The 55952-nt window shown below is 71.9% G+C and carries 55 protein-coding genes, 1 pseudogene and 1 riboswitch (1 of these 57 running past the window's edge); of the genes and pseudogenes, 30 read left to right on the forward strand and 26 right to left on the reverse strand.

Going from position 1 to position 55952, the window contains the following annotated elements:
* Window positions 1-559 precede the first annotated feature (559 nt).
* From AC5L30_RS20665 to AC5L30_RS20675, 3 genes are all read right to left on the reverse strand, one after another.
* Window positions 560-1204 carry a response regulator gene (locus AC5L30_RS20665; RefSeq protein WP_494869200.1) on the reverse strand — a complete coding sequence of 215 codons (645 nt, stop codon included), beginning with the start codon at window positions 1202-1204 and terminating at the stop codon, window positions 560-562.
* Window positions 1195-2373, reverse strand: coding sequence for a sensor histidine kinase (locus tag AC5L30_RS20670; RefSeq protein WP_494869201.1), 1179 nt, complete (start codon window positions 2371-2373; stop codon window positions 1195-1197). Before AC5L30_RS20670 ends, AC5L30_RS20665 begins: the two co-directional genes overlap by 10 nt.
* A gap of 101 nt (window positions 2374-2474) precedes the next feature.
* The gene (locus AC5L30_RS20675) at window positions 2475-3257 is read right to left on the reverse strand and encodes a DedA family protein (RefSeq protein WP_494869202.1); all 783 of its coding nucleotides are present in this window, start codon (window positions 3255-3257) and stop codon (window positions 2475-2477) included.
* Here AC5L30_RS20675 and AC5L30_RS20680 point away from each other — a divergent pair.
* The 3 genes from AC5L30_RS20680 to AC5L30_RS20690 are packed head-to-tail and all read left to right on the forward strand — an operon-like array spanning window position 3256 to window position 5451.
* Window positions 3256-4068: a carbon-nitrogen hydrolase family protein gene (locus AC5L30_RS20680; RefSeq protein ID WP_494869203.1), complete on the forward strand. Its 813-nt coding sequence runs from the start codon at window positions 3256-3258 to the stop codon at window positions 4066-4068. The genes AC5L30_RS20675 and AC5L30_RS20680 overlap by 2 nt on opposite strands.
* A gap of 9 nt (window positions 4069-4077) precedes the next feature.
* On the forward strand, window positions 4078-4911 hold the full coding sequence (locus AC5L30_RS20685) for an MOSC domain-containing protein (protein WP_494869204.1): 834 nt from the start codon (window positions 4078-4080) through the stop codon (window positions 4909-4911).
* Between the two features lie 39 nt (window positions 4912-4950).
* Complete coding sequence (locus AC5L30_RS20690) at window positions 4951-5451, forward strand: DinB family protein (protein ID WP_494869205.1); 501 nt, start codon at window positions 4951-4953, stop codon at window positions 5449-5451.
* Between the two features lie 43 nt (window positions 5452-5494).
* Here AC5L30_RS20690 and AC5L30_RS20695 read toward each other — a convergent pair whose 3' ends face one another.
* From AC5L30_RS20695 to AC5L30_RS20720, 6 genes are all read right to left on the reverse strand, one after another.
* Entirely contained in the window at window positions 5495-6124 is a 630-nt protein-coding gene (locus tag AC5L30_RS20695; protein WP_494869207.1) for a histidine phosphatase family protein, read from the reverse strand.
* A gap of 33 nt (window positions 6125-6157) precedes the next feature.
* Window positions 6158-7603, reverse strand: a complete 1446-nt coding sequence (locus AC5L30_RS20700; RefSeq protein ID WP_494869208.1) for a serine/threonine-protein kinase — start codon at window positions 7601-7603, stop codon at window positions 6158-6160.
* A 98-nt stretch (window positions 7604-7701) separates the two neighbouring features.
* A complete protein-coding gene (locus AC5L30_RS20705) occupies window positions 7702-7905 on the reverse strand; it encodes a hypothetical protein (RefSeq protein WP_494869209.1) in 204 nt (67 codons plus the stop codon).
* Window positions 7906-7907: 2 nt separating this feature from the next.
* Window positions 7908-8972, reverse strand: a complete 1065-nt coding sequence (locus AC5L30_RS20710) for a LacI family DNA-binding transcriptional regulator (protein WP_494869210.1) — start codon at window positions 8970-8972, stop codon at window positions 7908-7910.
* Window positions 8973-9158: 186 nt separating this feature from the next.
* The gene (locus AC5L30_RS20715; protein ID WP_494869443.1) at window positions 9159-10040 is read right to left on the reverse strand and encodes a Sco1979 family transcriptional regulator; all 882 of its coding nucleotides are present in this window, start codon (window positions 10038-10040) and stop codon (window positions 9159-9161) included.
* A gap of 148 nt (window positions 10041-10188) precedes the next feature.
* Entirely contained in the window at window positions 10189-10428 is a 240-nt protein-coding gene (locus AC5L30_RS20720) for a DUF397 domain-containing protein (RefSeq protein ID WP_091406718.1), read from the reverse strand.
* 264 nt (window positions 10429-10692) lie between these two features.
* On the opposite strand from AC5L30_RS20720, the gene AC5L30_RS20725 reads away from it, so the two are divergent.
* Window positions 10693-11343, forward strand: a complete 651-nt coding sequence (locus tag AC5L30_RS20725; RefSeq protein ID WP_355428105.1) for a GGDEF domain-containing protein — start codon at window positions 10693-10695, stop codon at window positions 11341-11343.
* A 4-nt stretch (window positions 11344-11347) separates the two neighbouring features.
* Here the strand turns inward: AC5L30_RS20725 and AC5L30_RS20730 are convergent, their stop codons facing one another.
* Together AC5L30_RS20730 and AC5L30_RS20735 are read right to left on the reverse strand one after the other, a co-directional pair.
* Window positions 11348-12415, reverse strand: coding sequence for a phosphotransferase enzyme family protein (locus AC5L30_RS20730; RefSeq protein ID WP_494869212.1), 1068 nt, complete (start codon window positions 12413-12415; stop codon window positions 11348-11350).
* 108 nt (window positions 12416-12523) lie between these two features.
* Window positions 12524-13015 carry a type II toxin-antitoxin system PemK/MazF family toxin gene (locus AC5L30_RS20735; protein WP_494869214.1) on the reverse strand — a complete coding sequence of 164 codons (492 nt, stop codon included), beginning with the start codon at window positions 13013-13015 and terminating at the stop codon, window positions 12524-12526.
* A 50-nt stretch (window positions 13016-13065) separates the two neighbouring features.
* Between AC5L30_RS20735 and AC5L30_RS20740 the strand changes: the two genes are divergently transcribed.
* Genes AC5L30_RS20740 through AC5L30_RS20750 form a run of 3 tightly spaced genes read left to right on the forward strand, consistent with a single transcriptional unit; the run spans window position 13066 to window position 15784 of the window.
* Entirely contained in the window at window positions 13066-13581 is a 516-nt protein-coding gene (locus AC5L30_RS20740; RefSeq protein WP_494869215.1) for an NUDIX hydrolase, read from the forward strand.
* A 26-nt stretch (window positions 13582-13607) separates the two neighbouring features.
* Window positions 13608-14849, forward strand: coding sequence for a serine/threonine-protein kinase (locus AC5L30_RS20745; protein ID WP_494869216.1), 1242 nt, complete (start codon window positions 13608-13610; stop codon window positions 14847-14849).
* Window positions 14846-15784, forward strand: coding sequence for a phosphotransferase family protein (locus tag AC5L30_RS20750; RefSeq protein ID WP_494869217.1), 939 nt, complete (start codon window positions 14846-14848; stop codon window positions 15782-15784). The genes AC5L30_RS20745 and AC5L30_RS20750 overlap by 4 nt, the downstream gene beginning before the upstream one ends.
* 27 nt (window positions 15785-15811) lie before the next feature.
* On the opposite strand, the gene AC5L30_RS20755 is transcribed toward AC5L30_RS20750, so the two are convergent.
* From AC5L30_RS20755 to AC5L30_RS20770, 4 genes are all read right to left on the reverse strand, one after another.
* Window positions 15812-16285 (reverse strand): DUF2267 domain-containing protein, encoded by a 474-nt coding sequence (locus AC5L30_RS20755; protein WP_494869219.1) that lies wholly within the window; start codon window positions 16283-16285, stop codon window positions 15812-15814.
* Window positions 16286-16496: 211 nt separating this feature from the next.
* The gene (locus AC5L30_RS20760; protein ID WP_494869220.1) at window positions 16497-17918 is read right to left on the reverse strand and encodes an MGH1-like glycoside hydrolase domain-containing protein; all 1422 of its coding nucleotides are present in this window, start codon (window positions 17916-17918) and stop codon (window positions 16497-16499) included.
* Window positions 17915-18736 carry a TIM barrel protein gene (locus AC5L30_RS20765; protein WP_494869221.1) on the reverse strand — a complete coding sequence of 274 codons (822 nt, stop codon included), beginning with the start codon at window positions 18734-18736 and terminating at the stop codon, window positions 17915-17917. The genes AC5L30_RS20760 and AC5L30_RS20765 overlap by 4 nt, the downstream gene beginning before the upstream one ends.
* Window positions 18737-19774, reverse strand: a complete 1038-nt coding sequence (locus tag AC5L30_RS20770) for a zinc-dependent alcohol dehydrogenase (protein ID WP_494869223.1) — start codon at window positions 19772-19774, stop codon at window positions 18737-18739.
* A gap of 115 nt (window positions 19775-19889) precedes the next feature.
* On the opposite strand from AC5L30_RS20770, the gene AC5L30_RS20775 reads away from it, so the two are divergent.
* From AC5L30_RS20775 to AC5L30_RS20790, 4 genes are read left to right on the forward strand one after another with little or no spacing between them, the layout of a single operon-like run.
* Complete coding sequence (locus tag AC5L30_RS20775; protein WP_494869224.1) at window positions 19890-21284, forward strand: ABC transporter substrate-binding protein; 1395 nt, start codon at window positions 19890-19892, stop codon at window positions 21282-21284.
* Complete coding sequence (locus tag AC5L30_RS20780) at window positions 21281-22237, forward strand: carbohydrate ABC transporter permease (protein ID WP_124857333.1); 957 nt, start codon at window positions 21281-21283, stop codon at window positions 22235-22237. The genes AC5L30_RS20775 and AC5L30_RS20780 overlap by 4 nt, the downstream gene beginning before the upstream one ends.
* Complete coding sequence (locus AC5L30_RS20785) at window positions 22237-23103, forward strand: carbohydrate ABC transporter permease (RefSeq protein ID WP_494869225.1); 867 nt, start codon at window positions 22237-22239, stop codon at window positions 23101-23103. The genes AC5L30_RS20780 and AC5L30_RS20785 overlap by 1 nt, the downstream gene beginning before the upstream one ends.
* Window positions 23104-23157: 54 nt before the next feature.
* Window positions 23158-23763 (forward strand): class I SAM-dependent methyltransferase, encoded by a 606-nt coding sequence (locus AC5L30_RS20790; protein ID WP_494869226.1) that lies wholly within the window; start codon window positions 23158-23160, stop codon window positions 23761-23763.
* Window positions 23764-23826: 63 nt separating this feature from the next.
* Here AC5L30_RS20790 and eccB read toward each other — a convergent pair whose 3' ends face one another.
* The gene (gene eccB, locus AC5L30_RS20795; protein WP_494869227.1) at window positions 23827-25212 is read right to left on the reverse strand and encodes a type VII secretion protein EccB; all 1386 of its coding nucleotides are present in this window, start codon (window positions 25210-25212) and stop codon (window positions 23827-23829) included.
* 129 nt (window positions 25213-25341) lie between these two features.
* Here eccB and AC5L30_RS20800 point away from each other — a divergent pair, with 129 nt between their 5' ends.
* Entirely contained in the window at window positions 25342-26061 is a 720-nt protein-coding gene (locus AC5L30_RS20800) for a polyamine aminopropyltransferase (protein WP_494869228.1), read from the forward strand.
* An 87-nt stretch (window positions 26062-26148) separates the two neighbouring features.
* Window positions 26149-26325, forward strand: a complete 177-nt coding sequence (locus tag AC5L30_RS20805) for a hypothetical protein (protein ID WP_494869229.1) — start codon at window positions 26149-26151, stop codon at window positions 26323-26325.
* Window positions 26326-26334: 9 nt separating this feature from the next.
* On the opposite strand, the gene AC5L30_RS20810 is transcribed toward AC5L30_RS20805, so the two are convergent.
* Window positions 26335-28137, reverse strand: coding sequence for an acyl-CoA dehydrogenase (locus tag AC5L30_RS20810; protein ID WP_494869230.1), 1803 nt, complete (start codon window positions 28135-28137; stop codon window positions 26335-26337).
* 153 nt (window positions 28138-28290) lie between these two features.
* On the opposite strand from AC5L30_RS20810, the gene AC5L30_RS20815 reads away from it, so the two are divergent.
* The 3 genes from AC5L30_RS20815 (at window position 28291) to AC5L30_RS20825 (ending at window position 30715) form a co-directional block, all read left to right on the forward strand.
* Window positions 28291-28713, forward strand: coding sequence for an MmcQ/YjbR family DNA-binding protein (locus AC5L30_RS20815; protein ID WP_494869231.1), 423 nt, complete (start codon window positions 28291-28293; stop codon window positions 28711-28713).
* A gap of 154 nt (window positions 28714-28867) precedes the next feature.
* Window positions 28868-29905 carry an SMP-30/gluconolactonase/LRE family protein gene (locus AC5L30_RS20820; protein WP_494869232.1) on the forward strand — a complete coding sequence of 346 codons (1038 nt, stop codon included), beginning with the start codon at window positions 28868-28870 and terminating at the stop codon, window positions 29903-29905.
* A gap of 114 nt (window positions 29906-30019) precedes the next feature.
* Window positions 30020-30715 carry an alpha/beta fold hydrolase gene (locus tag AC5L30_RS20825; RefSeq protein WP_494869233.1) on the forward strand — a complete coding sequence of 232 codons (696 nt, stop codon included), beginning with the start codon at window positions 30020-30022 and terminating at the stop codon, window positions 30713-30715.
* 161 nt (window positions 30716-30876) lie between these two features.
* Here the strand turns inward: AC5L30_RS20825 and AC5L30_RS20830 are convergent, their stop codons facing one another.
* The 3 genes from AC5L30_RS20830 to AC5L30_RS20840 form a co-directional block, all read right to left on the reverse strand.
* Window positions 30877-32127, reverse strand: a complete 1251-nt coding sequence (locus AC5L30_RS20830) for an MFS transporter (RefSeq protein ID WP_494869234.1) — start codon at window positions 32125-32127, stop codon at window positions 30877-30879.
* Window positions 32124-32720, reverse strand: a complete 597-nt coding sequence (locus tag AC5L30_RS20835; protein WP_494869235.1) for an ArsR/SmtB family transcription factor — start codon at window positions 32718-32720, stop codon at window positions 32124-32126. The genes AC5L30_RS20830 and AC5L30_RS20835 overlap by 4 nt, the downstream gene beginning before the upstream one ends.
* A gap of 64 nt (window positions 32721-32784) precedes the next feature.
* Window positions 32785-34362 (reverse strand): LLM class flavin-dependent oxidoreductase, encoded by a 1578-nt coding sequence (locus tag AC5L30_RS20840; RefSeq protein ID WP_494869236.1) that lies wholly within the window; start codon window positions 34360-34362, stop codon window positions 32785-32787.
* Between the two features lie 114 nt (window positions 34363-34476).
* On the opposite strand from AC5L30_RS20840, the gene AC5L30_RS20845 reads away from it, so the two are divergent.
* Window positions 34477-35079, forward strand: a complete 603-nt coding sequence (locus AC5L30_RS20845; RefSeq protein ID WP_494869237.1) for a MarR family winged helix-turn-helix transcriptional regulator — start codon at window positions 34477-34479, stop codon at window positions 35077-35079.
* A 97-nt stretch (window positions 35080-35176) separates the two neighbouring features.
* On the opposite strand, the gene AC5L30_RS20850 is transcribed toward AC5L30_RS20845, so the two are convergent.
* On the reverse strand, window positions 35177-36688 hold the full coding sequence (locus AC5L30_RS20850; protein WP_494869238.1) for a CehA/McbA family metallohydrolase domain-containing protein: 1512 nt from the start codon (window positions 36686-36688) through the stop codon (window positions 35177-35179).
* A gap of 236 nt (window positions 36689-36924) precedes the next feature.
* A complete protein-coding gene (locus tag AC5L30_RS20855) occupies window positions 36925-37587 on the reverse strand; it encodes a hypothetical protein (RefSeq protein ID WP_494869239.1) in 663 nt (220 codons plus the stop codon).
* 422 nt (window positions 37588-38009) lie between these two features.
* Here AC5L30_RS20855 and AC5L30_RS20860 point away from each other — a divergent pair, with 422 nt between their 5' ends.
* Together AC5L30_RS20860 and AC5L30_RS20865 are read left to right on the forward strand one after the other, a co-directional pair.
* Window positions 38010-38972, forward strand: a complete 963-nt coding sequence (locus AC5L30_RS20860; RefSeq protein ID WP_494869241.1) for a helix-turn-helix transcriptional regulator — start codon at window positions 38010-38012, stop codon at window positions 38970-38972.
* A 58-nt stretch (window positions 38973-39030) separates the two neighbouring features.
* Window positions 39031-39657, forward strand: coding sequence for a DUF6624 domain-containing protein (locus AC5L30_RS20865; RefSeq protein WP_494869242.1), 627 nt, complete (start codon window positions 39031-39033; stop codon window positions 39655-39657).
* Between the two features lie 35 nt (window positions 39658-39692).
* Here AC5L30_RS20865 and AC5L30_RS20870 read toward each other — a convergent pair whose 3' ends face one another.
* The gene (locus AC5L30_RS20870; protein ID WP_494869444.1) at window positions 39693-40088 is read right to left on the reverse strand and encodes a winged helix-turn-helix transcriptional regulator; all 396 of its coding nucleotides are present in this window, start codon (window positions 40086-40088) and stop codon (window positions 39693-39695) included.
* A gap of 97 nt (window positions 40089-40185) precedes the next feature.
* Here AC5L30_RS20870 and AC5L30_RS20875 point away from each other — a divergent pair, with 97 nt between their 5' ends.
* The gene (locus AC5L30_RS20875) at window positions 40186-41043 is read left to right on the forward strand and encodes an SDR family oxidoreductase (RefSeq protein ID WP_494869244.1); all 858 of its coding nucleotides are present in this window, start codon (window positions 40186-40188) and stop codon (window positions 41041-41043) included.
* A 189-nt stretch (window positions 41044-41232) separates the two neighbouring features.
* On the opposite strand, the gene AC5L30_RS20880 is transcribed toward AC5L30_RS20875, so the two are convergent.
* Window positions 41233-41922 carry a TetR/AcrR family transcriptional regulator gene (locus AC5L30_RS20880; RefSeq protein WP_494869246.1) on the reverse strand — a complete coding sequence of 230 codons (690 nt, stop codon included), beginning with the start codon at window positions 41920-41922 and terminating at the stop codon, window positions 41233-41235.
* A 64-nt stretch (window positions 41923-41986) separates the two neighbouring features.
* On the opposite strand from AC5L30_RS20880, the gene AC5L30_RS20885 reads away from it, so the two are divergent.
* From AC5L30_RS20885 to AC5L30_RS20910, 6 genes are all read left to right on the forward strand, one after another.
* A complete protein-coding gene (locus AC5L30_RS20885) occupies window positions 41987-42823 on the forward strand; it encodes an alpha/beta fold hydrolase (protein ID WP_494869248.1) in 837 nt (278 codons plus the stop codon).
* 130 nt (window positions 42824-42953) lie between these two features.
* The gene (locus AC5L30_RS20890) at window positions 42954-43973 is read left to right on the forward strand and encodes an ion transporter (protein WP_494869249.1); all 1020 of its coding nucleotides are present in this window, start codon (window positions 42954-42956) and stop codon (window positions 43971-43973) included.
* A gap of 4 nt (window positions 43974-43977) precedes the next feature.
* On the forward strand, window positions 43978-45147 hold the full coding sequence (locus tag AC5L30_RS20895) for an acyl-CoA dehydrogenase family protein (protein ID WP_494869251.1): 1170 nt from the start codon (window positions 43978-43980) through the stop codon (window positions 45145-45147).
* Window positions 45147-45992 (forward strand): phosphate/phosphite/phosphonate ABC transporter substrate-binding protein, encoded by an 846-nt coding sequence (locus AC5L30_RS20900; RefSeq protein ID WP_494869253.1) that lies wholly within the window; start codon window positions 45147-45149, stop codon window positions 45990-45992. Before AC5L30_RS20895 ends, AC5L30_RS20900 begins: the two co-directional genes overlap by 1 nt.
* Complete coding sequence (locus AC5L30_RS20905) at window positions 45989-47200, forward strand: ferritin-like domain-containing protein (RefSeq protein WP_494869255.1); 1212 nt, start codon at window positions 45989-45991, stop codon at window positions 47198-47200. The genes AC5L30_RS20900 and AC5L30_RS20905 overlap by 4 nt, the downstream gene beginning before the upstream one ends.
* Window positions 47201-47223: 23 nt before the next feature.
* Window positions 47224-47577 (forward strand): TraR/DksA family transcriptional regulator, encoded by a 354-nt coding sequence (locus AC5L30_RS20910; RefSeq protein WP_494869256.1) that lies wholly within the window; start codon window positions 47224-47226, stop codon window positions 47575-47577.
* A 286-nt stretch (window positions 47578-47863) separates the two neighbouring features.
* On the opposite strand, the gene AC5L30_RS20915 is transcribed toward AC5L30_RS20910, so the two are convergent.
* Both AC5L30_RS20915 and AC5L30_RS20920 read right to left on the reverse strand, forming a co-directional pair.
* The gene (locus AC5L30_RS20915) at window positions 47864-48859 is read right to left on the reverse strand and encodes a ribonucleotide-diphosphate reductase subunit beta (RefSeq protein WP_355493658.1); all 996 of its coding nucleotides are present in this window, start codon (window positions 48857-48859) and stop codon (window positions 47864-47866) included.
* Window positions 48860-48909: 50 nt separating this feature from the next.
* Entirely contained in the window at window positions 48910-51228 is a 2319-nt protein-coding gene (locus tag AC5L30_RS20920; RefSeq protein ID WP_494869446.1) for a ribonucleoside-diphosphate reductase subunit alpha, read from the reverse strand.
* 192 nt (window positions 51229-51420) lie between these two features.
* A riboswitch (cobalamin riboswitch) is annotated at window positions 51421-51637 on the reverse strand.
* 431 nt (window positions 51638-52068) lie between these two features.
* Here AC5L30_RS20920 and AC5L30_RS20925 point away from each other — a divergent pair.
* From AC5L30_RS20925 to AC5L30_RS20940, 4 genes and pseudogenes are all read left to right on the forward strand, one after another.
* Window positions 52069-53466: an enolase C-terminal domain-like protein gene (locus tag AC5L30_RS20925; RefSeq protein WP_494869258.1), complete on the forward strand. Its 1398-nt coding sequence runs from the start codon at window positions 52069-52071 to the stop codon at window positions 53464-53466.
* Window positions 53467-53528: 62 nt separating this feature from the next.
* A pseudogene (locus AC5L30_RS20930) lies at window positions 53529-54102 on the forward strand (IS607 family transposase).
* A complete protein-coding gene (gene tnpB, locus AC5L30_RS20935) occupies window positions 54099-55469 on the forward strand; it encodes an IS607 family element RNA-guided endonuclease TnpB (protein ID WP_494869260.1) in 1371 nt (456 codons plus the stop codon). The pseudogene AC5L30_RS20930 and the gene tnpB overlap by 4 nt, the downstream one beginning before the upstream one ends.
* A gap of 23 nt (window positions 55470-55492) precedes the next feature.
* On the forward strand, window positions 55493-55952 hold the 5' portion of the coding sequence (locus AC5L30_RS20940) for a FadR/GntR family transcriptional regulator (protein ID WP_494869262.1). The gene runs 263 nt beyond the window's last position; the window shows 460 of its 723 coding nt (coding positions 1-460); the start codon lies at window positions 55493-55495; its stop codon lies off the right edge, out of view.

The following is a 55952-nucleotide window of genomic DNA, read 5'->3' on the forward strand; positions in this document are numbered from 1 at the left end:
CCTGACGAGCGGGGGCTCGTGGCGCCGGGTCCCTGTGTAACGACCGGGGGGCCCAGGTCATTCCGGGTGGCCCACCCGCCGACACCCCCATCGCGGCGGTGCCTGCGATCGTTCGTGGGGACTGCAACGACCGGTAGGCCGAGGTCATTCCGGGGCGGCCCACCTGCCGACACCCTCATCAAGGCGGTGCCTGCGGTCGTTCGTTCGGACTGTAACGACCCGGCGGAGGCTGGCATTCCAACCTGCGCGACCCCGGTTGCGGGTCGGCCGGTCGGTGGTGCTGCGATCGTCAGGGTATGTAACGACCCCGGCCCCGCCATGATTCCGGCCCACGAGTGCGGCCGGCCACGACCCACAACACCCACAACACCCACAAACGGGCAAACCACCCAGACAGCACTGGGCTTGCGGTGTCGAATCGCCCCTCACCCGCGTGATCCACTCGGGTTCACGGAAGTCGGGGCATCCCGGACGCCCGGACCCCCCGACATCAAAGAACCCGAGTTGATCAGCCGAGCCGGCCGGCGCTCGCGTGCCCGGCCCCCGATCCCTGGGCGGGTCAGGTGCCCAGGTAGCGCAGGACCGCGAGGATTCGTCGGCTGTAGCCCGTGGTGTGGGCGAGGTCGAGTTTGTCGAAGATGGCGTTGACATGCTTCTCGACCGCGCTCTGCGACACGTGCAGCCGCTGGGCGATGGCGAGATTCGTGTGTCCCTGGGCCATCTCGTGCAGTACGTCCCGTTCCCGCGGTGTGAGCCGACCGAACGGGTCGGGTCGCTCCGAGCCGGCCACCACCTGACGGACCACCTCCGGGTCCAGGGCGGTGCCTCCGGCGGCGACCCGGTCGAGGGCGTCGAGGAAGTCGTCCACCTGAGCGACCCGGTCCTTGAGCAAGTAGCCGACCCCCTCGGGGCGGTCGGCGAGCAGCCGCCCGGCGTACCGCCGCTCCACGTACTGGGAGAGCACGAGGACGCCGGTGTCGGGCCACCGACGACGGATTTCCAGGGCGGCCCGCAGCCCGTCATCGGTGTGGGTGGGCGGCATCCGGACGTCGGTGACAACCACGTCGGGACGGGACCGTTCGACCGCCTCGACAAGCTGGTCGGCGGTCCCGACCGCCGCGAGCACCTCGTGGTCCTCGTCGGCGAGCAGCCGCGTCAAGCCCTCCCGGAGCAGCGTCGAGTCTTCGGCGAGGACTAGTCGCACGGCAACTCCGCCAGCACGGTCGTCGGACCGCCGGTCGGGCTGGTCACCCTCAGCCGGCCGTCCAGCGCGGCGACCCGGCGCGCCAGCCCGGACAACCCGCGCCCGGTCGGCTGCGCCCCGCCGACGCCGTCGTCGTGCACGCGCATCCGGATCCACCCATCCCGTACCCCGATATCGACCGTGACCAGGGTAGCGGCGGCGTGTTTCGCGGCGTTGGTGAGCGCCTCGCAGGCCACGAAGTACAGCACCGTCTCGATCTGCCGCTCGGGGCGGACCGGCAGCTCGCAGCGGATCCGCACCGGCACCTGCGAGCCGCGGGCGACGATGGCCAGGACCTCGCCCAGATCGCTGCCGTCCAGTGCCGACGGGTAGACCCGCCACGCCACCTCGCGCAACTCCTCGATGGCACGCTGCACGTCCTCGTGCGCCTGGGCCAGCAGCGCGTGCGTACGGTCGGCGTCGCGGGCGCGCCGGGCCCGGCCGAGCAGCATGCCGAGGGCGACCAGCCGCTGTTGGAGGCCGTCGTGCAGGTCGCGTTCGATGCGCTGCCGTTCGGCGTCGACTGCGGCGATGACCCCGGCCCGACTGGTAGTCAGCTCGTGGACCCGCCGGGTCAGCTCCGCCCGACTTCCCGGGCCGAGCAGCCGTCGGGCCAGCCGGATGTCCAGCGCGGCGATGCTGGCTACGGCCTGAACGTTGAGCAGTAGCAGGACCGCCCCGACGGCGATCTGGGACAGGGCGTCGAGCAGGGTCAGCTCTCCGCGCACCGCCGCGCGCAGCACGATCCCGGCCAGCACCACGCCGACGCCAAGCACGGCGTACGCCAGCAGGCCGAGTGCGCCGGGTAGCAGTCGGGCGGCCAGGTAGCCGACCTGCCGGCGGGTCGGCACAGCGTTCGGCGCGGGCACGTCCGTCGCGGCGAGCAGCCTGGCGAGGCGGCGATGTTCCATCCGCACCAGCCACCCGCCGTACCGGTTGGTCAGGCCAGCGACCCGAGGGCCGGCCGCAGGCGCGACCGCGCTCACGCTGAATGCGGCGGCCGCGACGGCGAGAAAGACGAACTCGACGGCGGCCGTCGCGATTCCGACGGCGACGCCGACCGGCAGCCGCAACCGATCCCACCACCCGCCGGTTCGCCGTTCCCCCACCACCTCGCCCGCCTTCCGCACCAAATCTGCTCTCCCTCGCCCTGCGTCATCTGACGCGCCCGCAGGCGACCGCGGGTGTCGCGTGGGGTGCAGCAGAGCAAAGGACACCAGAGGAGGGCTGACTAGCGTTCGTCCGAGGCCCACGACCCGCTTCGGTACAGGGTGCCGCGACCGCCCGGGTCCGGCATCGCGTTCAGTGCGCTCTGCTCGGGTTCGGTCGGCTCGGGGTTCCGCGCGGCACGGCGGGCCTTCAGCACGCGGGACCCGACGAACCAGGCGGCCGCCGCCACGCAGACCACGATCACCACTTTCTGGAGCGCGCCGACGTAGCCCTCGACGAGGTGCCAGTTGTCGCCCAGCAGGTAACCGGCGAGCACGAAGGTGGTGTTCCAGATCAGGCTGCCCAGCGTGGTGTAGAGCAGGAACGTGGCCACCGGCATCCGCTCCACGCCGGCCGGAATCGAGATCAGGCTCCGGAAGATCGGGATCATCCGGCCGAAGAAGACCGCCTTCACGCCATGCCGCAGGAACCACGCCTCGGTCCGGTCGACGTCGCTGAGCTTGACCAGTGGGAGCCGGGCGACGATGGCGCGCATCCGGTCGCGCCCCAGCGCCGCGCCGATCAGGTAGAGCGCGAGCGCACCCAGCACCGAGCCCAGCGTGGTCCAGAAAATCGCACCGACCAGACTCATCCGGCCCTGCGCCGCGACGAACCCGGCCAGCGGCAGGATCACCTCACTGGGAATCGGCGGGAAGAGGTTCTCCAACGCCACCGCCAGGCCGGCACCCGGCCCGCCGAGTCGTTCCACCAGGTCAGTGACGTAGCCGACGATCCCATCCTGCGGTGGTTCCGCTGCGGCGGTGGGGGTTCCGGTGGCGAACACGGCGTGGGACGTTCGAATCATGCGCCCACGTTACGAAGTCATCCTGAGAGCCGACCATGGGGCCGACCGCCCGGCCGCGCGGGTCGACCACACCGGTGGGGGTGCGGAAAGCCGCACCCCGCTACGGCTCGCGGTGGCGCAGCCACCGTGCGTACCCCTGGATGTCGCGGCAAACGCGCGGGCGCACGCCGCCGCGGTCCGCGCGGCGGGTGCCCGGGTGGTGGTCTTTCCCGAGCTGTCACTGACCGGGTACGAGTTGGACGCGCCGGTCGTGTCGGTCGACGACCCGCGGTTGGTGCCGCTTATCGAGGCGTGCGCCGAGACGAACGCGGTGGCCCTGGTCGGTGCGCCGGTCGCGGGCGACCACATCGCGATGCTGGCGGTGACCGACGTTGGCGCGACGGTGGCGTACCGGAAGATCTGGCTGGGGGACGCGGAGGCCCGTCGGTTCCGGCCCGGCGACACCCCGGTCGTGCTGGAGGTGGACGGTTGGCGGGTGGGGCTGGCGATCTGCAAGGACACCGGCGTGGCCGCGCACGCGGAGCGGACGGCCGCGCTCGGGATCGACGTGTACGCGGCGAGCGTCCTGGAGCAGGCCCGCGACGCCGCCGTGATAGATGGGCGGGCGTACCGCATTGCCACCGCGCAGCGGGTCTGGGTGGCGGTGGCGAGCTTCGCCGGGTCGACCGGCGGTGGCTACAGCGAGGCAGCGGGGTGCTCGGGCGTCTGGACGCCGGACGGCGAGGTGTACTCCCGCGCGGGCACCGACCCCGGCGAGTCGGTCAGCGTCAGCCTCACTCGGCCCGGCCGTGGCGGCGGCAGGCGCGGTTAGGGTGACGGGATGATCTCCGGACGAGTGGTGCAGCTGCGGCGGTACCCGGTGAAGTCGCTGCTCGGAGAGCGGATCCCGACCGCCGACATCGGTGCGACGGGCGTCGCGGGTGACCGGGTGCTGGCCCTGCTGGATCAGACCAGCGGGCGGGTGGCCAGCGCCAAGCAACCCCATCGCTGGCGCGGCCTGCTCACGCTACGAGCGACCGGCGGGGCGACCGATCCGGTACGGATCACCCTGCCCGACGGCCGACAACTGTCGGCCCAGGACCCCCACGTCGACAGGGCGCTCAGCGCGGCGACGGGTTGCCCGGTGACCCTCGTCGACGCCGTACCGGCCGGCGCCACCCTGCTGCGGTCCGACCCGGAGGCGGTGCTCGCCGCCGGCCTGACCGACGAGGTCCCGGCCGACGAGAGCCGGCTCGGGTCGGTGCTGCCCGGCACCTTCTTCGACTTCGCTCCGATCCACCTGGTCACCACCGCCACCCTGGACCGGATCGCCGGGCACCTCCCGCCCGGGGCGGGGACGGTGGAACGCTACCGGCCCAACCTGGTGCTCGACACGGACCCGGATGCCTTCGCCGAGAACGGCTGGGTCGGCCGGGAGTTGCGCATCGGCCCGGACCTGGTGCTCACCGTGCTCGCCCCGACGCCGCGCTGCGCGGTGCCGACGCTCGCGCACGGCCCGCTGCCCCGCGAGACCGAGGCGCTGCGGGTGCCCGCCCGGCTCAACCGGATCGAGCCGCTGCCCGGAGTAGGCCCCCAGCCGTGTGTTGGCGCGTACGCCACTGTGGTCCGTCCCGGGCGGGTGGCGGACGGCGACCGCGTCGCGGTCGGCCCATGAGTGTTTGCGCGGCGGCGATGACCTTGAAATGCTTCCGGAATGACCTCCTTTCCTCCGACCTTCGCCGATGATGTCGTCGGCCAGTCGGCTCAGGCGCAGTTCGAGGCGTTCATCGACGAGCACCGCAGGGCGCTCAACGGCTACCTGGACGGGCTGACCGAGGAGCAGGCGCGCCGGTCGTTGGTGCCGTCCCGGACGACGCTGCTGGGTCTGGTGAAGCACGCCGCGTTCGTGGAGAAGGTCTGGTTCGACGAGGCCGTCACCTGTCGGCCCCGGGCCGAGATCGGCATCCCGGCCACGCCGGACGAGTCGTTCATCCTCGACGACGGCGACACGATCGCCACCGTTCAGCGCGCGCATCGGGAAGCCTGCGAAGCCTCCCGCCGCGCCACGTCCGGCCTGGGCCTCGACGACCTGCTTCGCGGCAACCGGCGCGGCCCGCTGCCGCTGCGCTGGGTCTACCTGCACGTGCTGCGCGAGCTTGCCCAGCACTGCGGGCACGCGGAGATCCTGCGCGAGCAGATCCTGGCCGCCGAATAGCGTCGCCGCAGGCCCGAGCCGGTCGCCCTCGGCATGGCCGGGATCATCTGCCGGTGTCGGCGAAGCGACGCAGCGTCCAGCGGGCCGGCGGCCAACCGCCGGGGTCGTGGTCGGTGGTCCATTCGGTGATCGAGCCCGGGGGCACGTCCAGGTCGAATGCCCGGAAGACCGGCTGCGCGGCGAGCGCGTGGAACCCGCCCTCGACGGTCTCGCTGTGGCCGACCAGGATCACGGTGGAGCCCCGGTGCCGGTGGGCGATCTCCATGATCGCGCGGCTGACCCGGACCACCAGTTCGGCCCAGCTCTCGTTGCCCTCTTCGAACGGTCGGAACACGCCGCCACCGGGCACCGCGTGGTCGGTGCGGAAGAGGGCGGTCGGCAGGCCGTCGGCGTACGGGGGTGTGTGCCAGGTGCAGAGACCACAGTCGGCCACGGGCCGGACGCCCAACGCCGCGCCGATCGGTTGCGCGGTCTCGACAGCCCTGCGCAGCACGGACGAGTAGACCGCCACCGGCCCGTCGGCGGCGACCTCAGCGGTGAGCCGGTTTGCCAGGTGGTGTGCCTGCTCGTGGCCGAGGGCGGTGAGGCCCCGACAGCCACGTGGCCCACCGATGATCCCTTCCAACTGGTGGACCGACTCGCCGTGTCGCACGAAGATCAGACGTGTCCGCATCGGGACATCATGCCAGCGGTATCGACGGGGGTATCAGTCGTCCGTACGGCCGCCGGAGAAGCTGTCGACCCGCGTGAGCAGAGCGTCCAGTCGGGCGCCCGTCTGCGCTGGTAGGCGGTCCCGCCGCACCAGCTCGGCGATGTGGTCCCGCAGGTCGGCGACGCGCTTGGCGCGGTCCCTGGTGCGGTTGAGGTCGGCGAGGTCGTCGCGGAGATCTTCGGCGGTCTTGCGGTCGACGTCGCCGCGGGCGACCGCGGTGGCCAGGACGGCGGCGAACTCGCTGGTCACCTCCCGGAAGCTGACCGGTATCTGCTGCCCGGCGGTCGGCGGCGCGGTGCTGGCGGCGGGTGGCGAGGACGGTGCGGACGGCGTCGGCGAGTGCGTCGTGGGCGCGGAGGCGGAGGTCGAGGGCGCGTCGGCGATCTCGGCCGGGTCGGGTGTGCCCGGGTTGCCGAACGGGTCCCCCGCGAACAGGGCGCCGACGCCGATCAGCACGGCGAGAACGGCAGCGACGAGCGCGGCGGCGGGCCGACGCGATCGACGTCGGGCCGGCGCGGCGGCAACCGGGAGAGGTCGGGCCACCACCGAGCGGTCGATCAGGGTGGGCGGGTGGACGGCCGGCCGGATGCGCAACAGCTCGGTGGGCGGCTCGACCGGCTGACCGGCACCGAAGCGGCGGGCCAGGTGCGCGGCGCTCGGCCGGTCGGCCGGGTTGGCGGCCAGGCAGGCGACGGTCAGCTGGGCGATGTCGGCGGGCAGGCTGGGCACCCGCAACGGCGGCACCGGGGTGCCCCGCCGGTGCACCTCCAGCGCGTCCTCCCAGCTCTGCACGGGCAGTGGCGCCCGCCCGGTGAGGGTGCGGTAGAGCAATGCGCCGAGGGCGTACACGTCGCTCGCCGGGTCGGGCGGCCCGGCGGTCAACCGTTCCGGGGCGAAGTAGGCAGGGGTGCCCATCAACGGTTCGCCGGACTGGCTGTCGAGGCCACCGAGCGCGGCGATGCCGAAGTCGAGCACCTTGGCGCCGGTGTCGGTGAGCATGACGTTGCCGGGCTTGACGTCGCGGTGCACGACGCCGATGCGGTGCGCGGCGGCCAGCGCGGCGGCGATCTGCCCGGCCACCCGGACCGCCTCCGGCCAGGGCAGCGGCCCGGACCGCAGCCGGTCAGCCAGGTTGTGACCGTCGACCAGCTCCATCACCAGGTACGGGACCACGACGCCACCGGCCAGGGTCGCCTCGGCGTAGTCGTACACCTGGGTCACGTGTGGGTGGGTCAGCCGGGCGGCCGCGCGGGCCTCGCGTTGGATGGTGGCCCGCAGCTGTGGGTCGGTGGCGAACTGCCCGGCGAGCACCTTGATCGCGACCGGCCGCCCCAGCACCTCGTCGTCGCCTCGCCACACCTCGGACATGCCACCGAGACCGATCCGCTCGTGCAGTACGTAGCGGTCGTGGAGGCGGAGAGTGGGCATGAGCGGTGACATGGCTTCACCAGTCTGCCTGGCAACGCCGCCCTCGACCACTCTGCGTGCCCGGCCCCACACTGTTCGTCCCGTGCGTGCCGGAATGGGATTGGTTCGGGTCAGGAGCAGCGGGGGGTGCCGGGCAGCGGGCGCGGCTGGATGCGGTCGGCGAGCCGGCGCAGGGCGCGGGCGGTGGCCCGCCGGGTCGGGGCGAGCAGGGCCCGGCGGGGGTGTTCGACCTGGACCGGAGCGTCCGGTCGGGCCGAGTTGACGTGTCGGTTCATGGCGTCGAGCGCGGTGATGTATCCGGTGGGAAGTTCCATGGTCAACTCCTCGGGACAGGTCCGGTGGAGGCCCGGACGACGAGTGCGGTGGGCAGCAACACGTGACCGGCCGCGGTGTCCGCGGGCGGGTCCAGCAGCAGTTCGGCGGCGATCCGGCCCTTCTCTTCGGCCGGTTGCCGGACGGTGGTGAGGCCGGCCGCGGCGGCCTCGGGGACGTCGTCGAAGCCGGTCACCGAGATGGTTGGACGAGCGTGGGCCGGCCGCGCGGCCAGGGCGTCCAGCACACCGAGCGCGAGCACGTCGGAGCCGGCCAGCACGGCGGTCGGCGGTGCGGGATGGTCGAACAGCCCGGCGATGGCCGCGGCTGCCGCCGCCCGGCTGTTGCCGGGGACGTTGACCAGGGTCAGCTCGGCCCAGCCGACGCCGACCTCGGCGAAGGCGTCGGCGAACCCAATGAGCCGACCTCGGGTGGTCGGATGCGGCACCTGGTCGACCCCGGCCAGGGTGAGCGGGCCGGCCGGCGCGTCGGGCAGCACGGAGTCGGCGAGCAGCGCCACCCGGCGGTGCCCGAGCCCGGCGACGTGCGCGGCGACACTGCGCGCGGCGGCCCGCTCGTCGATGCCGACGAACCGCTCGTCGGCGCCGGCGTCATCGCGGGCGGCCGTGCTGACGAACGGCAGCCCGCGTTGGCGGATCACGTCCAACGCCCATTCCTCGTCGGCGACGCAGTAGACGCAGAACCCGTCGACCGCGGCGTTCTCCACCGCCCGTCGAGCGTCGGTGACCGCCGGCGGCAGCGGCACCAGCAGCATGCTCGTGCCGTGCCGCTCGGCCGCCGCGCCGACACCGGCGAGGAAGCGGACCGCGAACGGGTCGGTGAAGGCGTACGACAGTCGCGAGGTGAACAGCACCCCGATCGACCCGACGAAGCCCCGGCGCAGGGAGCGCGCGGTGGGGTTGGGACCGGGGTAGCCGAGTTGCCGGGCGGCGTCCAGGATCCGCTCGCGCAGGGTGGCGGAGAGCTGGTCGGGGCGGCTGTAGGCGTTGGACACGGTGCTGCGGGAGACGCCGACGGCGTCGGCCACGGCTTGCAGTGTTGGCTTCACCGGCACCTCTCTGTATCGATCCAGTCTGTATCGATACAGAGATTAGCCCGACCGGTCGGCGTGGGTCAATACGTGCGCGGGGAGTCCTGGTTACGGGGGCTTACGGTCCGGGCAGGCGGGCGACCGGGCCCCGCGCTGACGTCCGTCCACGGTCGTCGAGCGCGCCAGGGCCGTCGCGGTCGAGAGTCAGGCCGGGTAGAGGTCGTCCAGCAGGCCGCCGAGGATCTCCGCCGTACGCTCCGGCGGCTCGGCCTCGACGCAGAGCCGCTCCATCGCCACCGCGTAGTAATCCAGATCGTCGCGCTTATCGAGGTAGATGGCGCTGGTGAGCTGTTCGATGTAGACGATGTCGGGTAGCTCCTGGTCGCCGAAGCGCAGGATGGTGAAGGCACCCCCGGCGGCGGCGTGGCCACCGGCGGCGAACGGGATGACCTGGAGCCGGATGTGGGGCGACTTGGTCGCCTCGATGAGCGCCGTGAGCTGGCCGCGCATGACCTCGGCCCCGCCGATCGGACGGCGCAGCGCCGCCTCGTCCACCACGGCCCAGAGCTGCGGCGGGTTCTCCCGGTGCAGCAACTGCTGACGCTGCATCCGCAGCGCGACGCGCCTGTCGATCTCACCCGGGCCGGCCGCGCCGTGCCCGAGCAGCACGACCGCCCGGGCGTACTCCCGGGTCTGCAGGAGGCCGGGCACGAACTGCACCTCGTAGCTGCGGATCAGCGCGGCGGCGGCCTCCAGGCCCAGATACGACTGGAACCAGGACGGCAACACGTCGCCGTAGCGGTGCCACCAGCCGGGGCTGTTCGCGTCCCGCGCGAGCTTGAGCAGCGCGTCGCGCTCGTGTTTCTCGGTGACGCCGTAGAGGGTCAACAGGTCGGCGACGTCGCGCTCCTTGAAGCCGACGCGGCCCAGCTCCATCCGACTGATCTTGGATTCGGAGGAGCGGATCTCCCAGCCGGCGCCCTCCCGGGTCACCCCGCTGGACTCTCGCAGGCGGCGCAGTTGGGCGCCGAGCAGCATGCGCAGCACCGTCGGCCCGGTTGTCGGGCCGCCCTCGGCGGGAACCATCGTCACGTGCGGACCTCCGGACACCGACCCACGACGGCCGGGCGCCCCGGCCCGGCCGACGTGTAAGCATGCCATGGACCGACAGTGAGATGAACTCCTCCGCGCCGGTGAATAAGTCCCGTCACCGGGACGACCCACCCCCGGACGGTCAGTTGATCAGATGGTCGAAATCGCCGTCCCGCGCACCGAGAACGAAGGCCGCGATCTCATCGACCGTGTAGATCAGCGCCGGCCCCTCCGGGTGTCGTGAGTTGCGGACCGCGATGCCCGCTCCCTCGGGCAGTTCGGCGAGTTCGACGCAGTTGCCGCTCGGGTTGCTACGGCGGCTCTTCTGCCAGCTCAGCGGAGGCAACTGGTGGATCGGTACGCCATTGGGTGGCTGCTGCATGGGGGCGTCTTTCTGTTACGAGCCCGCCGGTGGCCGTGGGAGGAGCGGTGACGGCGAGGGGGTGCGGTATCGACATTGGACGGTTCTGCACGTGCATCTGCTATTGCATCTGCATCCGACGGCGAGCATGATAACGCACATGATCGGTGCCCATCCGTTCACTTTGAGTGACCCTCGCACGGGCAACGATCAGGCAAAACTGGGCCCGACGCGGCGCGCCGCGTCAACCGAAGACTGGAGGCGGTCGCGGCGATGGGAGGGTTCGTGCCGGATCCGATGAGTGTCGCCTCCGGCGTCTGCGCGGCCGGCGCGCTGCTCTCCTCCTGGCAACTGCGCCGACGGGCGGTGCGCGCCGAGGCCGAGATCGATCACCTCCAGGCCGAACTGGCCGCCGAACGGCACGCCGCCAGCCACGACCCGCTGACCGGGCTGCCCAATCGACGCGCCTTCTACCGCCTGGCCGCCGCCCTGCTCACCGACGCCGCCGGCCAGCCGCTGATCGCCGTGGTGCTCGACCTGGACGACTTCAAGCAGATCAACGACCGATACGGGCACGCCGCCGGCGACCAGGTGCTGATCAGTGTGGCCGAGCGGCTCGCCGGCTTCGCCGGGGACAATCTCGTCGCCCGCCTCGGCGGCGACGAGTTCGCCGGGTTGCTCTCCAGCCCCACCGTCGACCGGCGCTGGATCGAGCACTCCACCCGCCGGCTCAGCGAGACCGTCGCCGCGCCGATCCGGCTGAGCGGGTGCAGCGTCCGGGTCACCGCGTCCGTCGGGCTCGCCCCGGTGACCGGCCCGGCCCAGCTCACCGACGCGCTCAGCCGCGCCGACGCGGCCATGTACCAGGCGAAGAGCCTCGGTGGCGCCCGGTCGCCCCGCCAACTGGTCGACAGCGCGTTCCTCGGGGAGCGCTGACCGTTCAGCCCGGCCCTTCCTCCTGTCCGCCCTGGCCGGACGCCGCGTCCACTGCGCGCCGCCGGTCCAGACCGCGCACCGCCGCGTCGGCGAGGGTGACCAGACCCACCGGTGACACCAGCCCCCGCACGATCCGCGCCGCCCGGTCCCGGTCGGCCGCCTCGGCGTCGGGGTCCAACGCCTGGCGGGTCCAGTCGCTGAGGTCGTCCAGCGCGCGAACCGCGAGGAACCAGGCCAGGCGCACCGGGTCGACGTCGGTCCTGCCATAGCCGGTGAGCGCGGCCCGCTGCTGCTCGGGAGTGATCGGCGCGAAGGCGAGCACCCCGCCGAGGACGAACATGAGGTCGCACTCGGGCGGGGCGAGCACCGCGTCGTCCCAGTCGATCAGCCAGACCTGCCCGTCCCCACCGAGCAGCAGGTTGCCCAGGTGCGGGTCACCGTGGCAGACGACGTTCGCGCCGGGTCGGTCGCGCTGCTCGACGCGGCGCTCAACCTCGCGGATCAGGGCCTCCAGCCGGTCGGCCACCGCGGACCACACCCCCGCCAGCTCCGCGAGCAGCGGGTTCGCGAGGTCGACCGGGTCCGGGTTGCGCAGCCGTGCGGCCACCGCGCGGGTCGCGGTCACGATCGAGGGGTACGCGGCACCGCCCACCGGTAGCAGCCGGCTCAGTTCGTCGGTCACCGGCACGGCGTGCACGGCGGCCAGCACCTCGCCGTACGCGCGCCAGTGCGCGCCGGTCATCGGGCCGTCGAGCGCCCGCTGGTCGGAGACCCACGGCACCACCGAGAGGCGGCGGCCGTCATGGTCGAGGGAGAGCCGTCCGTCGTCGGCCCGCAGCGGCGCGGCGATGCCCGGCACCCCCTGTTCGGCCAGGTACGCCGTCACGACCAGGCCGGCCGGGGTGCCGCCACCGCTCAGCTTGACCGCGTACCGACCGCCGTCGACGGCCTGAGCCAGCCACAGCCGTGCGTGCTGGTCCGCGCCGTGGGTGACTCGCTCCATCGTGGACAGCCGCAGACCAAAGCCCGTCCGCACCTGGTCGGCCACCTGCCGCGCGACGTCCTGCACCATGCGGACACCATGCCAGTGACCGGGCCAGCCACCCACCAATTTTGCCGACCGGCCGGGCAGCTGCGTCACTGTCGGACTTCCCCACTTCTGGGGCAGCCCGTCGCGCGGTCAGCGCCAGCCGTAGCCGGCGCGCAACGCCTGCCCGACCCGGTCGAACCGGGGCCGATCCAACACGGCGCCCTCCCGCCGGATGCTGTCCTCGCGCATGGTGAGCACCCGGTCCAGCCGGACCCAGCTCGGCCGGTTGTCGCGGTCCCACTCACCCGGCCCGAGGGCGAACCAGTGCCGCTGCCCGTCCCGCTCGCTCTGGCTGGACAGCATCAACCCGAACAGGGTCCGACTGTGCCGCCCGACGACCAGCACCGGCCGGTCCTTGCCCTGGCGGGGGTCATCCTCGTACGGCACCCACGTCCAGACGATCTCGCCCGGGTCGGCCTGACCGTCCCGCTCCGGAGCGTAGGTCAGCTCCCGACGCTGCAACGCACTCACCTGACGGCGACGGGCCACCTGCGCGGGGGCCGGCCCGGTACGCCGGGGCGACGGGATCACCGCACCGACCCGGGAGATACGCGCCGCGAAATTCCTCAACAGACCAGCCACGGCGGGCAGCCTACCCGCCACCGAAGCGGGCGGTACGACAGACTGGCCGGATGAACGAGCTGCCCCGCGACCTGCCGATCCTGGAGCGACGCGCGGTGCGGGTGGTGGTCACCGACGGCACCGACCGGGTGTTGCTGTTCCACACCCACGACCCGGACCACCCACGGCTGGGCACCTGGTGGGAGCTGCCAGGCGGCGGCATGGACCCCGGTGAGACCTATCGCGACACGGCGGTGCGGGAGCTGCGGGAGGAGACCGGCATCGTGATCAGTGTCGACCAGGTGGGCGCGCCGACCTGGCGGCGGAGGGCCAGCTTCCTGCACCGCCAGGTGCGGCACGTCCAGGACGAGGTCGTCATCGCGGTACGGCTGGCCGGCCCCGGCCCGGACGTGGACGAGGCAGACCGGCTCGACTACGAGCGGGAGGACTACTTCGGCTTCCGCTGGTGGCCGTTGCCCGAGGTGGTGGCCAGTCGGGAACGGTTCTACCCCGGGCAGCTCCCCCGGCTGATCACCCCCTTCCTCGCCGGCACCGAGATCGACGAGCCGTTCGAGCTGTGGTCGTGAGCCAGCCCGGCGGGCAGAGTGGGGGCATGAGGACCGATCTGCACGGGCCGCTCTCCGGGTACGCCGCGCGGCTGCACGCCACCGCCGGCGACCGGCACCACGTCGCCTCCCCGCTCGGTGCCTGGCTGCTGCTCGCGGTCGGTGCCACCGCAGCGGTCGACGCCGACCCGGCCGCCGAGGACGCCGCAGCCGCGGAGCTGGCGCGCGCCCTGGGCACCGACCTGCCGAGCGCGGCCGAGGTGGCCCGAGCGCTGTTGGACGCGCCGCACCCGCTGGTCGGGTCCGCCACCGCGCTCTGGCACCGGTCGGGGCAGGGCGACGGCGGGCCGGCGGCGTGGCGGGCCGCGCTGCCCCGCACGACCGAGGTCGGCGTCCTGCCCGATCAGGCCGGGTTGGACGCCTGGGCGCGCGAGCACACCCTCGGCCTGATCGAGGCGTTTCCCCTGCGGGTCGGGCCGGACGTGGTGCTGGCCCTGGCCAGCGCGTTGGCCACCCGGGTGTCCTGGGCGACCCCGTTCGACGTCGCCGACGCACGTGCGCTCGGCGCTGACAGCCCGTGGGCCGGCCACCTGCGGCGGGCGCTGCGCAGTCCGAGCCACGGTCACCGGGGCGCCATCGTGTCCACCGCACGGGTCGGTGACGTGATCGTGCACGCCGCGCCGGCCCAGACGACCGACGGCGCGGGGCTGGTGGTCCTCTCGGTGGCCGCCGCACCGCAGGTGCCACCGGCCGAGGTGCTGGCCGTCGCGTACGACCTCAGCGCCGGCGCGGCCGACGGCGCGCAACCGGCGGGCAGCCGCTCGCTGTTCGACCTGCCGCTCGGCGAGACTCCGCTGTGGACGCTGACCGAGGAGCGGGTACGCACCCGGGCTCGCGACGGCCGCGAAGAGCGACACCACGCCGTCCTCCCCTGCTGGTCGGCGCGGAGCGACCACGACCTGACCGCCCCGGCACTGGGCTTCCGGGCCGTGGCGGCCACGCTGGCGACGGCGATGGCACTTCCGGTGGAACGCTTCGAGGCACGGCAGACGGCGGTGGCCCGGTTCGACCGGTACGGCTTCGAGGCGGCCGCGGTGACCGGCATGTTCGGGCTGACCAGCCTGCCGCCGGAGGGGGTGGCCCGCACCGCCGAGCTGCGCTTCGGCCACCCGTACGCGGTGGTGGCGGTTGCCACCGACACCCGGGCCGACGGCGTTACCGGCCCGTGGCACGGGTTGCCGGTCTTCTCCGCCTGGGTCGCCGAGCCCGAGGAGGTGCCCGAGCAGTGAGCCACCTAGCGGAGACCCAGGTGGCCGGGGTGCTCCGGCAGTGGATCGGTACGGCCACCCCGAAGCTGCTGGGCGAGGGCATGGAGGGCGCGGTCTACGAGGTCGGCGACTCTCGGGTGGCGAAGATCTGGTTCGCCGGTTCGGTCGAGTCGTCCCGCCGGGCGGCGGCGTTCTACGACGCCCTGGCCGCGAAACCGCTGGCGTTCCAGGTGCCACGGATCACGCAGGTGGAATCGGTGGGTGGTCGGGTCGTCACCATCGAGCGGCGGCTGACCGGAAGGACCCTGGCCGAGGCTCTCGCGGCCGGCGCGGTGTCGCGCGAGGACGCGTACGCGATTGTCGTCGACATCGTCGCCGCGCTCGCGGCCGGCGGTGGTCTCTCGGCGGCCCGGGAGATGGCCGTCCTGGGCGAGGACACCCCGCTGTTCAGCGCCGGGGAGGGCTTCGCGGTCGCACTCGCGCGCCTCGCCGATCGCCGGGTGGAGCGTTTCCGGCCGGTGCTGAGCGGCGCCGTCGCCGACTTCGAGCGGAAAGCCGCGGCGCTTCCCAGCCGTCTGGTCGAGGTCGACAGTGGCCGGCGAGCGGTGCTGCACGGTGACCTGATCCCGGGAAACATCCTGGTCGACGCCTCGGGCCGGCCGAGCGCGGTGCTGGACTGGGGCTTCCTGACCACCGAGGGTGACCCGACGTTCGACGCGGCGGTCACCGCCGCGATCTTCGACATGTACGGGCCGGAGGCGGCGCAGGTCGAACGCGATCTCCTCGACCGGGTCGAGGCGCGGTTGGGGTGCGACCGTTCGGCGCTGCTCGTCTACCGGGCCGCCTACTCGCTGATCACGGCGAACGCCTACGACCCGACGGGCCAGGACGGCCACTTCGCCTGGTGCGTGGCGGCCCTCAACCGGTCCGACGTCACCAGCGCTCTCCTCGGCTGACCCCCGTCTGGCCGGGCCGAGGCGAGGTCAGAACCCGCCGTCGCGCGGCAGGCGCCCCACCATCTCCCGGAACTCCCGTACCGTCATGGCCGTCCGCAAGGTGGCGAAGACGGCGCCGGTTCCGGCCCGGGCGGTGGCCGGGTCCACCCCGGCCCGCTGTTCCACCCGACGAAGGAACTCCGTCGGGCCGGCGTCCATCGGGGTCGCGGCGGCACCGCCGACCTCCAGGCCCACCCCGGTGGTCAAACCATCGGCGCCGGCATCCGGGCCGGTGGCCCCGCCCGGGGCAGGGCCGGGGGCCGTGTCCGGAGCCGGGCCGGTCAGGTAGCCGTCGACCTGATTCGGAAGGTGCCCGACGAGATCGTCGGACGCGCCGCCGGTCACCCGCTCGGCCAACGTCTGGAGCACGGCGCGGGCGAGCACGGCGGCCTGCTCAGCCGGCAGGCCGGACCGTTGGGACACCGCGTCGATGAAGTACGGGAACCCGTCGCCTTCGGTCACGCTCGGGCGGTTACCCCTGGCCGGCCGCGACAAACTGCCGCTAGGCCAGCAGACCCTCGGCCAGCAGGTGGTCGAAGATGATCTGGTCGACCGGCGAGGTGCGGTGCCGGTCCGCGTACCCGAGCCAGGCCATCCAGGCCACCTTGTCGATCTCGCGCACGCTGCTCCTTCTGGCCGCCGGGATCGGGGACGCTACCACCCGGCACCGCGCTCAGTCGGCCAGCAGGTCGAGTAGCAGCGCGGCGGTCCAGCTGAACGCCGGCGAGCCCAGCCCAGCGCCGGTGTCCGGGTGGAAGTACTCGTGGCAGCCGGCCTCGGCGATCAGACCGATCATCGAGCGGCGCAGCCCGGCGGCCAGCTCCGGGTGCCCGTGCGTGAGCAGCCCACGCCGGACCAGCCAGCCGATGTTGAGCCAGCTCGGCCCCCGCCAGTAGCGCAGCGGCTCGAAGTCGGGTGCGGTGCGGTCGTAGGTGGGTAGCGGCCGGTCCATCCACCGGGCCACCCCGAAGCGCGCCGACCGCGCCTCGACGACCAGCGCGTCGGCGTGCCGGGTCGGCAGGTCGGGCAGGATCAGGGGGGCCAGCCCGAGCACGGTACGGGCGCTCACCAGGCGGTCGGTGCGCAGGTCACGCGGCTGGAACACGCCGGTGTCCGGGTCGTACAGCCGGCGGAGGAGGGCTTCGGTGATCAGGGCCGCGCGGGCCCGGTGCGGCTCGGGGTCGTCGCCGACGAGCGCGGCGATCTCGGCGAGGGCGTGTTCGGCGGCCCCGAACGCCGCGTTGAACAGCGGGCACTCCACCAGGAAGGGGTGACCGGCGGCCAGGTCGCGATCGGAGTAGCCGCGCTCGCGGTAGGCGGCGACGATCGCCAGGTAGCGCGCGTAGTCCAGGTCCGTGGGGCGGTGCGCGGCGTCGACGTGCGTGGTGTCGTGCCGACGGTACGCGCGCATGACGGCCGCCTCGGCCGGCACCGCGGCCATCGGCTCGTCCCACGCCGGGCTGTTGTCCAACCCGGACTCCCACGGGTGCACGATGCAGACCAGTCCGTCACCGGCCACGTCCCGTCGGTCGGCCAGGTAGCGCTGTTGGGCGACCAGCGCGGGATAGAGCTCGCGCAGCGCGGCCAGCCCGGTGGGGTCGGGCGTCCGCCGGTACGCCAGCAACGCGGCGAGCGCGTGCACCGGCGGCTGGACCAGGCCGGAGGTGGCTACCGTCGGTGCTCCCGGCACGTCGGCCGAGCGCCACATCTCCGGCCCCGGGAAGTACGCGCCGACCCGCAGCGCCGGGTTGAACACGATGTGCGGCACCCGTCCGTCAGCCCACTGCGCCCGGAACAGGCTGGCCAGCTCCCGCCAGGCGCGGTCGGGGCGGACCTGGGCCAGCCCGATCGCAATGAACGCGGAGTCCCAACTCCACTGGTGCGGGTAGAGCGTGCGCGAGGGCACCGTGTGGTCGTGCTCCCAGTTGGCGTCGAGCGTGTCGACCGCGAGTCGACGCAGCCCGCTCGGGTCGGCCGGGCCACCCGGGCGGGCGGCGTCGGCGCGGGTCACTCCGGCGTCGACGGGCGCGCCGACGCCGGCCGTTCCGGCTTCCGCGGGCGCGCCGACGCTGGTCGGCCCGGCGTCGGCGGTCACGCGGCGGCCCGCCGGGGCAGCGCGTGTCGCAGCACCGTGGCGGCCTGTTGCAGGGCCCGGACCGGGTCGCCGCGGAGTCGGCACTCCAGGGCCAGCCATCCTCGGTAGTCCAGCTCCAGCAGGGTACGCACCAACGCCGGCCAGTCCAGGTGCCCGGCGCCGGGTTGGTACCGGTTGGAGTCGCTGACCTGCACGTGCCCGAGGTACGGCGCGGCGGCGCGCAGCGCGCGGTGCACGTCGTCCTCCTCGATGTTCATGTGGAAGGTGTCGGCGACCACCCGGACCGACGGCAGCCCGAGCGCGGCGCAGAGCGCCACCGCCTCGTCGAGCCGGTTGACCATGTGGTCCTCGTACCGGTTGAGGGGTTCGAGGAAGAGGGTGACCCCCTCGGCCCGGGCGTGCTGGCCCAGCTCGCCGAGGGCGTCGAGGAGCACCTGCCGGTCGCCGTCCGGCGGGCGGGGCGGCTCGAACGGCGGCAGTCGCCGGGAGAACATCCCCCAGGCGGCCGGGGTCATCACCCCGACACCGCCCAGCTCGGCGATTACTGAGAGCTGGGAGCGCAGATTGCGGACGGCGTCGGCGGACCGGGCGGGGTCGAAGTCGCCGATGAAGTGGTCCATCTCGACGCAGACGGTGGGCATCACCACCCCGGCGGCGCGGGCCCGGCGCAGTTCGGGCAGCCGGCGGGCGAACGCGAGGTCGCCGCGGCCGCGTAGCTCGATGCCCTGGTAGCCGAGGGCGGCCGCGAGGGCGTACTTCTGGATCAGGTTGGCGCCCGGCAGGAGTTGTTCCTGACAGGCCAGCGCGATGGTGGTCATCTAGAACCTCAGCACGACTTGGAGGACGTCACCGGCGCCGCGGTCGAGCAGCGCGAGGGCGTCGGCGACCGCGCTGGCGTCGACGATGTGGCTGACCAGCGGCAGCGGGTCGACGCTGCGGTCGGCCACCAGGTCCATGAAGGTCTGCGCGACCCGGTCTCCGGTCCACCGGCCGGCCATGCTCGGCGCGGGGGTGGGCCCGGAGACCTGGGCGGCCACCAACTGGATGCGGTTGTGATGGAACTCCTCGCCGAGGCCGAGCGCGTCGGCCTGGCCCTGGTAGAAGCCGGCGGCCACGACCCGGCCGGCGTGGGTGGTGGAGCGGATCGCCTCGTGCAGCGCCGGGTACGCGCCGGACAACTCCAGGCAGACGTCGGCCCCCCGGCCGTCGGTGGCCTGGCGCAGCACGGCGGCGGCGGACGTGACGGTGGCGTCCACGGTGGACCGTGCGCCGTAGCGGGCGGCGTGCTCCAGCCGGTCGGGCACCGGATCGACGGCCACCACCCGGGCCCCGGAGAGCACCGCGAGCCGGGTGGCGAGCAGCCCGATGACGCCCTGCCCGAAGACGCCCACCCAGTCGCCCAGGTGCAGGTCACCGGCGAGCACGGCGGTCAGCGCGATGGCGCCAGGGCGGGCGAAGACCGCGGCGAGCGGATCCAGCCCGGTGGGGAGGGCACGGACCGCGTCGGCGGCGAGCACGGCCTCGGCCCGGTGCCCCCAGATGCCCCAGACGAGTTGCCCCGGATGCCGGTCGGTGACGTCCGGCGCGACCTCGACGACCTCACCGACCTCTTCGTAGCCGAAGCCGATCAACGGGTAGGGCACCGGGGTCTGTCGGGGGACGAACATCCGGGCGGCGTCGTCCCAGTCCTTGCTGAGCCGGGGATTGCTGCCCCGGTAGAGGGTCAGCTCGGTGCCGGCGGAGATGCCCGAGTAGCAGGTGCGGACTCGGACCTGGCCGGGGCCGAGCGGATCCGGCGGGCAGGGCTCGAGGCTGATGCGTCGAGGCCCGGCGAGAGAGACCACCCAGTTGCCCATGTGTCACATCCCGGTAGCACTGGGCTCCAGGATAACAAAAAATCGCGATATGTCTTGCTATTGATCAATCGAAGGTGTTGGATCCCTCATGTACCCTTCGAGAGGAGTGCCATCGATGTCAGCACCTCCGAGGCGGATACTCGCCACCACCCTGATCCTGGCACTGACCACGTCCACCCTGCTGGCCTGCGGCGACGACGAACCAGACAGCAACAGCAAGAAGATCACCGTCTGGAGTCTGGAGGACGTGGCCGACCGGGTCACCGCCACCAAGGCGATCATCGCCGACTTCACCGCCAAGACCGGGATCCAGGTCGATCTCGTGACCGTCAACGAGGACCAGTTCCCGTCCCTGATCGCCGCCAACGCCGCCGCCGGCGACCTGCCCGACGTGGTCGGGTCGGTCTCCCTCGCCGGCATCCGTACGCTCGCCGGCAACGAACTGCTGCACGCCTCGGCGAACGCGGAGGTCGTCGACACGCTGGGCAAGCAGACGTTCTCCCCCCGGGCACTGGAGCTCACCTCCGACGACGGCAAACAACTCTCCGTGCCCAGCGACGGGTGGGGGCAGCTGCTCGTCTACCGTAAGGACCTGTTCGCCGCGGCCGGCCTGCCCGCGCCCGACACGTACGAGCGGATCACCACCGCCGCGGCCCGGTTGAACACCGGCGGAGTCGCCGGAATCACCGCGGCGACCGCCCCCAGCGACGTGTTCACCCAGCAGACCTTCGAGCACCTGGCGCTGGCCAACGGCTGCCAGCTCACCGACGACTCGGGGAAGGTCACGCTGGATTCGCCCCAGTGCGTCGAGGCGTTCCGCTTCTACGGTGACCTGATCCGCACCAGCTCGGTGAAGGGCGCGCAGGACGTGGACACCACCCGGGCCACCTACTTCGCCGGCAAGGCGGCCATGGTGATCTGGTCGCCGTTCATCCTCGACGAGCTGGCCGGGCTGCGTAACGACGCCAAGCCGACCTGCCCCCAGTGCCAGGCGGACCCGGCGTTCCTCGCGAAGAACAGCGGGTTCGTCACCGCGATCAAGGGCCCGAACGGCACCGAACCGGCCCAGTACGGCGAGATCAGCTCCTGGGCCGTGCTGGACGGCGCGGCGGCCGACCCGGCGAAGACCTTCGTGGAGTTCATGCTCAGCGACGGCTACCCGCGCTGGTTCGGCATGTCCCCGGAGGGCCGCTTCCCGGTGCGCAAGGGCACCCCCACCGAGCCGGAGGCGTACCTGACCGCCTGGAACACCAGCCAGGCGGGCGTGGACGCGAAGAAGCCCCTCACCGACGTGTACGGCGACGAGGTGCTCGCCACGCTGCGCCGCAGCCCGGACACCTTCGGACGGTGGGGCCTCAGCCAGGGGCAGGGCAAGCTGGTCGGCGCCATGCTCGGCGAGTTGCCGGTGCCGAAGGTGCTGGGTGACCTCGTCTCCGGCAAGTCCGACCCGGCGGCCATCGCCAGCCGGGCCACGAAGGACGTGGACGCCATCAAGGCGGGCGTCAATTGACCACCACCGCGCCCGGCCCCGGCCGCTCCCCCACCCGGGAGCGGCCGGCGCCACCCCGACGCCGACCGCTGACCCTGCGCCGCCGCGAATCCCGGGCCGGGCTCGCGCTGGTCGCACCGACCCTGCTCGTCACCATCGCGGTCATCGGCATCCCGATCGTGTGGACCCTGGTGCTCGCCTTCCAGCGGGTCCGGCTCGCCACGCTGCGCAAGACCGGCCTGTTCGGCGAGTTCACCATGGACAACATCGACCGGGTGCTGCACACCCCCGGCTTCGCCGAGACGCTGTGGGTCACGCTGATCTACAGCATCGGCGGCACCGTCGGGTCGATCCTGCTCGGCCTGGTGGCCGCCCTGGTCGTCCGCCGGCCGTTCCGGGGCCGCACCCTGGTCCGGGCGTCCATGCTGCTGCCGTACGTGGCACCGGTGGTCGCGGTGACGTTCGTCTGGCAGGTGATGCTCGACCCACAGCTCGGCATCGTCAACGCGTGGGGTCAACGCCTGCTCGGCTGGGACGCCCCGGTGCCGTTCCTCACCCAGGAGTCGACCGCGCTGGCCACGGTGATCGTCTTCGAGGCGTGGCGGTACTTCCCGTTCGCGTTCCTGTTCCTGCTGGCCCGGCTCCAGGCGGTCCCCGGCGAGTTGGAGGAGGCCGCCCGCGTCGACGGCGCCACCCCCACCCAGCGGTTCCGGCACATCCTGCTGCCCCAACTGCTGCCGGTGATCGCCCTGCTGGGCGTGCTGCGCTTCATCATGACGTTCAACAAATTCGACGACGTCTACCTGCTCACCGGCGGTGCCGCCGGTACCGAGGTGGTCAGCGTGCGGGTGTACGAGTTCCTCACCGCCCGTACCGACATCGGGGCCGCGGCCGCGCAGGCGGTCGTGCTGGCCGTGGTGCTCATCGTGTTCGTGCTGATCTACCTGCGCTTCTTCGGACGGAGGGTCAGCTGATGGACCGGGACGTGGTCGAGACGGTGAGCCTGCGCTGGCTGCGCCGTCTGGTGGTCGCCGTTTTCCTTCTGATCACCGTCTTCCCCTTCTACTACATGCTGGTGCTCTCGGTGCGCCCCATCGAGCGGCTGCTGCTCGACCCCGGCGCGCTGGTGGTCGGCTTCGGTGAGCTGACCGTGGCCACGTACGCCGAGGTGTTGAAGGCCACCGACGACGGCGGCCAGGGCTTCCTCACCTTCATCCGCAACAGCGGGTTGGTCGCCGTCGCGGCGACCGTGCTCACCCTCCTGGTCGCCATCCCCGGCGCGTACGCGGTGGCCCGGCTGCGATTCTTCGGCCGGCGGCAGGTGGACTTCCTGTTCCTGGCGGTCTACCTGTTCCCGTCGATCGTCATCGCGATCCCGCTGTTCGTGGTCTTCACCCGCGCCGGCCTACGCGGCTCGCTGTTCGGTCTGGTGCTGGTCTACATCTCGCAGACGTTGCCGGTGTCGGTCTACATGCTGAAGAACTACTTCGAGACCATCCCGGTCAGTCTGGAGGAGTCCGCCGCCATCGACGGCGCCGGTCGACTCGGCATCATCCGGCGCGTCAGCCTGCCCCTCGCGATGCCGTCGATCATGGCGGTCGCGCTCTACGACTTCATGATCGCCTGGAACGAGTTCCTCTTCGCCCTGCTGTTCCTGGTCGACAAACCCAACCGGTGGACGGTGTCGCTCGGGTTGTCACTGCTCGCCGACGGGGTGGAGGTGCCCAAGACGGTGCTGATGGCCGGGTCGGTCGTCCTCACTCTGCCCATCGTGATCCTCTTCTTCGCCAGCGAGCGGCTGCTCACCGAGGGGCTGACCAGCGGCGCGGAGAAGGGCTGAGCGTCTCGTCCGGGTCGCCCGCCGGGCTCCCACCGGCCCGGTTACGGTGGCCTCATGGCCAACCCGACCCGCTGGGCGACCGACACCGGTCCCGAGCACTCACAGTGGTACATCGACCGGTTCCGCAAGCTCGTGGCCGAGGGTGCGGACCTGGCCGGCGAGGCCCGACTGGTGGACGCCCTCGTCGCGCCCGGCTCCCGGATCCTCGACGCGGGCAGCGGCACCGGCCGCGTCGGTGCCGCGCTGGCCGAGCGGGGACACACGGTGGTCGGGGTGGACGCCGACCCCGCGCTGGTGGACGCTGCCCGCGCCGACTATCCCGGCCCGACGTGGCTGGTCGCCGACCTCGCCGAGCTGGATCTACCGGCGCTGGGTGAGCCGGAGCCGTTCGACGCGGCGGTGCTGGCCGGCAACGTGCTCGCCTTCGTCGCCGTCGGCACAGAACCGGACGTGCTGCGCCGGGTGGCCGCCCACCTGCGACCCGACGGCGTGCTGACGGTGGGCTTCGGCACCGAGCGCGGCTACCCGCTGACCGCGTTCGACGCCGACGCGGTGGCCGCCGGGCTGCGCGTGGAGCAGCGCTTCGCCACCTGGGACCTGCGTCCGTGGCGCGACGACGCCCCGTTCGCGGTCACCGTCCTGCGCCGCCCGGCCGACTGACACCGTCTCCGCGCGTTGTTTTCGGGCCGCCACGCCGCCCCGTCGCCGGCAGGCTTTGTATGGTCAGTCTGGGGCGGCGACGGCGCGGGCGGCGGCCGGGTCGAGGGTGGCGCCGGCGGGCACCAGGCTGACCAGCCCGGCCGGCAGCCGCATCGGCCGCACGTCGCGGTAGCCGAGCATCGGGAGGACCTCCCGGTCGGCCAGCACGTACCGTCGGCCCAGGTCGGTGACGACGGAGACCGCGCCGCCGGTCGCGCCGGGCGCCGCCGCGGCCTCGACCACCGCGCCGCGGCCCGGCTCCACCACCACGTGGTCGGCCAGCACCGCGCCGCCGGTCGGCGCGGTGCGGGGCACGGCCGTCAGGTCCCGCAGCGGTACGCCCCAGCGCACCTCACCAACCCCGCCGTCGTCGCCGACGCGGGTGCAGAGCGCGCCGCCGTCGCCGGCCGCGAGCCGGGGCGGGGTCGGTGGCGGGGCGTTCGGGCCGGTCGGGGCGAGATCGGGCACCGTGGGCAGCGCGGCGAACCGGCCCAACGTCATCGGCACCGGCTCACCCTGGCCGGTGCGGGCCAGCAACAGCCCCGCCTGCAACTCGGTGATGCCGGCCAGGCCGGCGTCGAGCGCCACCGCGTACTGCCGGCCGCCACCGGAGTTGCTCACCAGGTAGACCGTGCCGATCGCGGCACCCGGCACCCGGGTGGCGGGCCGACCCAGCGCGGGCAGGGCGAGCGGGGCGAGGTCGTTGCCGGCGGGCAGCGAGTTGAGGAGCGCCGGCGCCACCGGAACCGCCTGAGCCCGGGTGGTGGCCAGCGCCGCCAGCACCCTGCTGGGATCACGGACGAGGTAGCGCCGCTGGTGCCAGACCAGGTGCAGCCCGCCGTCGGGGTGGCGCAGCAGCAGCGCGTCGTCGCCCAGCGGCCGACCGCCGTCGGGCTCGGTGCCGATCAGCAGCGCGGAGCGGGGCGTCTCGACGCCCGCGCCGGCCGGGACCGTCGAGCAGACCGTCCACGCCGTGGCGGCCAGCCGGCCGGGGGCGGGCAGCGAGTCGGGGGCGTCGGCGATGCCCAACGGCAGCCCGCGCGGCACCCCGTCGATCGTGCGTCGGGACACCAGCACGGTCTTCGACCGGTCCGCGCCGACGATGAGCAGCGCCGAGGCGTAGTTGAGCACCGGGTGCAGCTTCTGCTCGCGATAGACGAAGCGGGCGCCGGACTCCTTCTCCACGATCACCGCGCCCGGGTCGCGCCACCCCTTGCCGCCACCGGCGAACAGGCCGTAGAGGGCGAAACCACCGAGCCCGATCGCCGCGACCAGGACGCTGGCCAGGCCGGCGCCGGCCAGCCGCCGAAACGGCGACTGCGCGGGGTCGGTCTCCCGCATGACCAGGGCGGCGACGGCCCGCTGGACGCTGAACTGGTAGGAGTGCAGCTGGTCCTGCCGCGACGGCATGAGTCCCCTCCGGTGGATCGGCCGGGCACAGGATATGCGCTGCGTCGATGTGGCGTGGACCCTGCGTGGCCACCCGTGGTGGGGCAACCGGTACCATCCGTGGACGAATCCGGCGGCGAGAGGGCACCCGTGGGCGCGCGTTTCGAAGAGCTGGCCTGGCGGGAGACTCCGATCGGCGCGATCAGCCTGCGCCGACGCCGGGACCCGGCACTCCAGGTCGAGGTGTACGAGGTCAAGCTCGACGACGAGTACCTGATGTCCAGCCTCTTCCCGGTCGCGGAGATCGAGCTGGCTCGGCTCGGTCTCGCCGAGGTGGCCGGTGACTCCCTCGACGTGGTGGTGGGCGGTCTCGGGTTGGGCTACACCGCCTGCGCGGCGCTGGGCGACCCCCGGGTGCGCTCACTGTTCGTGGTGGAGGCGATCGAGGACGTGATCGATTGGCACCGGCGAGGGCTGCTGCCGTTCGCGGCAGGGCTCGCCGAGGACCCGCGGACCCGGTTCGTGCAGGCCGACTTCTTCGCGGCGGTGGCGGGTGACACCGGTTTCGACACCGAGGTGCCCGGTCGGCGGTTCGACGCGGTGCTGCTCGACGTCGACCATTCCCCGCGCAACGTCCTGCACCCGAGCCACGCGGCGTTCTACCCGCCGGCCGGTCTGCGCCGGCTGGCCGCGCTGCTGCGCCCCGAGGGCGTCTTCGCGCTGTGGTCGGACGACCCGCCGGACGCCGAGTTCACCGCGGCGCTCGCCGAGGTGTTCGTGGACGTACGCGCGCACGTCGTGCCGTTCGCCAACCCGCTGACCGGTGGGGAGTCGGCCAACACCGTCTACGTGGCGCGCACTGGGGGCTGAGCTCGTCTCCATCGGCATGGTGTCGGCCGGACGGGGAAGGTGTAGCCGGCCGGCCGCACCAGGCGCGGCCGGTTACGGGAGGTCGACATGCATGCGCTGCTCTGGGTCGTCGGCGTGGTCGCCGGTGTGCTGATCCTGCTCGGGTTGCTCCTCGAGGCGGTCCGCTGGCTGATCATCATCGGTCTGATCGCGCTGGTGATCGTGATCGTCTGGGGCGTCGTCAAGGGACGGCAGGCGGTGCAGCACCAGAGCCGACGACGTTGACCCGTCCGGTCAGAACCAGTCCGGGCGCATGTCGAGGGTGGTCCGATCCCGGCTCTCCAGCAGGTCGAACTGCGGGCCGGTCCGGGGCAACTCGACGGTGAAGAAGTAGCGGGCGGCCTGCCGCTTGCCGGCGTGGAACGCGTCGCCGGCCCCCTCCGCCGGCAGCGCCAGCACCTGCTCCAACCACATCCACGCGATCACCACGTGCCCGACGGCCTCCAGGTAGGCGCTGGCGTTGGCCAGCGCGAGCACCTGGTCACCGTCGGCCCACAGTCGACGGGTGACCGTGGTGACCCGGTCCACCGCGGCGGCCAGCCGACCCGCCAGCTCGGCCGCCTCTCCCCCGACCTTGCGGGCCCGCTCGACCGTGTCACCGATCGTCGTGGTCAGCAGGGCGAGACCAGCACCGCCCTGCATGGTCATTTTGCGCCCCAGCAGATCCAGCGCCTGAATGCCGTGGGTGCCCTCGTGGATCGGGTTGAGCCGGTTGTCCCGGTAGTGCTGCTCCACGTCGTGGTCGCGGGTGTAACCGGCCCCGCCCAGCACCTGGATCGCCAGGTCGTTGGCGGCGAGGCACCACTGCGACGGCCAACTCTTGGTGATCGGGGTGAGCACGTCCAGCAGCAGGTGCGCGCGCTCGCGGTCGACCTCGGCCGGGGCGGTCTTCTGCTCGTCGAGCAGCCGCGCGCAGTAGAGCACCAGCGCCAGCGCCCCCTCCACGTAGCTCTTCTGAGCCAGCAGCATCCGTCGTACGTCAGGGTGGTCGATGATCGGCACCTGCGCGGCGGCCGGGTCCTTCGCGCCGACCGGCCGGCCCTGCGGCCTCTCCTTCGCGTACGCCAGGCTCTTGAGATAGCCGGTGTAACCCAGCGCGGTGGCGCCCGCCCCGACCCCGATCCGGGCCTCGTTCATCATGTGGAACATCTGCGCCAGACCCTGATGGGGCGCGCCGACCAGGTGGCCGACCGCCCCGGCGCGGCCGGCCGGGGTGTGCCCGCCGTCGCCGAAGCTGAGCAGGGTGTTGGTGGTGCCCCGGAACCCCATCTTGTGGTTGAGCCCGGCCAACACCACGTCGTTGCGCTCACCGAGTGACCCGTCCGGGCCGACCAGCACCTTGGGCACGATGAACAGCGAGATGCCCTTGACCCCGGGCGGCGCGCCGGGAATGCGGGCCAGCACCAGGTGGACGATGTTCTCGGCCAGCTCGTGGTCGCCGCCGGAGATCCACATCTTGGTGCCGAAGAGCCGGTACGTGCCGTCCGCCTGGGGCTCCGCACGGGTGGTGATGTCGGCCAGTGAGCTGCCGGCGTGCGGCTCGGACAGGCACATGGTGCCGAAGAACCGGCCGTCCAGCATGGGCCGGACGTAGGTGTCCACCTGCTCGGTGCTGCCGTGCGCCAGCAGCAGGTTGGCGTTGCCCAGGGTGAGGAACGGGTACGCCGAGGTGGCCACGTTGGCCGCCTGGAACCAGGTGAAGCAGGCCGCCGCGACGGCGTGCGGCAGTTGCAGGCCACCGACCGTGGCGTCCAGCCCGGCGGTGAGCAGGCCCGTCTCGGCGAAGCTGTCCAACGCCGCACGCACCTGCGGGATCAACCGCACCCGCTGCCCGTCGAAGGTGGGCTCGGCCAGGTCGGCTGCGCGGTTGTGCGGGGCGAACTGCTCGGTGGCCACCCGCTCGGCGAGGTCGAGGGCATCGTCGAAGGTCTCCCGGGAGTGCTCGGCGTAGCGGGGACGCTCGACGAGTTCGGACACCCGCAGCCACTCGTGCAGCAGGAAGTCGAGGTCACGGCGGGAGAGCAGGGTGGACGGCACGGCACTCCTCAGCGGGCACGGGGGCGGGTCGGGCCGGGGCGACGGCCCACTGTCGCCCCGCCCATCCTCGCGGATCGGCAGGGCGGGCACCACCGGCCCGGGCGGGGTGGGACGAGCGGAACGTGTCACACCGACCGGTTAGCGTCGTTGTCCGTGACCGCACCCGGAGACGTCCCGCCCGAGGTCCTCGACCGGCTGCGGCCGATCTGTCTCGGGCTGCCGGAGACCTACGAGGAGCCCGCCTGGGTGGGCACCCGCTGGCGGATTCGCAAGCGGACCATCGCCCACGTGCTCACCGTCGACCCCGATCGCCAGCCGGTCCACGCGCGGGCCGCCGCACTCGATCAGCCGGCCTGCCTGCTGACCTTCCGGTCGCCACTCGACGAGATCGCCGGGCTCCTCGCCACGGGGCACCCCTTCTACAAACCGGACTGGAGTCCGAACGTGATGGGCATGGTCCTGGACGGGGACACCGACTGGGAGGAGGTGGGTGAGTTGCTCACCGAGAGCTACTGCGTGATGGCCCCGAAGCGGCTCGCCGCCCAGGTCGGCCCCCCGGCACGGCCGATCGGCTGAGCGCCGAGGGCACCCTGCCGCCGGTTGGGCGCCGGCGGTGTCCTGCGACTGGCGGTTTCGGCCGGCACGCTCCGGGGATACCGCGCCGGATGGCCGTAGCCGTCGGTTACCGGCTGGAGCCGAGGACGCCACCGGGCGGGTGAGGAGCGGGCCGATGTCGTCGCTGCCCACCGAGGAGGATCACCGGTTGACGCCGGTGCTTCAGGAAGACCGGGTGTGCACGGGCGTGACCACAGTGCGGGGGCGGGTGTTCCTGAGCTACCCGTCGGCGGATCGGCCCGGCGCGCAGGTGGTCGAGGCGCTGCCGGACGGCCGGCGTGAGCCGTACCCCGATGCCGCGTGGAACCGCGCTGACCAGCCGCCGGACGGGGCGTTCGTGCACGTCAACGGGTTGCGCGCCGGCCCGGACGGCCGGTTGTGGATCGTCGACTCGGGTACGCCGCAGGTCGGCGGCGCACAGGTGCCGGGCGGCGCTCGGCTGATCGCGGTCGACCCGGATGGTGACCAGGTGGAGCGGGTCTACCACCTCGACGAGGCGGTGCACCCGGACAGCTACGTCGACGACGTCCGATTCAACGGCCGGGTGGCGTACTTCAGCGACGCCGGGGCGGCGGGCCTCATCGTGCTCGACCTCGACTCGGGCCGGCCGCGACGGGTGCTGGACGGGCATCCGAGCACGGCGGGCGGCCCGGTGGTAGCCGACGGTCGCGTGCTGCGTGACCCGGACGGTGCCGAGGTACGCCTGCACGTCGATCAGCTGGAGGTGTCGCCGGACGGCCGCTGGCTCTACTACCAACCGGCCTCCGGCGGGATGTCCCGGATCGCCACCCGCTGGTTGGACGACCCGTCGGCGTCCACAGACGAGCTGGCCCGGCGGGTCGAACGGTGGTGTGACACCCCCAGCACCGGCGGCACGGCCATCGACGCCACCGGCGCCATCTACCTCAGCGACCTGGACCGGCGGCGCGTCCTGGTCCTCGCACCCGACCGCAGCGTGCGGACGCTCGTCGCCGACCCCCGGCTGGCCTGGGTGGACGCGATGTGGCTCGACGCCGATGCCCGGCTCTGGATGCCGGCGGCCCAGCTACACCTGACCCCCGGGCTCAACGGCGGGCACTCGGCCGTCGACTACCCGGTCCAGATCTACCGGATGCCCGTCGAGATGGGGCCGCCCGCCCTGGACCACGCCTGAGGGCGGCGCCCGGCGGTCATCTGCTCTGCGTGTTGCCGGTGCTCGTCGCCGCCGAGGCCCGCCCCTGGTCCTGACGCGTCGGGGGTGTCGGAGGGTGCCGCTAGGGTCCCGCCCATGGCTGAATTCGTACTGGTGGCGGGGGCGTGGCTGGGATCGTCGGCATGGGACGAGGTGGTGGCACCACTTCGGGATGCCGGCCACGGCACCCACGCGTTGACCCTCTCCGGTCTCGCCGAGAAGCGGGGCGTGCCCGCCGGGCAGCAGACCCACGTGCAGGACATCGTCGACGCGATCGAGCGCCGCGACCTGCGCGACGTGGTGCTGGTCGGGCACAGTTACTCGGGCATTCCGGTGGGCCAGGCCGCCGAGCGGATCGGCGACCGGTTGAGCCGGGTGGTCTTCGTGGACTCCGAGGTTCCGGTCGACGGTGGGTCGTTCGCCTCTGGCTGGTGGCAGGGCCAGGCGGCCTTCGAGGCACAGCTCGCCGAGAACAACGGTTACTGGGCTCCGCTCGGCGCGGCCGACTTCGACGGTCAGGGTCTCACCGACGAGCAGATCGCCCGGCTGATCGAAAGCTCCACGCCGCACCCGGGTGCCACGCTGACCGAGCCGGCGGCGCTGAGCCGCCCACTGGGTGAGCTGCCGGCGACGTACGTCAAGTGCCTGCTCGACGGGCCTGAGCCCAATGACACGGTGGCGAAACTGCTGACCAGCGATCACTGGCGACTAGTCACCATGGACACCGGCCACTGGCCGATGTTCTCCCAGCCCGTCGAGCTGGCCCGGATCCTGTTGGCCGAGGCCGCCTGACCCGCGCCAGCGGGGTCAGCGCAGACCGAGCTGCTGACAGGGCAGCCGCACGGTCAGTCCAACGAGCGGTATACCTCAGTGGCATGTTTATGACTCAGAGGTATACCGCTCGTCCGGGTGGGTGCCGCCTACCGCGGCACGATCAAGCGCCGCCGCGGCCCTCAGGTCGCATCGAGGGTCTGGATGTGGCGCACCGGCGACGCGAGCAACCACAGCACGGCGAGCACGCCACCCAGGCCGGCGATGGCCAGAGTGGGTCGCAGCCCGATGGTGGTGCCCAACGCGCCACCGACCAGCGCGCCGAGCGGTCGGATGCCGTAGTTGACGGCGCTGTAGGCACCGGCCCGGCGTCCTCGCGCGTCGTCGGGTGTGACGGCGGTGAGGAGGGCGTTGAGGTTCACGTCCATCAGCATCACCCCGACGCTGGAGACCAGCTCGATGGCCGCCAGCATGGCCACCTTCGTCCAGGTGGGTCCGGTCACCAGCGCGGTCAGCGCCAGCGGCGCGGGGAAGAGCACCGCGCCGATCATGGCGGTACGGCCCAATCCGATGGCGCGGGAGATCCGTGGCGCGAGCGCCGCGCCCGCGAACCCGCCAAGCGCGCCGATCCCGAGGGCGATGCCGATCGCGCCGGCCGACAGGCCGAGGTCCCGGCTGGCGTAGAGCACCAGCAGGGCACCGGCGATGAAGGTGAAGAAGTTGACCGTGCTGGTGCAGCCGAGGGCGGCCCGCAGCACCGGGTGGCGCAGCACCAGCACGAGCCCTTCGCGGACCATGCCGAGAGTGGACGTTCGACGCGGCGGCGGAGGCGTCTCGGTCACCGGGATGCGGCCGAGCAGCAGCGCGGAGCCGAGGAACGACAGCGCGTCGACGAGGATCGCGACCGGCGCGCTGAGCGCCTGGACCAGCCCACCGCCAACGGCGGGGCCGGCGATGAAGGACAGCGACCGGCTCATGCTCAGCTTGCTGGTCGCGTCCACGTACGCCGATCGCGGCACCAGGGCGACGAAGAACGCCTGACGCGCCATGGCGAAGAGCACCGCTCCGAGGCCGGTGAGCAGTGCCACCAGGTAGAGCTGGGTGAGGGTGATCGCGTCGAACAGGTAGGCCACCGGCAGGCTGAGCAGCACCGCGGCGCGGACCAGGTCCGCGATGATCAGGAGTCGCCGCTTGTGGGTGCGCTGGTCGACCCAGGCACCCAGGAACAGGCCCAGCAGGTTGGGCAGCCAGATCAGCGCGGTGAGGACGCTGACCTGCACGGGGGTGGCGGTGAGCAGGGTGACGGCGATCAGCGGTAGGGCCAGTTCGCTGACCCGGTCGCCGAACTGGGAGACCGTCTCGCTGATCCAGAAGGTACGGAACCGCCGGTCGCGGTGCAGGGCCGGCGGGGGCACGGTGGCGGTGGCGGTCACGATGCGGCCGGGTCGTCGCCGGGCTCGGGCAGCAGGTAGCGCAGCATCCGGACGATCCGCGCGTCGGCCGGCGCCGTGTCGTCGTCCTTGCGCCGCACGTACGGGGCGAGCAGTTCCTCGATCGCGGCCTCCAGCTGTTGCAGCTCCTCGGGGGTGGCCACGAACCGGGTGTCGGCGACGCCGGCCACCCCGCGCCACTGCGCCTCCAGCCGGGGTTCGTCGTGCAGCAGCCACTGCTGCGGCGCCTCGGCGGCCCGGGCGAACATCTCGCCACGGAGCTGACGGCCGGCGGCCTGCCCTTCGGCATCGTCGGGCACCTCGAAGCGGAAGCCCCGGGCGGCCGCCTGCCACCAGCGCTCCCGCTTGCTGGCGGTGCCCTCCGCGTCTACGACCAGGCCGAACGTCGCGAGGTGCCGCAGGTGCCAGCTGACCACCGACGGTGTGGCGCCGACGTGCGGCGAGAGCCCGGTGGCGGTGGCCGGGCCGTGCCGCTGGAGGCGGTCGAGGATGGCCAGCCGTACCGGGTGTGCCAGCGCCCGCAGCGCCTGCGGCTCGGTGATCTCGAAATCCCCGTATGGATTCTTGAGAGACATGTTTCGAGAGTAACCTCTCAAATCCCGGTGGGGCAAACCCCGAGCCGTGGCGGTGCCGCGCTGATCAGGCGATGCCCAGCCGCGCCAGCGGCTCCACCAGTTCCCGCTCCTCGTAGCTGAGGTGCGACAGGAGGGCGTCGGTCAGCAGGTCCACCGCGGCCCGCAGCTCGGCGAGACCGTCCGGAGACCCGACGTACGCGACCAGGGCCCGGTCGACGCCCTCCAGCACGTCGTGGATGACGTGATGCTCCTGCTCGAGGCGGTCGACCACCGGGCCGAGCCGGGGGTCCCGCGCCCGCAACCGGGGGAAGAACGACTGGTCCTCGATCGTGTGGTGGGTGGTGACGATGCGGCAGTACGACTCGCAGTAGACGCCGAGCGTCCACCGGTTCTGCCGCATGGTCATCGTGTTGATGTGGGACCGGGCCGCGCCGGCGTCGATCTCGCCGGCCGCCACCTGCTCGATCAGGTCGTGAATCTGGGCCAGCTCGGCGCGCAGGCCGTCGTGGATCTGCACGAGGTGCGCCCCGGTGGCCTGCTCCTGAGGGGTGTAGGTGCGCTCCGGGTCGGGTGCGGGCCCGCTGGGTCGGGTGGACTCGTCCCACACCCGCTGCTCGCTTCGCCGTACCCCGTCGTCAGGCGTCGGCACCACGGCGAACGCGCCACCGGTCGCGGTGGCGCGGCTCGGCCGGACCGGCGGCGCGGCGGGCGCCGCCGGCTCCGGCTGCGCCGGCGTACGCTGCGGAACCCCGCCGTCACGCTCGGCGGCGACCAGCTCGCGGACGGCGGGGGCCACCTCGCCGGCGAACCGGCGCAGGTCGTCGGGGTCGTCGCTGCCGAGGATGAAGGTGCCGACGCCCTCCCCCAGTGCCAGCTCGGCCAGCTCCTCGGCCCACTGCTCGGCGGGCCCGTTCAGCGGGCCGCGCCCGACGGTTGAGAACTCGCCGGCGATGTTGAGCAGCCGACGCACGTCCTGCGGGGACCGGCCGGCCTGCTGCGCGGCCTCGTCGATGATCGCGTTGCCCTTGCTCAGGTCACCGGGCTGAAGGTAGCCCAGCGTGGGCAGCCAACCATCGGCCCGACGACCGGTGAGCTGGAGCATCCGGGGCTTGTACGCACCCAGCCAGATCGGCGCCGGGTGGGCCGGAGCGGGCCCACGCTTGGCGCCCACCACCCGGTAGAACTCGCCGTCGACCCGCACTCCACCGCGCGTCTCGACGTCCCAGAGTTGACGGATGACCTCGATGGCCTCCTCCAGCGCACGCACGCCCTGGCCCGGGGTCAGCCGCCGGCCGCCCATCGCCTCGATGGCATCCCAGAACGCCCCCGCTCCGAGGCCGAGGCTGACCCGGCCACCGCTGAGCAGGTCCAGGCTGGCCACACTGCGGGCGAGCACCGCCGGTGGGCGCAGTGGCAGGTTCGTCACGTTCGCCGCCAGGTGCACCCGGCTGGTGCGGGCCGCCACGAAGCTCAGCAGCGTCCAGGTGTCGAGGAACGCCGGCTGGTACGGGTGATCCTGGAAGGTGACCAGGTCCAGTCCGACCTGTTCGGCCAGTACGGCGACGCCGACCGTGCGGTCCGGATTGCCGGCGCTGGGCGTGACGAAGGATCCGAAGACCAGGTCGTGGCCGTAGTCGCTCATCTGCGAGCCTCCCCATTCCGCCGACGTCTCGGGCGATGCGTCGTGACCTTAACCTTATGTCACACAGAACATCTGCCGCCAGCAAGGTCTGTGTGACTGCGGTATCGTCGGGGGATGACGGGTGCCACTCACCGGCCGGACCGGCCCGATCCGCTCGACGACGACCTGGGCTGGATGCTCGGCATCGTCTTTCGCGGCTACGTCCGGGCGGCCGACCACGCGCTCACCGACTTTCCCGGTGGCCCGCGCGGCTACCAACTGCTCACCGCGGCGATCAACGGGCCGGCCCGAAACCAGGGCGCGATCGCCGAGGAGATCGGCATCGACCGCACCGTCCTCACGTACCTGATCGATGACCTGGAGCGGCCCGGGTTCGTTGCCCGTCGCGCGGACCCGGCCGACCGGCGCAACCGGCTGGTAGAGGTCACCGACGCCGGCCGTACCGCCTGGGAGCAGCGGCGGTTGGCACTGCGGCAGGTCGAGTCGCACCTGCTGGGGGCGCTCACGCCGACCGAGTCGGCGACGCTGCGGGCACTGCTGCAGAAGGTCGCCTGCTCGACCCAGGCGATGGACCCGCTGCGCGATCTCTGCGAGGTGGTGACGCAGGTGCAGGCCGATCCGGCGCCGGCGGCGCCCGCTGCCCGCCGGACCGGCGCGGCGGCGGTGCGAAGCGGCCGAACCGCCACCCCCCGAGCCAGCCGCCGCAGGCCCGGCTGACCTGCGGATACGGCAGGCAAGGCGGCCCGTCCGGCACCACCCGACGTCGTCGGTCGAGCGGTGCCGGACGGGTCCGCGATGTCACTACCGCGCCCGGTCAGCGCACGTGCACGAACACCGGGTTCGAGTAGAACCACAGGTCGTCCCACGGGCTCTCCAGCCCGTCGGCCAGCGGCTCAGCCTCGTCGGTGCTGGTGCCCCGCACCCGCGCGTAGGTGTCCGCCTCGACATTGCGCAGGGTGTGCCGGATGACGTAGCTGTCGCCGTGGCGACGCCAGTCCCGCGGGCCGAACCGGGCCACCACCGTGGTGGTGGGGTTGGTGTCGGCGTCCAGGCTGGCGCTCGGGCCGGTGATCTGGCCGACGATCAGGTCGACCCGGCGGACCTCGGGCCGGTCGCCGTTCGCGTTCACCCCACCCAGTGGGCGGAACGTGATCTCGATCTCGACATCGGTACGGCTACGACGGTTCACCGTGATCGTCTCGCCCACCTCGGCGGTCCTGCCCTGGGACGTGGCGGTGACGTCGAGGCTGCGGATCAGGTCACCGGTGGTGACCCAGATCCGGCCGTTGCGCAGACCGTCCATGATGTCGCCGTAGTCCTGGCGGGCGTGCACGTACGTCTTGCTGTACTCCCCCGGCCAGAAGTCGGAGCCGCCGCGGGTCCAGTGCACGTGCGAGTCCGAGGTCGCGGTGATCCACCAGCGCCGACCCTCGCCGAGCAGTGAGTCCCACAGGCCGCCGACCCGAGCGGTCATCTGGTCGAAGCCGCCGTAGGTGGGGTGGTTGCCGTACCCGCCCCGCTTGCCACCGTTGAGCGGGGCGGCCTGGTGCCCGGGCGCGCCCTCGAAGCCGATGTAGACATCCGGCGCGGCGTTGTTGCCGTTGCGAAACTCGCGCGGGGTGTCCTGACCGTAGACGCCCAGACCGGGCGCCGAACGGGACGCGTGGTGGGCGATCACCAGCGGCTTGTGCGGCATTCCCCGGGCGACCTTGAGGAACTCCACCATCCTGGCCTCAGTGTCACGGGCCGGGTCGGTGGGGAACGCGTCGTACTTGGCGAACCGGCTCTCCAGCTCGAAGAGCTGCTTCGCCTCGTCGTCGTGGCGTGGAATCATCAGCGTGTGGTGGTCCAGCGAGGGCGCGTCGAACTCCATACCCCAGAACTGGAGCACCTCGGGGACCAGCTTGCGGGACCGCAGCAGGTCGGGGTACGCCTGCTCGATGTTCACCTTCGAGTGGGTCGGTCCACCGTGGTCGGTGCACATCGCCCAGGTCAGACCGAAGTTCTTCGCCATGATGGCGTTGGTGACGATCGGGTAGACCGCGTCCGCGCCCTTGTGGAAGACGATCGGGGACTTCGTGGTGTCGAACTCGCCGCTGTACTCGGAGTGGATGTGGTGGTCGCCCGCGCGCCACACCCGGTGGGTGGAGTTACCCCGGTCGGTCTTGTCGTCGTCACCCGGCCGGCGGTCCTCGTCGGCCCACGCCGCTCCGGCACCGACCAGTGGGCTTGCCGCTGCCAGCGTCGCGCCGACGCCCGCGTACTTGACCAGCTTGCGCCGGGACAGCTGCGCGTGCTCGGTCTCTTCGGGATGCTTGTCTCTCACCTGAGAGCCTCTCCTCGATCAAGCGAATGCTCTTTCGATCAAGGAGCCTCGAAGAGGGCGGTGAACACCCGCCGTACGCAGCGGGTGCTCACGATGAACACCCTGCTCCGACCTGCGCGCAGCGCCGCGCAGGGCAGCATCGGGTCACCCCACGACCGCGCGGGGTGTCGAGTCGGGACCGGCGTCGACCGACCGGGTCAGGGCGCCGGACGGCCGGTGGGCCGCCGACGGCCGGGTCAGATCCGGGCCCGGGGCAGCCAGCCCAGGAATCGGAGCCGGACCCGAGGCAGCGGCAGCGTGGGCAGATCCTGGGCGGCGGCGACGAGGCAGGAGCCGAGATAGACCGCGAGGGAGGCGCGTGCTCCACCGAACTCGGCGAGCAGTTGGCTCTGCTTGGTGGCGCAGGGCCACTCGCGGCCGCATCCGGTGCAGGTCCAACTCGGTGGGTTGGGCAGGTGCTCCGGCAGCTTGGCGCGGCGGTACCGACCGACGACGCTGTTGTCCGAGCGCACGTCGCGCCGCCGCACGGCGGGGCCCTCGTTGCGGTGGGCTACCGGACGGGCGCCGGGCAGGTAGCGTCCGACGGTGCCGAAGAGCGCCCCCACGCGGATCAGGGCGTCCGGTCCGACGTGCCGGGTCAGCAACGCGGTCATCAGGTAGTGCCCCAGCAGGTCGAAGGCGTCACGGTTCAGACCCAGGCCACGGCAGAGGTCGACGAAGTCCGGCGTGGTCAGTGGCACCCGGTCGTCGAGTGCGCGGCGCAGCACCTCACGCAGCCCACCCCCGAGCCTCTCCAGCGCGTCACCCTCGCCCAGACCCAGGCTGTCCTCGTCCGCCACCCGGGCCAGCGCCTCGGCGACGGCCAGCCGAACGACGCGGTCAGGATCAGTACTGTCCAACGCTTCCCCCCTCCGTAAGCCGGCGTCCCGGCAGTGGACCGGTCGTCCTCCGACGAATCATGAACAAGATTTCGCTGTCGGCCGCGAGGGTGGCTAGGACAGCAGACGTAGAACCATTCGGTGCGTTAGCCGAAAAACGAAGTCGAGCTGCCGACACATCCCAGTGATTCACCGGACGGCACGTCGGTGATTGTCGTATGGTGACATTCCCATCTGCAGATATTGCGTACCTGAAGTCCTCAATGGTCAGACCAGATCCGACGCCTCAACCGGTCGCTGCCGTCCCGCTCGCGACGCTCCACCTCACCGCACCGCCGGCCAGCGACGTGCCGGGTCACCGCCGAGCACCCCGGCACGTTCCGATCCTGCCGTCGGCACCCGTTCCACCACCCGGCGGCACCTCCACCGGACGGAGACAGCGGATGACGTCATCGCCAGTGCAGACCCACCGGTTCGACAGCCGTGACCCGGCGGCCATCCAGGAATTCCTGTCCGCCACGTACGACCCGAAACTGCGTATCCAGAGCAGGAACGGATACCGGCTCACCCACCACCGGGTCGACACCGGCCCCTTCGCCATCGCGACCACCCGCCAGAGCAGCCACCTGGAAATCGGGGCCAGCGCCCTCAGCGGGCTGGTCATCGGTCGCACCCGCACCGCGCGCGTCGATCGTTCCTGCGCCGGGTCGGCTCACCGCTTCGGCCCCGGCGAGGTGTTCCTCGTCACCAGGCCGGAGGAGCCGTGCGTCGTCCGCTGGCATCCCGGTGAGGTGGAACTCTGCGTCCTGGACCTGTCGGTGCTGGCGCAGGTGGCCACCACCGCGCCGGCCCGCCGGCCCGGTCGGATCGAGTTCACCGAACTGGGTGCCGCCAGTACGGCCCTCGCCCGGCAGTGGCGCAACACCACCAACTTCGTGCGCGACGTGGTGTTGAACAGCCCGGCCGCCGGGGCGCAATCACTGGTGATCGGCAACGCCGCCCGGATGCTGGCCGCGGCGGCGCTCACGGTCTTCCCCAACACCGCCGTCACCGAACCGACCACCGCGGATCGAAACGACGCCACCACCGCCACGCTGCGACGGGCGATCGCGTTTCTGGAGGAGCACGCCGACCGGGACATCAGCGCGGCCGACATCGCCGGCGCCGCCGGGGTCTCCCTCCGGGCGGTGCAACTCGCCTTCCGCCGTCATCTCGGCACCACTCCGATGGCCTATCTGCGTCGGATCCGGCTCGTTCGGGCACACCACGACCTGGTACGCGCCGACCCGCGCCAGGAGACGGTCTCGGCGATCGCCAGTCGGTGGGGGTTCGCCAGCCACAGCAGGTTCACCGCGCGATACCACGCCAGCTACGGTGTGCCGCCACGCGAGACGCTGAACACCTGAGACCCGGCCCCGGTCCGCGTCTTGTGGGGGTGGCCACGACCCGACCACAATCGGCGACGTGAAGCTCCCGTCGCCGATCACGGTGCCGCTGGTGGCACTGCTGGCCCTCGCCGCCTGTGGCACCTCGTCCAGGTCGACCGGTGACCCACCGAGCAGCGCGCCGCCGGCAGCTTTGGGCACCCCCTCCCCCGCCTCCTTCGACAAGGCGCTGCACGACGAGTTGATCGCGATGCTGAAGCGCGACCAGGCCGACCGCGAGGGCACGCCGCAGAGTGACTCCGACCAGGCCCGCACCGTCCGGTTGAAGGAAATCATCCGTAGCCACGGTTGGCCGACCTTCGCCCTCGTGGGCGAGGACGGCGGCAACGCCGCCTGGGCGATCGCCCAGCACTCCGACCAGGATCCGAGCTTTCAACAGGAGGCACTGGGCCTGTTGCGGACGGCGGTGGCCGCCCGCCAGGCCTCGCCGGGCAACCTGGCCTACCTGGAGGACCGGGTCGCGGCGGGCAAGGGCGAGCCCCAGGTGTACGGCACACAGATCCGCTGCGGACCGGACGGCCCCGTCCCGGCGACTCCGATCAGGGACGAGCCGGGTGTCGAGCGGCGCCGGGCCGAGGCCGGACTGCCGACGCTGGCCAGTTACCTGGCTGAGATGACCACGATCTGCGCGCAGGACACCAACTAGCGCGGCGTCGACCGGCGCTCGTCGGGCGTCCCGAGCTAGGCCCGGTCACGTTCGTGGCTGTCGCGGGCGGTCTGCACCTCCGGCACCGACGCCTCCAGCAGATCGGCGAGGCCCCGCAGTTGCTCGGCGACCCGGGCGCCGAGCGGGGTCAGCGAGTATTCGACCCGCGGTGGGATCGCGGTGAGCACCTCACGGGTGAGCATTCCGTCGCGTTCGAGGGTCTGCAGGGTCTGCGAGAGCATCCGCTCGCTGACCCCGTCGATGCGGCGCCGCAGCGCGTTGAACCGGTAGCGGCCCTCGCCGAGCGCCAACAGGGCCAGCGAGGCCCACTTCGAGGTGACGTCCTCGAAGGCGGCACGGGAGGTGCAATCCCGCGCGAAGACATCGCTGACGAATTCCTGGGTAGGCCCCGCCGGGTCCTGGGCCGGCATGTCGCTCACCTCACCAGCCTATCTCATACCCACCTTTGGTTAGTGCTATAGATTCGTAAGTGCTTACTGCTTTGTCACTACCCCTCCGGAGGTTCCCATGCCCACCTACGCCGTCACCGGCGCCACCGGCCGACTGGGCCGTCTGGTGATCGAGCAACTGCTCGACAGCGGCGTACCCGCCGCCGAGATCGCCGCCATCGTCCGCAGCCCGGAGAAGGCCGCCGACCTGGCCGCGCGCGGGGTCGAGATCCGCAAGGCCAACTACGACGACCCGTCGACGCTGCCCGGCGCCGTGGCCGGCGTACACCGCCTGCTGCTCATCTCCGGCGACACTCCCGGTCAGCGCGTCGCGCAGCACACCGCGGTCATCGACGCCGCCAAGCTCGCCGGCGTCGAGCGTCTCGTTTACACCAGCATCCTGAAAGCCGACACCACCGCGAACCCGCTCGCCCCGGAGCACAAGGCCACCGAGGAGGTTCTCGCCGCGTCCGGCCTGACCCACACCGTGCTGCGCAACAGCTGGTACACCGAGAACTACACCGATCAGCTGCCGCAGTACCTGGGGTCCGGCACGATCCTCGGCGCGACCGGCGGCAGCAAGATCTCCGCCGCGACCCGGGCCGACTACGCGGGAGCGGCCGTGGCGGCGCTCACCCGCGAGGAGGACGGCAACGCCGTCTACGAATTGGGCGGCACCGCGTTCACCTTCGACGAGCTGGCCGAGGCCGTCACCGAGGTGACCGGCACCACCGTCGTCCACCAGGACATGTCCGCCGCCGAGCTGGCCTCGGCCCTGGAGAACGTCGGCCTGGACGCGGGCACCGCCGGTTTCGTCGCCGCGCTCGACCACTCGATCGCCAACGGCGAGCTGGCTACCGACAGCGATGACCTCAGCCGGCTGCTCGGCCGGCCGAGCACCCCGCTGCGCGACGCCATCCGGGCCGCGCGGGCCTGACCGGGGTCATCGCCGAAGCGGGCGACGGACCCAGGCCGCCGTCGCCCACCACGCGGCGCAGCGACCTGCACGCCCAGGCTGGCCGCCGTCACCTGTTACCGCCGATACCTCACCACCACGGGTTGAACCCAGACCAGCGGGCGTCGTGGTGACGCGAGAACGGCAGACACCACCTGTCCGCCGAGGCGGTCAGCCCGCCTCGGTCGGCTCCGCGAGCAGCAGGCCGGTCAGCAGACTGCGCAGGGTCCGCTCGACGAGGTCCGCCCGGGGCGCCGGTCCGGCGGGCTGACTGAACGCCGCGATCAGGTGCGGGTACGCCGCGAGGTCCACCCCGGCGAAGCTGAACGCCCCGGCGGCGGACTCGCGACGGGCGAAGAGGCTCACCACGCCGGTCATCATCGCGATGGCCTCGAACTTGGCGGCCACGGGGCAGCGCACGGATTCCAGGACCCGCAGGCAGTTGTCGAACCAGGCCAGGCTCTCCGGGCCGATGCCGGAGGGCCGGTGAATCACGTCGAGCAGCCACGGGTGGGCGCCGAACAGCGCCAACTGGCGCCGCCCCAGCAGCACCATCGTCTCCAACCAGTCGCCCTCCACCTGTGGGTACGGGCGCAGCTCCCCCACGGCCCGGTCGGTCATCAGGTCCAGCAGGTCGTCGCGGGACGACAGGTAGCGGTAGAGGGATCCGGCACCGGTGCCGAGCGCGGCGGCGACGGCGCGCATCGACACCGCGACCAGCCCTTCGGTGTCGGCCAGAGCGATGGCAGCCACGACGATGCTGTCCCGACTGTGCGCCGGAGCGGGCCCGCGGCTGCCGCGTTCGGGTCTGCTCCAGATCGACTGCCGGTCGGGGCCGCCGCTCGCGGGTGTGTCGCTCACTGATCTACTGTAAACTGCAAACGTCGTTCGCAGTTGATGTCAGCGCCGAAGGGATGGGCCGAACATGGAACGGGTCAGGGCACGGGACGGCGCGACCATCGCGTTGCATTCGACGGGCGCGGGCCCAGGGATCGTGGTGGTGCACGGCGGTGGCGTGACCATCGACATCTACCGGCGGCTGGCCACGGCGCTCGCCGATCGGTTCACCGTGCACCTGTACAACCGACGGGGGCGGGCCGACGCACCACCGAGGTCGATGCCCTACACGCTGGACCAGGAGGTCGACGACCTCGCCGCGGTGCTGGAGCACACCGGCGCCGGCAACGTCATCGGCCACAGCGCCGGAGGTCTCATGGCGCTCGAAGCCGCGCTCCGACTGCCGATCGACCGGCTCGCCCTCTACGACGCCGCAGTCTCGATCAACGGCAGCTTTCCGTTGAGCTGGCTGGCGGCAGCCCAGGCGGCAGCACAGACCGGTGACACCGCTCGGGCCCTCGCCATCACGACCGGGGGAATCAATTCACACCTGGCAGCGGGGAGGCTCCCGCTCGGCGTCCGGATCGCGATCATCCGCGCGTTCATGCGTACGCCGATCGGCCGGACGATGGGCGAGCTACTACCGATGACGTTGGACGAGACGGCCCTGACCCTGGCGCACGACGGCCCGGCCACCCGGTGGGCCGCGGTGAGCGCCGAGGTACTGCTGGCCTGCGGCGCCGACGGCCCGCCGTACTACGTCGAGCAGAACGCGGCACTGGCCCGCGCCCTGCCGCGCGCCCGGACGCTGACGATTCCGCGCAGTGGCCACGACGCCGTCAACCGGGCGCACCCGAGAGTCGTCGGCCCGCTCGCCGACTTCTTCGCGACGCCGGCGGCACCGGAGCGGGCGAGTCGGCCCTGAACAGTCGCGGTCGCCCAGCGTCATTGATCTTGGCTAGGCTGATGGGTATGCCCGCACACCTTCCGCACCGCCACGATGACGGCCGGAGGTGGGCCTCCGCGGCGGCGCGCCTGATCGAGCCGGCCGACTGGTGAGTGGCGCACCCGTGCCCGCCCCTCGGGGCGAGCCGGCCACTGCACCGCGGCACCGCTCGGGGTGGGCCGACCGTTGCGACCGGCTCGCCCGGTCCCGCCCGTTCGAGATCGCCATCGTCGTGGTCATCCTCGCCAACGGCATCGTTCTCGGCTTGGAGACGTACGACGACCTGAGCCCGGCGGGCACCGCGCTGCACGGGCTGGAGCTGTTCTTCCGGGCCGTCTTCGTCGTCGAGATCGCCGTCCGGTTGGCCGCCTACGGCAGGCGCCCACAGGACTTCTTCCGGCACGGCTGGAACGTCTTCGACTTCGTGGTGATCGCGGCGATCTTCATCCCGGGCCTGCACGGCGACCCGGCGCTGCTGCGGGTCGTGCGGGTCGCCCGCATGGTCCGCCTGGTGCGGTTCTCACCGGGTCTGCGGACCATCGTCTCCGCCCTGTGGCGCAGCCTGCCCGGCGTCACCGGGTTCCTCGCCCTGGCCGTGGTGACGCTCTACGTGTACGGGATGGCCGGCTGGCTGATCTTCGGCAACAGGTACCCGGAGGAGTACGGCGACATCGGTCGGTCGCTGCTGACGTTGTTCGTGCTGTTGTCGCTGGAGACGCTGCCGGACCTCATCGAGCAGGGCATGGTCATCTCACCATGGACGCTGCTCTACTACGTCAGCTATGTGGTCATCACCGTCAACCTGCTGCTCAACATCCTCATCGCGGTCATCGTGAACTCCATGGAGGAGGCTCGCCGGTTGGAGATGACCGAGCGGCTGGCTCCCGGGTACGACGAGGACGGCGACGGCGTACCGGACGAGGTGGACCGGATCGCGCTCACCCAACGACTGGACGACCTGCGCGCGGTCATCACCGAACTGGAACGGGAACTTCGCATCGACCGGGACGACGGGCACGGCCGATCTCACCGGGACAACGCCCGCGCCAGACGGCAATCCGGCGCTCGCGCTGCGTCTTCCGATTCGGATAGTGTCGGCGGCGGTCCCATCGGCCTCCCGAAGGGGTAACGGCGTGACGATCAGTGTCGACAATGCCCACACCGCCACCGATCCCACGGACTCGCTCGGCACGGTGATCCACGACGTGATCCGCCCGCAGGCACCGATCGTCGACCGGGATGGGGCCTTCCCTCGTACGGGTGTCGACGCTCTCGCCGCGGCCGGCCTGCTCGGCCTGGCCTCCTCGACCGAGGTCGGTGGCGGCGGCCACGGCATGCGGGCGGTCGCCGAGGTCATCGAGCGGCTGGCCGCCGAGTGCGGGTCCACCGCGATGGTGGTGCTCATGCACTACGCGGCGACCGCCGTCATCGAGGCACACGGCCCGCGCGACGTCCGCGAGGCGATCCCCACCGGCGATCACCTCACCACGTTGGCGTTCTCCGAGTACGGCTCGCGCAGCCACTTCTGGTCGCCGACCGGCACCGCGACAGCCGCCGACGACGACACGGTCCGCCTCGACGCCCGTAAGAGCTGGGTCACTTCGGCCGGTGAGGCCAACAGCTACGTCTGGTCGAGCCTTCCGTTGACCCGCGATGCCGGCCCGATGACGCTGTGGCTGGTGCCGGCCGACAGCGCCGGTCTGAGCGTGACCGGCGACTTCGACGGCCTGGGCCTGCGCGGCAACGGCTCTCGCCCGATGACCGCCGACGCGCTCCGGGTTCCGTCGGCGGCGAGGATGGCGGCCGACGGGGCCGGGCTCGACACCGCGCTCGGCGCGGTACTGCCCTGGTTCCTGGTGCTCAACGCCGCCTTCTGCCTCGGTCTCGCCGACAGCGCGGTGGCAGAGGCCAGCCGGCATCTCACCAGGACCACGCTCGCGCACACCGGTGCCGCCCTGCGCGACGCGCCCGTCACCCGACGCGACCTCGCCCGACTGATGATCCGCACCGGCGCGCTGCGCGCCTTCCTGGGCGACACACTCACCGCGCTGGAGTCCGGCCGCGACGACGCCATGCTGCGGGTGCTCCAGGTCAAGGCGCTCGCCGGCGAGACCGTCGCCGACGTGACCGACGGCGCGATGCAACTCTGCGGCGGCAGCGCCTTCCGCAAGGAGTTGGGCCTTGAGCGCCGTTTCCGGGACGCCCGCGCGGCCCGGGTGATGGCGCCGACCACCGACGCGCTGCACGATTTCGTCGGTCGGATCGCCACCGGGCTGCCGCTGCTCGACGAGGCCAACCGCTGATGCCGGCGCCAACCGTTCTGATGGGCGCGGTCGCGTACGACCCGAAGGTCGTGACCATCTGGGAGGGGTTCCGCGCCTGGCTGCGCGGGCAGGGCCTGGACTTCGACTTCGTCCTCTACTCGCACTACGAGCGACAGGTCGAGGACCTCGTCGCCGGGCGGATCGACGCGGCCTGGAACTCTCCCCTGGCCTGGCTGCGAGCCGAGCGACTGGCGGCCGCCACCGGCACGGCCGTCCGCGCCCTCACCATGCGCGACACCGACCAGGACCTCACCTCGATCGTGGTGGTTCGCGCGGACTCGCCGGTGCGCCAGCTCGCGGACCTCGCCAGACGGGTGGTCGCCGTCGGGGCCATCGACAGTCCACAGGCGACGCTGATTCCGCTGGGCCACCTCGCGGCGGCCGGAGTCACGGTCGACGTCCGCCGCTTCGACGTGGGTGTCGGCCTGCACGGCGACCACATCGGCGGCGAGCGGGACGCGGCCCGCGCCCTGATGGCCGGGGAGGTCGACGCCGCCTGCATGATCGACGCCAACCATCTGGCGTTCGTCCAGGAGGGCACGTTACCGTCCGAGGGCACCCGGATCGTGGCGCAGACCGCACGCTACGACCACTGCAACATGACGGTCCGCGCGCCGGAGTCCGACGGTGTTCGGCTCTTCGGCACCCTGCTGCTCGGCATGTCGTACGCCGATCCGCAGGTGCGTCCGCTGCTCGACCTGGAAGGGCTGACGGCCTGGCGGGAGGGCCGCACCACCGGGTATGGCGCTCTCGCCGGCGCGGTCGACGCCAACGGCTTCTACTCCCCCGACGGGCGGGTGACGGCCCCGGACTACCGGCCGTGAACACGGCACCGGTCGCCGAGGTCGACCTGGGGGATCTGGGCTTCGGCCGGGGCGCGCACCTGCTCGTGCAGCGCGCCCTGTCCGGGCTGCCGCCCGGCGGCCGGCTGGCGGTCTCCGGCCGCGACCCGGCGCTGCGCGTACACCTGCCCGCCTGGTGTCGTGGCCGGGGCCATCGGGTCGAATGGCCGGGTCGGGGCGACCGGAGCGAGCTGGTGGCGGTGGTGGTCCGGGGTTCGGCGGATGACGACCGCTGGTTCGGCGCGGAGCGGGCCGGGCCGGCTCTGCCGTCGGCGCTCAGCAGCCGTCCACCGGCGCGGTGGGGGCTCGGCGCCCGGGGCGCGCTCCTCGAAGCCGGCGGTCCCGAGGCCCGGTTCGACCTGGACGACCGCGACCTGGTGTGGGCCGACATCGCCCCCCACCTGTACGCGCAGGCCGCCGCGCGACAGTGGGACCCGCAGACCGCGGTGCCGTGGGACGAGCCGTTCGCGCTGCCTGCCGACGTCGAGGCCGCGGTGGTGCAGGTGATGACCTACCTGGTCGAGAACGAGCAGGCCGCCCTCGTCGTGCCGGCCCGGTTCGTGGGGCGCATCCATCCGCACTTTCGGGAGGTGGTGCAGCTGCTCGCCGTGCAGATGGCCGACGAGGCCCGGCACATGGAGGTCTTCAGCCGGCGGGCGCTGCTGCGCGGCGCCGAGATGGGCACGTCGTCCGCTGGCGGCCGGCAGTCGCTGTTCACGCTCGTCGCGGAGTCGGACTTCGCGTTGGCGTCTTTCCTGCTCTCCGTGCTCGGCGAGGGCAGCTTCGTCGATCTGCTCTCGTTCCTGCACGAGAACGCCCCGGACCCGGTGACCCGCCGGATCTGTTGGCTCGCCCGGCAGGACGAGCGTCGGCACGTGGTGTTCGGCATGGCGCACCTGGAGCATCAGGCGCAGCTGGATCCCCTGCTGCGGGACCGGCTGCGGGCGGCGATCCACCGCCGCCACGACGCGCTGGTCGACACCGCAGGGCTCAACGCGGACGTCTTCGACGCGCTGGTGCTGCTCGCGGCGGGTGGTTGGCATCCGGACGACGTGTCCGCCGGCTTCGACCGGGTGCAGGCGCTGCAACACGCGATGGATCAGGGCCGTCAGCGCCGACTCGTCCGCCTGGGCTTCCGGCCCGACGAGGCGGCGGCGCTCTCCGCCCTGCACACCCGCAACTTCATGTAGGCAAGCAGTACGGTGGAACGGCCATGAACAGGGATTCCAGCGCGGTCCGCGAGTCACTGCTGCGGTTGCGCGAGCAGACCGAGGCTCAGGTCACCGCCCTGGAGGGCGACCTGCGGGGCCTCTTCGAGGCGTCCCGGTCGTCCAACGCCGACGACGAACACGACCCCGAGGGCAGCACGATCGCCTTCGAACGCGCACAGCTCACCGCCGTCCTGGACGCCACCCGCCGACGCCTGGCCGAGCTGGACGTCGCGCTGCGACGGGTCGACGACGGCAGCTACGGCGTGTGCGAACGGTGCTCCCGTCCGATTCCCGCGGAGCGGCTCGTCGCCCGCCCGTCCGCGCGTACGTGTGTCGCCTGCGCCAGCCGACGGTGACGGTGCCTGCGGGCCGAGGCGGTGGTCCGCCCCACCGCGCCCCCGCGCGAGGGGAGTCTCACGTCGGGGGACCGTCCGACCACGGGGGCTGCCCGGCATCTCGCGCTCCGATAAGCGGTATACCTCTGAGTCATATGTATGACTCAGAGGTATACCGCTTATCGCAGTGATGCCTCCGGGAGCACCGCCCGCGCCCGCGGCGGAGCGGGCAGCGGGCAGCGAGGTCGGCGGCATCGGGCTGCCGGGTAGCCGCCGGGCGACGCCAGGCCCCGAGACCGGTCGCCGCCTAGAAGTCGTCGTCGAAGGCCACGGTGCCGGTCACCCCGACCTGGTACGCCGACACCCGCCGCTCGAAGAAGTTGGACAGCTCCTGCACGTCCTGCAACTCCATGAAACCGAACGGGTTGCTCGACCCGTAGTGCGGCGCGATGCCGAGCTGGGCCAGGCGGCGGTCGGCGACGTGCTGGAGATACTCCCGCATGTCGGCCAACGTCAGACCGGGCACACCGTGGCCCACCAGGTCCTCGGCGAACTGCACCTCACACTCGACCGCCTCGGTGAGCATCCGGCGAACCTGGTCGGCGAGGTCGTCGTCAAACAGGTCCGGCTCCTCGGCCCGGACGGTGTCGACGACGTCGAACGCGAACGCCATGTGCATGGACTCGTCGCGGAACACCCAGTTGGTGCCCGAGGCGAGGCCGTGCAGCAGGCCGCGGGAGCGCAGGAAGTAGACGTACGCGAACGCCCCGTAGAAGAACAAGCCCTCGATGCAGGCGGCGAAGCAGATCAGGTTGAGCAGAAACGTCCGCCGGTCCTCACGGGACCGCAGCTCCCGCAGGTCGTTGAGGGAGTCGATCCAGCGGAAGCAGAACTCGGCCTTACGGCGGATCGAGGGGATGTTCTCGATGGCCGCGAAGGCCTCGAAGCGCTCGGTCTCGTCGGGCACGTACGTGTCGAGCAGGTTGAGGTAGAACTGGACGTGCACGGCCTCCTCGAACAGCTGCCGGGACAGGTAGAGGCGACCCTCGGGGCTGTTGACGTGCTGGTAGAGGTTGAGCACCAGGTTGTTCGCGACGATCGTGTCGCCGGTGGCGAAGAACGCCACCAGGCGACTGACCAGGTGCCGCTCGGCCGGTGACAGCTTGTCCAGGTCGGCGAGGTCGGCGTGCAGGTCGACCTCCTCGACCGTCCAGGTGTTGCGGATGGCGTCGCGGAACCGGTCGAAGAAGTGCGGGTAGCGCATCGGGCGGAGCGTGAGGTCCATCCCGGGGTCGAGCAGCATGTGCGTGGTCCTCGCGTCGGTGGTGCTGGCGTCGGTGGTGGCGTCGGCGGTCACTGGCAGGCCTCGCACGACTCGGGGTTCTCCAGCGAGCAGGCCAGCGCGTCCGCGTCGACGACGACGGGTGCGACAGCGCTGACGGTGGCCTGCTGGATCCGCGTGGCCGGGCGCGAACGCAGGTAGTAGGTGGTCTTCAGCCCGGCCTTCCAGGCGTACAGGTACATCGAGGAGAGCTTGCCGATGGTCGGTGCGGCCAGGAACAGGTTCAGCGACTGGGACTGGTCGATGAACGGGGCGCGGGCGGCGGCCAGGTCGATCAGCGCCCGCTGCGGCAGCTCCCAGGCGGTCCGGAACAGCTCCCGTACGCCGGCCGGCAGCTCGGCGATGTCCTGCACCGACCCCTCCGCCCGCTTGATCGCCGACCGGATCCGCTCGGTCCACAGGCCGCGGGCCTTCAGCTCGCGTACCAGCGCGGTGTTGACCTGGAGGAACTCCCCCGACAGGGTCTCGCGCTTGAACAGGTTGGACACCTGCGGCTCGATGCACTCGTAACACCCGGCGATCGAGGCGATGGTCGCGGTCGGCGCGACCGCCACCAGCAAGGAGTTGCGCAGCCCGTACGCCTCGACCCGCTCGCGCAGCGCGTCCCACCGTGCGGTCTGCGTACCCTCGACGCCCCACAGGTCGGGCTGGAGCTGGCCCCGCGCGGCCCGGGTCTGCGGGTACGCCGGATGCGCGCCGAAGTCGCGCGCCAGGTCGGCGGAGGTCTCCAGCGCAGTCAGGTACAGCTCCTCGCTGATCCGGGTGGACAGCTCCCGGGCAGCCGGCGAGTCGAACGGCAGCCGCAGCGCGAAGAAGACGTCCTGTAGGCCCATCAGCCCGAGCCCGACCGGCCGCCAGCGGGGGTTGCTCGCCGCCGCCTGCGCGGTCGGGTAGTAGTTGATGTCGATGACCCGGTCGAGGAAGGTCACCGCGGTCCGCACCGTGGCGCGCAGCCGCTCCCAGTCGATGCCGCCGTCGGTGAGATGGGCGGCGAGGTTCACCGAGCCGAGGTTGCACACGGCGGTCTCGGCGTCGCTGGACACCTCGACGATCTCGGTGCAGAGGTTGGACAGGTGCACCACGTTGCCCGGCTCGGCGGTCTGGTTGCAGAGTCGGTTGGCGGCGTCCTTGAAGGTCATCCACCCGTTGCCGGTCTGGGCGAGGGTCCGCATCATCTTCCCGTACAGCTCCCGTGCCGGGACCTGCCGCACGTAGCGACCCTGCGCCTCGGCCTGCCGGTATGCGGCGTCGAACCGCTCCCCCCACAGGTCGGGCAGTTCGGGCACCTCGTGCGGGTCGAACAGCGACCACGGCTCGTCGGCCTCGACCCGGCGCATGAACTCGTCCGGGATCCAGTTGGCCAGGTTGAGGTTGTGAGTGCGCCGGGCGTCCTCGCCGGTGTTGTCCCGCAGTTGCAGGAACTCCTCGATGTCCGGGTGCCACGGTTCCAGGTAGACGCAGGCCGCGCCCTTGCGCCGGCCACCCTGGTTGACCGCGGCGACGCTCGCGTCGAGCGTGCGCAGCCACGGCACGATCCCGTTTGACTGCCCGTTCGTGCCCCGGATCAGCGCTCCCCGGGAGCGGACCCGGGAGTACGCGATGCCGATGCCACCGGCGAACTTGGACAGGTTGGCGACCTGGGCGTACCGCTGGTAGATCGAGTCCAGCTCGTCGAGCGGGGAGTCGACCAGGTAGCAGGAGGACATCTGGGTGTGCCGGGTCCCGGAGTTAAACAAGGTCGGTGAGCTGGGCAGGTAGGCCAGGCTCGACATCAGCCGGTAGAAGTCGACCGCCTCGTCCGCCGTCCGGGACAGGCCGCAGGCCACCCGCAGCAGCCAGTACTGCGGGGTCTCCAGCACCAGTCGGCTGGTGGGGTGGCGCAGCAGGTAGCGGTCGTACACCGTGCGCAGGCCGAAGTACTCGAACCTGCGGTCGCCGTTCACGTCGACGGCCTGGTCGAGCGTCGTGGCGTGCGCGGCGACGAACGCGGCGGTGTCGTCACCGATCAGGCCCTCGGCGTGGCCGACCCGGACCGCGGCGCTGAACGAGGTGATGCCCTGTCGACGCACCTCCTTGTCGACGTAGCCGGCCAGCAGCCGCGCGGCGAGGCGCGAGTACTGCGGCTCCTCACCGATCATCTCGGCCGCGGTCTGGATGGACAGCCGGTCCAGTTCGGCGGTGGTCGCGCCGTCGTAGAGGCCGCTGATGGTGCGGGTGGCCACCCGCATCGGGTCGACGTCGGTCAGGTCGTCGGCCCACCGCTCGACCGCTCGGACGATCTTGTTCACGTCCACGGGTTCGGTGCCGCCGTCGCGCTTGCGGACCTGCATCGGTGTGCGCCGCACTGTCGCGTCGCCGCTGGCCGGGACTACCTCGGTGACTGTCACCACTCGCTCCTCGGAGTTCGAGACCTCATGGCCCGGACGTGAGGAGACAGACACCGGCGGACGCCACGCCAGCCCGGCGTGGGTCAGGGGGCGTCAGCCGTCCCACGCGGCCTCGGACCGCCGCCCACCCGGGTGCGGGTACGCGGCGCGCTGGCAGGTCTTCGGACTCGCGGGCACGACCGGGCTCGCCGGTCTCCTACTGGCCGTCGCTTCCCAGGCCGGTTGGTGGCCCAGTGCTGATGACGGCGGTCGTTCCCACTCACCGCTGCGGGACAGTCCCGGATTTCCACCGGGTTCCCTGTTGCCTCGACCGCTCTGGATGAGCGGCCGAACCAGCTGCGCTCGACACCATATATAGGGACGGAGCCGTTGTCACACCCCACATGTCGGTCTCGGGCGTGTCGGCGGCCGCTCGGTGACCACCGTCACCAAAGTGTGGACCACGCCGCGCCGGCCGACGTCAGGCAACGGGGACCGGGCCCTCCGCACGGGTGTGGACAATCGACAAAGATTTGATGTATCGAGGCAATGACGCCGCACGTCGAGCCCATAAGCCGCCGTCAATGCCCTCCCGGCGCGGTTCAACATCCAACCTTCAGGGCCCACCTTCGCCACCGCCCGCGCCCGCCAACCGGCACGATGGGCGGCAAGGTGGATCGACGCGACGCGGTATACATCATATGTCTGCGGTCCAACGGTGATCGACATCGTTGACGTGCTGGAGCAGCCGTCCGTATACTCCCAGTGATCATCTGATCTTTAGCCTAGCCGGGCGAGGAGCGCATGCCGCAGATCACTGCCGTCACCGTCGAAGACGTCCGCTTCCCCACCTCCCTGACCGCTGACGGGTCAGACGCCATGAACAAGGACGGCGACTACTCGGCGGCCTACGTCATCCTGCACACCGACGGCGTCGACGGCGTCGGCGCGCCGCTCGCGGGGCACGGCCTCACCTTCACCATCGGCCGGGGCAACGACATCGTCGCGGCGGCGGCGGTCCACCAGGCACAGCGCCTCGTGGGCCTGGACGTGGCGACGATGGCAGCGGACATGGGCGCGGTCTACCGCCTGCTCACCTCCGACTCCCAGCTGCGCTGGCTCGGCCCCGAGAAGGGCGTCGTCCACCTGTCACTGGCGGCCGTGTTGAACGCGTCGTGGGACCTGGTCGCCCGGGTCGCCGACAAGCCGCTGTGGCGGCTGCTCGTCGACATGTCCCCCGAGCAGCTCGTCGACATCGCGGACCTGCGCTACCTGTCCGACGCGCTGACCCGGGACGAGGCGCTGGCCATCCTGCGGGCCAAGGAGGGCACGAAGGCCGCCCGCCTCGCCGAGCTCGACCGGACCGGCTACCCCGCCTACACCACCTCGGCGGGCTGGCTCGGCTACGGCGACGACAAGCTACGCCGGCTGTGTCAGGAGGCGGTGGACACCGGCTACGGCTACGTCAAGCTCAAGGTGGGCGCCAACCTCGACGACGACATCCGCCGATGCGCGATCGCGCGGGAGATCCTCGGGCCGGATCGCAACCTGATGATCGACGCCAACCAGGTGTGGGACGTCGGCCAGGCCATCGACTGGGTCACCGCCCTCGCCCAGTTCAGGCCACTGTGGATCGAGGAGCCGACCAGCCCCGACGACATCCTGGGCCACGCGGCCGTCCGCCGTGCCGTCGCCCCGATCGGCGTCGCCACCGGCGAGCACTGCCACAACCGGGTGATGTTCAAGCAGCTGTTCCAAGCCGAGGCCATCGACTTCTGCCAGCTGGACACCGGCAGGCTGGCCAGCATCAACGAGATCGTCGCCGTGCTGCTGCTCGCCGCGAAGTTCGACGTCCCGGTGTGCCCGCACGCCGGCGGCGTGGGGCTGTGCGAGATGGTCCAACACGTGTCGGTGCTCGACTACGTCGCGATCTCGGGAGATCTCACCGACCGGGTCACCGAGTTCGTCGACCACCTGCACGAGCACTTCACCGATCCGTGCATCATCCGCGACACCGGCTCGGGCAGCGGATACGTCCTGCCCAGCCAGCCCGGCTACTCCACCCGGATGCGTCCCGAGTCGGTCGCGCTCTACCGGTTCCCCGACGGCCACTACTGGGCGGCGACAGACCCGACTACCGTGTCATCTCCGGAGGCGGCGTACGTGATCGCGGGTGGGAAGGCCACCCCCGCCGGCCGCTAGGGGGCAGCAACTGCTGGCGCGCTGGCGATCAGGAGTGCTCAGAAGTTGTCTAAAGTGGCGGTGTGAACTTGAAGGAGTGGGCGGCGGCTACCGGTATCTCGCACGCGACCGCGCGGCGGGTACGAGTCGGGAACGCTGCCCGTTCCTTCCTACCGGCTCGGCCGGCTGATCATGGTCGGTGAGCCATTGACCGGCGCGGCGCCGTGCGCTGGGCAGGTTGTGGTGTACGACCAAGTGCCCTCGGCCGACCAGGAGCCGGACGTGGACCGGCAGGTCGCCCGGGTGACTTTGTGGGCTACCGGTCAGCGCTTTGCCGTCGATCGGGTGGTGACCGAGGTCGGCTCAGCGCTCAACGGGCACTGCGAACAGCTCCTCTTGTTGCGTGACCCGGCTGTGTCGGCCATCGCGGTCGAGCACCGGGACCGGTTCGCCCGATTCGGAATCGAGCACGTTGAGGCTGCGCTGTCCGCGCAGGGGCCCCAACTGCTGGTCATAGACTCGGCGGAGGTCAACGACGACCTTATGCGTGACGTGTCTGAGATCCTGACCTCGCTGTGTGCCCGCCTGTACGGCCGTCACGCCGCCGCAGGCCGTGTGCGCCGTGCGGTCGAGGCGGTCACCGGGGACCTGATATGAGGACGGTCCAGGCGTACCGGTTTGCCCTCGACCTGACCCCGGGGCAGGAACGCGCCGTGAGGGCGCACGTCGGGGCTGCGCGGGTGGCGCACAACTGGGCGCTCGCCCGGGTCAAGGCGGTCATGGGCCAGCGCGCGGCGGAGCGCTCCTATGGTGTGCCGGATGAGGTGCTGACGCCGTCTCTGCCGTGGTCGCTCGCCGGGCTGCGTAAGGCGTGGAATGCCGCGAAGGCTGATGCGGCGCCGTCGTGGGGTGAGGTGTCGAAAGAAGCGTTCAACACCGGCCTGGATGCTCTCGCCCGTGGCCTGAAGAATTGGGCTGACTCCCGCAGCGGCGGGCGGGCCGGGAGGCCGGTCGGTTTCCCCCGCTTCAAGTCCCGCCGCCGTGGCACACCGTCGGTGCGGTTCACCACCGGCGCGATCCGCGTCGAGCCCGACCGCCGGCACGTCGTGCTGCCGAGGCTGGGTCGGTTGAAGCTGCACGAATCCGCCCGCAAGCTCGCCCGCCGTGTCGAGTGCGGCACCGCACGGATCATGTCCGCGACCGTGCGCCGCGACGGCGGACGGTGGCATGTCTCGTTCACCGTCGAGGTGCAGCGGGCCGAACGGCAACCGGCCCGGCCCGCCTCGGTGGTGGGTGTAGATGTCGGAATCAAATACCTTGCGGTGTTGTCCACCGGAGAGCGGGTCGACAATCCGCGCCACCTCGTCGCGGCGCAGGCCCGACTGCGGGCTCTCGGTCGGGCGTCGTCGCGGAAGTCCGGCCCCGACCGGCGCACCGGCTGCCGCCCCTCGAACCGCTGGCGACGCGCCTCGGACCGGCTTGGTCGTGCCCATGCGCGAGTCGCGAACCTGCGCCGCGACGGGCTGCACAAGCTCACCACAAGGCTGGCGCGCGAACACGGCAGCATCGTTGTCGAAGACCTGAACGTCGCGGGCATGCTGCGTAACCGGCGGCTGGCCCGGCACATCGCTGATGCCGGGTTCGCCGAGATCCGCCGTCAGCTGGCATACAAGACCGGGTGGAACGGTGGCCGGTTGCTCGTGGCCGACCGCTGGTATCCGTCCTCGAAAACCTGCTCGGGTTGCGGTGCGGTGAAAGCCAAGCTCGCCCTGCACGAGCGTGGGTACGACTGTGCGGCGTGCGGCCTGGTCATCGACCGTGACCGCAACGCCGCACTCAATCTGGCCGCCCTGGCGGCTGAGCTGAACACCGCCGGGAGTGGCTCGGTGGCAGCACGTGGAGCCGACCAGAAGACCCGCGCACGAGGGCAGGTGGCTGTGAAGCGTGAACCCGGCACGGCATCCGCCGGCAAGACCGGGACCGTCTCCACCGCAAGGCGGGGCGACCAATCATGCGCTCACTAAAGCGCACCGAAAGGTAACGGATCATGTCTCGCACTGACGAAGTGGTCAACGGCATCAAGCGGATGATCCTCGAAGGGCAGTTCAGGCCCGGGGACCGACTGCCCATCGAGAAGGACCTCGCCGAGTCGCTCGGCGTCTCGCGGGGCTCGCTGCGCGAGGGGATGTCGGCCCTGTCGATCCTCGGCATCGTCAACATCCGCCAGGGCGACGGCACCTACGTCACCAACCTCGACGCGCCACAACTGCTGGCCCCGATGGGCTTCGTGGTGGACTTCCAGGGTCAGGGCGACCCACGGCACATCCACACCGTCCGGCGACTGCTGGAGTGCGAGGCGGCCCGGCTGGCGGCGACCAGGATCACCGACGAGGCCCTGGCCCAGGCGGGGGACCTGCTCGACGAGGCGGCCCGGATGATCGGCCGGTCACCGCAGGACCACGAGCGGATCATGGAAATCGACATCGCCTTCCACCGGATCATCGCGG

Source organism: Micromonospora sp. BQ32, assembly GCF_059358895.1.

Coding starts and splice junctions, on each gene's coding strand:
- AC5L30_RS20680 (WP_494869203.1), top strand. CDS start 3,256: ATGCGCCCACGTTACGAAGTCATCCTGAGAGCCGACCATGGGGCCGAC.
- AC5L30_RS20675 (WP_494869202.1), bottom strand. CDS start 3,257: ATGATTCGAACGTCCCACGCCGTGTTCGCCACCGGAACCCCCACCGCC.
- AC5L30_RS20685 (WP_494869204.1), top strand. CDS start 4,078: ATGATCTCCGGACGAGTGGTGCAGCTGCGGCGGTACCCGGTGAAGTCG.
- AC5L30_RS20690 (WP_494869205.1), top strand. CDS start 4,951: ATGACCTCCTTTCCTCCGACCTTCGCCGATGATGTCGTCGGCCAGTCG.
- AC5L30_RS20695 (WP_494869207.1), bottom strand. CDS start 6,124: ATGCGGACACGTCTGATCTTCGTGCGACACGGCGAGTCGGTCCACCAG.
- AC5L30_RS20700 (WP_494869208.1), bottom strand. CDS start 7,603: ATGTCACCGCTCATGCCCACTCTCCGCCTCCACGACCGCTACGTACTG.
- AC5L30_RS20705 (WP_494869209.1), bottom strand. CDS start 7,905: ATGGAACTTCCCACCGGATACATCACCGCGCTCGACGCCATGAACCGA.
- AC5L30_RS20715 (WP_494869443.1), bottom strand. CDS start 10,040: ATGGTTCCCGCCGAGGGCGGCCCGACAACCGGGCCGACGGTGCTGCGC.
- AC5L30_RS20720 (WP_091406718.1), bottom strand. CDS start 10,428: ATGCAGCAGCCACCCAATGGCGTACCGATCCACCAGTTGCCTCCGCTG.
- AC5L30_RS20730 (WP_494869212.1), bottom strand. CDS start 12,415: ATGGTGCAGGACGTCGCGCGGCAGGTGGCCGACCAGGTGCGGACGGGC.
- AC5L30_RS20740 (WP_494869215.1), top strand. CDS start 13,066: ATGAACGAGCTGCCCCGCGACCTGCCGATCCTGGAGCGACGCGCGGTG.
- AC5L30_RS20745 (WP_494869216.1), top strand. CDS start 13,608: ATGAGGACCGATCTGCACGGGCCGCTCTCCGGGTACGCCGCGCGGCTG.
- AC5L30_RS20765 (WP_494869221.1), bottom strand. CDS start 18,736: ATGACCACCATCGCGCTGGCCTGTCAGGAACAACTCCTGCCGGGCGCC.
- AC5L30_RS20770 (WP_494869223.1), bottom strand. CDS start 19,774: ATGGGCAACTGGGTGGTCTCTCTCGCCGGGCCTCGACGCATCAGCCTC.
- AC5L30_RS20775 (WP_494869224.1), top strand. CDS start 19,890: ATGTCAGCACCTCCGAGGCGGATACTCGCCACCACCCTGATCCTGGCA.
- AC5L30_RS20785 (WP_494869225.1), top strand. CDS start 22,237: ATGGACCGGGACGTGGTCGAGACGGTGAGCCTGCGCTGGCTGCGCCGT.
- AC5L30_RS20790 (WP_494869226.1), top strand. CDS start 23,158: ATGGCCAACCCGACCCGCTGGGCGACCGACACCGGTCCCGAGCACTCA.
- eccB (WP_494869227.1), bottom strand. CDS start 25,212: ATGCCGTCGCGGCAGGACCAGCTGCACTCCTACCAGTTCAGCGTCCAG.
- AC5L30_RS20805 (WP_494869229.1), top strand. CDS start 26,149: ATGCATGCGCTGCTCTGGGTCGTCGGCGTGGTCGCCGGTGTGCTGATC.
- AC5L30_RS20820 (WP_494869232.1), top strand. CDS start 28,868: ATGTCGTCGCTGCCCACCGAGGAGGATCACCGGTTGACGCCGGTGCTT.
- AC5L30_RS20825 (WP_494869233.1), top strand. CDS start 30,020: ATGGCTGAATTCGTACTGGTGGCGGGGGCGTGGCTGGGATCGTCGGCA.
- AC5L30_RS20835 (WP_494869235.1), bottom strand. CDS start 32,720: ATGTCTCTCAAGAATCCATACGGGGATTTCGAGATCACCGAGCCGCAG.
- AC5L30_RS20840 (WP_494869236.1), bottom strand. CDS start 34,362: ATGAGCGACTACGGCCACGACCTGGTCTTCGGATCCTTCGTCACGCCC.
- AC5L30_RS20845 (WP_494869237.1), top strand. CDS start 34,477: ATGACGGGTGCCACTCACCGGCCGGACCGGCCCGATCCGCTCGACGAC.
- AC5L30_RS20860 (WP_494869241.1), top strand. CDS start 38,010: ATGACGTCATCGCCAGTGCAGACCCACCGGTTCGACAGCCGTGACCCG.
- AC5L30_RS20870 (WP_494869444.1), bottom strand. CDS start 40,088: ATGCCGGCCCAGGACCCGGCGGGGCCTACCCAGGAATTCGTCAGCGAT.
- AC5L30_RS20875 (WP_494869244.1), top strand. CDS start 40,186: ATGCCCACCTACGCCGTCACCGGCGCCACCGGCCGACTGGGCCGTCTG.
- AC5L30_RS20885 (WP_494869248.1), top strand. CDS start 41,987: ATGGAACGGGTCAGGGCACGGGACGGCGCGACCATCGCGTTGCATTCG.
- AC5L30_RS20900 (WP_494869253.1), top strand. CDS start 45,147: ATGCCGGCGCCAACCGTTCTGATGGGCGCGGTCGCGTACGACCCGAAG.
- AC5L30_RS20910 (WP_494869256.1), top strand. CDS start 47,224: ATGAACAGGGATTCCAGCGCGGTCCGCGAGTCACTGCTGCGGTTGCGC.
- AC5L30_RS20915 (WP_355493658.1), bottom strand. CDS start 48,859: ATGCTGCTCGACCCCGGGATGGACCTCACGCTCCGCCCGATGCGCTAC.
- AC5L30_RS20920 (WP_494869446.1), bottom strand. CDS start 51,228: ATGCAGGTCCGCAAGCGCGACGGCGGCACCGAACCCGTGGACGTGAAC.
- AC5L30_RS20925 (WP_494869258.1), top strand. CDS start 52,069: ATGCCGCAGATCACTGCCGTCACCGTCGAAGACGTCCGCTTCCCCACC.
- tnpB (WP_494869260.1), top strand. CDS start 54,099: ATGAGGACGGTCCAGGCGTACCGGTTTGCCCTCGACCTGACCCCGGGG.